Source organism: Streptomyces sp. NPDC051286 (genome assembly GCF_044455345.1).
Lineage (GTDB): Bacteria > Actinomycetota > Actinomycetes > Streptomycetales > Streptomycetaceae > Streptomyces.
Genome location: NZ_JBITER010000005.1, coordinates 1 through 56,196, shown reverse-complemented (window position 1 = coordinate 56,196; position 56,196 = coordinate 1). Strand labels below are relative to the sequence as shown.

The following is a 56,196-nucleotide window of genomic DNA, read 5'->3' as shown; positions in this document are numbered from 1 at the left end:
GTGGTGTCGCCGAGGCACCAGGCGACGCCGGGCTCCCACGGGAGGACGTGGACCGCGTCCAGGTCGGGGCGTACGGCGATGTCCGGCAGCCCGGCATCCAGTCCGCCCGGCACGGCGACGACGTCGCCCTGAGGACTGGTGTGGTACACGGCACGACAGAAGGCGAGTCCGTGTTCGCAGGCCGAGGGCAGGTGGTCCAGGAGGACGTCGCGGGCACGGTCGGTGCCGATGAGGTCGGGGTAGGTCACCCGGACCACATCGATGCCGTCGGCGGCGAGCCGATCCATGTGCCGGCGGACTTCTGGGGTGTCTTGAGCGCTCACCGATGTCTCCTCGGCGGATGTGAACGGGCGTGATGGCCGACGGCCCGATGTCCTGCCGGTCCGGTGACGGCCTGGCGGGGGCGCTGGGCTGGGGACCAGAAACGGGGGCGGCGCCCGAGCTCGTCGTTTGGCATCGAACGGTATGGACCGCTGTCACCTTCCCGCAAGGGCCTGGACCAAAGAATTTATCCATCCGGATAGGTGTTGACCAGGGTCCGACTCCTTCCTATCTTGTTTGAAGCCAAACGAGTAGGGGGTTCTTCGGACCCCTTTGGCCGAGGGCCCGGCCGCGGGCCGGGCCCTCCTCCCCCGCCATCTGCGCCCCGATGCCCCTCACCTCCAGGAGGACCGGCCATGAAGGTCGTCGTCGACATGAACAAATGCCAGGACCACGGCCAGTGCGTCTTCGCGGCCCCCGACGTCTTCCAGCTCGACGACAACGGGCGCCTGGCCTACGTCTCCGACCCGGACGACGCGCTGCGCGACGAGGTCGAGGAAGCCGCGGACGTCTGTCCGCTGCAGGCCATCCGGATCGAGGACTGACATGACCACGGAACGCGTCGTCGTGGTCGGCGCCTCCATGGCCGGCCTGCGCGCGGCCGAGCAGCTGCGCGCAGCCGGCTGGACCGGAGCGATCACGGTCATCGGGGACGAGCCCCACATGCCGTACAACCGGCCCCCGCTCTCCAAGGAGGTACTCGCCGGCAAGGCGCCCTTCGAGTCCCTCGCCTTCACCCCGCGGGCGAGCGCCGCCGACGTGGAGTGGCGGCTCGGCACCTCCGTCACCGCCACCCGGCTCGCCGAGCGCGTCGTCGTCCTGGACGACGGCACGGAACTGGCCTTCGACGGCCTGGTCGTGGCCACCGGCATGCGGCCTCGACGGCTGCGCTGCGACGGCCCCTGCGGACCTGCCAGCGGCCGCCATACGGTACGCACGCTCGCCGACGCCCAGGGGCTGCGGGACGAACTGACCCGGCCCGGCGTACGCGTGGTCGTGGTCGGCGCCGGTTTCATCGGCTGCGAGGTCGCCGCGACCGCCGTCGGCCTCGGCGTCACCGAGGTGACCGTCGTCGACCCCGAACCGCTGCCGATGCTGCGCCCGCTGGGCGAACTGCTGGCACGCGCACTGCACAAGCGGCACGAGGAGCGCGGGGTGCGCTTCGCACTCGGCACCGGCGTCTTGGGCTTCGAGGGCGAGGACCGGGTCACCGGAGTCGTCCTGAGCGACGGGACGGTCCTTGCGGCCGACGTCGTCGTGGAGTCCGTCGGCTCGGTCGCCAACACCGAGTGGCTCGACGGCAACGGCCTGGACCTGAGCGACGGTGTGCTGACGGACGAGCAGCTGCGCGTCGGCGGTCTCCCGTACGTCGTCGCGGTCGGCGATGTCGCCCGCTTCCCCAACGCCCGCTACGACGGCGTCCCCCGCCGCGTCGAGCACTGGTCGATCCCCGGCGACACCGCCAAGCACGCCGCGAAGAGCCTCGTCGCCCATCTCACCGGAGCCGACGCCGAGGCGGGCCCCTTCGCGCCGCTTCCCACCTTCTGGAGCGACCAGCACGAGTTCAGGCTGCAGTCCTTCGGTGCCCCGCTGCTCGGCATCGGCGATGTCCGGGTACTCGACGGCGACCCGGACGGCGATGTCCTGGTCGGCTACCACGCCGACGGCCACCTGGTCGGCGTCGTCGCCCTCGGCGGCCATGCCGCCACCACCGGCGCCGCCCGCTACCGCGCCCAGCTGCTCAAGCAGCCTGCCCTCACCTCGTAAGGAACATCTGTCATGGCCAGTGTCCGTGGTTACTTCCATCCCAAGACGGCGACCGGCGACTCGTCGCTGATCCCCTCGCCGCCCTGGCGCTACTCCGGCGACCTGCTCACCGTCGAGTACCGCACCGATCCCGCCCGCGTGCGCGAACTGCTTCCAGAACCCCTGGAGTTGGCGGAGGAGGACCCGGGTGCCGTCGCGCTGATCTGGGCCGACTGGCAGTCCTGCTCGACCGGCGGGCAGGAGCTGCTCGACCCGGTGCTCTCCCAGTACAAGGAGGCCTTCGCGGTCGTCCGCTGCTCCTACAAGGGACGGACGTACTCCCGCTGCGTGTACATCTGGGTCGACAAGGACTTCGCGATAGCCCGCGGACTGCACCAGGGCTACCCGAAGAAGCTCGGCTCCATCCACCAGACGCGCCCGCACCCGTACGGGCCTGCCCCGCGGATCGAGGCGGGCGCCCGTTTCGGCGCCACGCTCGCCGCGGCCGACCGGCGGCTCGCCCAGGCCGTGGTCACCCTGCGGGAGCCGTCCGGGACCAACGGCTTCGTCAACGGTCATCCGATGGCCCACCACCGCTGGCTGCCCTCCATCGAGAAGGGCAAGGGGCTCGCGCTCGACGAGCTGATCGAGACCGGCGCGGCGTCCTTCGAGGCCGGGCAGCCCTGGACCGGCGACGCCGATCTCGAACTGTTCGAGGCCCCCACCGAGGAACTGGCCCGCCTGGAGATCCGGGAACCGATCGCCGCGTACTACCGCCAGGTCGGTGTCGTCTGGGACGGCGGCACGCTGCTGGAGTCCGGCACCTCGGAAGCCGAGTAACGGCCTCCCCCGCGACAGGGAGCGGGCTCCCGACGCCCTGCGACTCCGCTTGCCGTGTTGTCGTCAGTCACCGACGCTCCGCGTCGACTCCCTCCTCTGCCTTGCCATCGAAGCCGCACGACGCCGCTCGCTGATCCACCCCCTATCGCGGGGGAGGCCGTAACCCCTCTATGCCCCAGACCACTTGGAGACCGGACATGACCGAACACACCCTCACCGTGGCCGGGGTCGCCGTCGACACCCGGCACTGGATCGGCGGCGAGCGCATCGCCTCGTCCGAGACCTTCACCGATGTCTCGCCCATCGACGGCAGCACCCTCGGCGAGATCTCCCGGGGCACCGCGACGGAGGCCGCAGCCGCTGTCGCCGCCGCGAAGGCCGCCTTCCCCGGCTGGGCCGCCACGGCGCGCGCCGAGCGGGCCCGCATCCTGCACGCCATCGCCGACGGTGTCGACAAGCGCATCGAGGACCTGGCGATCGTCGAGACCCACGACAACGCGGCTCTGCTGCGCTCGCACCGCCGCGGTGTCATGCCGCGCGTGGCGCACAACTTCCGCTTCTTCGCCGACTGGCTGCTGAAGCTGGAGCACGAGGAATTCGAGACACGCGGCCACACCAACCACGTCAGCTGGGACCCGGCCGGCCCCTGCGTGCTGATCACCCCGTGGAACGCCCCACTGATGCTGGCCACCTGGAAGATCGCCCCCGCGCTCGCCGCCGGGAACACGGTGATCCTCAAGCCCGCCGAGTGGACCCCGCTCACGGCATCGCTCCTCGCGGACATCGCCGCCGAGGCGGGCCTGCCGGCCGGTGTGCTCAACGTCGTACAGGGCTACGGCGCCGAGGCGGGCAACGCGCTCGTCTCCCATCCCGATGTACGCCGGATCAGCTTCACCGGTTCCGTACCGACCGCCAAGGCCATCGGCGCGGCCTCCGCCGCGAACCTCGTGCCCACCAGCTTCGAACTCGGCGGCAAGTCACCCCTGTTGGTCTTCGCCGACGCCGACCTCGACCTCGCGGTCGACCTCGCCGTGGAGCAGTACGACAACGCCGGACAGGTCTGCCTGGCCGCGACCCGCATCCTCGTCGAGGAGTCGATCGCCGACGAGTTCACCAAGCGGTTCGCGCAGAAGGCCGCCACCCTCAAGCAGGGCGACCCACGCGACGAGTCCACCGACCTCGGCCCCAACATCCACCCCCGCCAGCTGGAGAAGATCGACGGCTTCGTGCAGCGGGCGCTGGCGGCCGGCGCACGCGCGGTCATCGGCGGTGCACCCAACACAGACCTCGGCGGCCTCTACTACCGACCGACCCTGCTCACCGACGTCGCCCAAGACAGCGAGGTCGTCCAGGAGGAGGTCTTCGGCCCGGTCCTGACCCTCCAGACCTTCGTCACCGAGCAGGAGGCGGTCACGCTGGCCAACGACACCCGCTTCGGTCTCGCCGCGACCCTTGCCACCGGCGATCACGAGCGCGCCGAGCGCGTCACTGCGCAGCTCGTCGCGGGCACGGTCTGGGTCAACTGCTTCTTCGTACGAGATCTGCAGGCGCCGTTCGGCGGCTCCCGCCAGTCCGGAGTCGGCCGCGAGGGCGGCACCTGGAGCTTCGACTTCTACTGCGACCTCAAGAACACCGTCACCGCCCCCAAGGGATGGCAGAACCATGGGTGAGATCGTCGGGGCGGGCCTGCTCGCCCATGTCCCCACCATCGTGCTGCCGGAGGCCGACCGGCTCGCCCTCAACGAGGGCAAGGAGATCACCCTCGTCACCGGCCTGCACCAGCTGCGCCGCGAAGTCTTCGAGCGCGACACCTACGACACGGTGGTCGTCCTCGACTCACACTGGGCCACCACGGTCGAGTTCGTCGTCACCGCCCAGCAGCGCCGCGCCGGGCTCTTCACCTCCGAGGAACTGCCGCGCGGCATGTGCCGGATGCCGTACGACTTCCCCGGCGACCCCGAACTCGCCAGGAACATAGGGAAGTTCGCCGACAAGCACGGCACCTGGATCACCGCGATCGACGACGACTACCTGCCGATCTACTACGCCACCATCAACCTCTGGAAGTTCCTCGGCGAGGGCCTGCCCGACAAGAAGTGGGTGACCATCGGGGTCTGCCAGACCGGCGATATGGAAGACCACCTGCGGCTGGGCCGGGCACTGGCCGACGGCATCGCGGCCACGCCCGGCCGCCGGGTCCTCCTCATCGCCTCCGGCGCGCTCTCTCATACCTTCTGGCCGCTGCGCGAACTGCGTGACCACGAGGCGAGCGATCCCGCCCACGTCTTCACTGCCGAGGCCCGCGAGGCCGACCGCGAGCGCATCGCCTGGTTCAAGGAGGGCCGCCACGACAAGGTCCTCGACACCATGGACGAGTTCTGGAAGTACAAGCCCGAGGCGAAGTTCTTCCACTACCTGATGATGGCCGGCGCGCTCGGTGAGGGCGCGTGCACGGCCAAGGGCCGCCAGTACGGCGCGTACGAGAACTCCATCGGCACCGGCCAGGTCCACCTCTGGTTCGATCGCCCCGCCGACGGCTGGACCGGCACCGGCCTGCCCGTATCCCCCTCCCCGCGCACCCCGCACAGCCGCTCCTAGAAAGGCCCGCCATGCCCGAGTACCGCCGTATCCTCCTCGACGGAGCCGCCGTCGAGACCCTCCGTGACGGAGACGAACTCGTCGCCGGCGACGGCCGCCGCGTCAAGATCGACGACGCCCGGCACCTGCCGCCGGTCGTGCCGTCGAAGGTTGTCGCCGTCCACCTCAACCACCGCAGCCGCGTCGACGAGTTCCAGATCGACCTCACCCCGACCCCGACCTACTTCCACAAGCCGACCTCCGCCCTCAACTCCCACAAGGGCGCCGTCGTCCGCCCCGAGAGCTGCAAATGGCTCAACTACGAGGGCGAGGTCGCCATCGTCATCGGCAGGACGGCACGCAACATCTCCCCGGCCCAGGCGGGCGACTACATCGCGGGCTACACCGTCGCCAACGACTACGGCCTGCACGACTTCCGCGACACCGACGCCGGCTCCATGCTCCGCGTCAAGGGCTCCGACACCCTCTGCCCCCTCGGACCGGGTCTCGTCACCGACTGGGACTTCCACGGCAAGTACCTGCGCACCTACGTCAACGGTGAGGTCGTCCAGGACGGCTCGACCGACGAGATGGAGTGGGACATGCACTACCTCGTCGCCGACATCGCCCGCACCATCACCCTCCACCCCGGCGACGTCCTGCTGTCCGGCACCCCGGCCAACTCCCGCCCCGTACAGCCTGGCGACGTCGTCGAGGTCGAAGTCGAGGGCCTCGGCCGGCTCACCAACCACATCGTCACCGGACCCACCGCCATCCGCACCGACGTCGGCGCCCAGCCCACCGAGTCCGAGGAAGTGCTGTCCACCGCGCTCGGCGGCGACTGGGAGTTCCGCGGCGTCCGCCCGCCCAAGCGCTGACAGCGCCGCACGAGTGCGCCGCACCGGGCCTGACGCGAGAGGTCGCGCGGTGCGGCGCGCCCGTACGGACAGCTCTTCACCGCGCGCCCGGGCCCTTGCCCACGCGTGCACCCCCATCCACAACCGGCAGGTAGGGTCCCCGACATGACCGAATCCGCCGAGACCACCGAAGACGAGGGCGAAGGCAAGCGAGCCAAGCCCCGCAAGCGGGTGAACTACGGAGCGGGCCGCGAAGCCCTGCTCGCCGCCGCCGTGCGGGTGGTGGCCCGCGGCGGTCTGCGCAAACTCACCTACCGCGCGGTCGCGGAGGAGGCCGGGGTCACCCACGGCCTGGTCGTCCACCACTTCGGCTCGCGTGACGCCCTCATCGAGGAGGCGCTCACCCACGCCGTGCGCACCAGCCTGAACACCAGCGCGCTGGAGCCCGGCACCGGCAAGGTGGCGGACTTCTCGACCGAGTTGTCGGAGATGGTCACCGCTGATCCGGACATCCAGGTGTTCCAGTACGAGCTGCTCCTCGAATCCCGCCGCCGGCCCGAGCTGCTGCCACCGCTGCGTGCGCTGTACGACGAGTACTTCGCGGCCACCCAGCGCGAGCTCACCCGCATACTGCCGGGCGGTGCGAACCCGGCGCTGATGCGGTTGGTCTTCGCCGCTCTGGACGGCCTCGTCCTGCACCAGCTCGTGTTCGACGAGCCGGCGGTCACCGACGCCGCCCTGGAGGAGCTGAGGGCTCTCCTGCGGCTGCTCGACACCGACGGGAGTGCCGAAGGGGACCTCTGACCACCACCGGCACCTCGCGAGGCCCTGGACGCTCGGCGTCCAGGGCCTCGTTTGATTCCGCACCGGAGCCATCGCCGTACGCGACCAGGCGAGCACCATGCGTGAGGAGCGGTGCGATTCAGGGGCTCTCTCGCCTCGCCTCGCCGATGCCGCTTCGATTTCGGCGCCGTGAGGAGTCGGCAGCGCGGCGGGAATCCTCTTCAACCTCTTGCCAAACGGATAGTTCACGCCCAGGATGAGGCAACTCGTTTGGCCTGAAACAAACTACCCCCTCCTCATTCCCCGGCAGGTGATCCGAGTGGACAGTCAAACGGTCGCAAGGCAACAGACCGTGCAGGACGCGCCCACCTCAGGCAAGCTCAAGCCCAACGCCCTCGGCGTCCTGGGCATCCTCTTCTTCGTCCTCTCCGCGCAGGCCCCGCTGACCGGCATCGCCGGAGCCGCCCCGATCTCCGTCGGCCTCGGCAATGGAGCGGGCGTACCTGCCGCGTACGTCGTCGCCGGTCTGATGATCCTGCTGTTCTCGGTCGGCTTCGTCGCCATGGGCCGCCATGTCGTGGACACGGGCGCCTTCTACACGTACATCGGCAAGGGCCTGGGCCGGACCGCCGGATCCGGCAGCGCGGGCGTGGCCCTGTTCGCCTACTGCACCATCCAGGCCGCCATGTACGGGCTGTACGGGGAGCTGGTGAGCGGCCTGGTCTCGCACTACGCGGGCCTGGACACGCCGTGGTGGGTCTGGGCGTTGGCCACGATGGTGGTCGTCCAGGCGCTCGGCGCCGCCGGCATCGAGATGGGCGCCAAGGTCCTCGCGGTCTTCGTCCTGGCGGAGTTCAGCATCCTGCTCGTCTTCGCGCTGGTCACCTTGTTCAAGGGCGGCGGGCCCGAAGGGCTCGGCTTCACCCAGAGCTTCTCGCCGACAGCTGCCCTGCAGGGGGCTCCCGGAGTGGCAATGATGTTCGCCGTGGCATCGATGTTCGGCTTCGAGGCCACCGCGATCTACGGCGAGGAGGCGCGCGAACCGCGCAAGACCGTCCCCCGGGCCACCTACCTGTCGGTCGCCGTCGTCACCGGCTTCTTCGCCTTCACCTCCTGGATGCTCATCTCCTCGTACGGCGCTTCGCACGCCACCGCAGCCGCCGGAAAGGCACTGGAGAGCGGCGACGCCACGGCGTTCGTCTTCAATCCCGTCGCCGACCAGTTCGGCGGATGGACTTACCACGTACTGCCGGTCCTGCTCGCGACCTCGCTCTTCGCGGGCATCCTCGCCTTCCACAACTCGGCCAACCGCTACCTGTTCTCGCTCAGCCGTGAGGGGCTGCTGCCCCGCAAACTGTGTGCGCTCAACCAGCGCCGTTCCCCCTGGGCGGCCGGCAGCGTACAGACCGCGATCGCGCTGGTGCTGGTCGCCCCGTTCGCGCTGCTGGGCAAGGACCCCGTGCTGACGCTCTTCTCCTGGTTCAGCGGAGTGGCCGTCCTCGGGATGATGCTCCTGTATTTCCTGACCTCGGTCTCGGTGATCGTCTTCTTCCGGCGCGAGCGCCTCGACACCCGCCCCTGGAACACCCTGATCGCCCCGGCCCTCGGCGCGCTCGGCCTCGCGGGCGCCATCTGGCTGATCCTCGCCAACTTCACGACGCTCATCGGCGGTGACCCCGGCACGGCCACCTGGCTCGCGCTCAGCGTCCCGGTGGTCCTGGTCCTGGGCGCCGTGGCGGCACGGGTGGTGCGCGGCAAGGCGGCTGTGACCGCCTGATCGTCCCTCCCCTGCGGCGCGCTCCCGCCGAACGGCCCCGGGCGCGCGCCGCAGGGGTGTCGCCCCTGAACGGCCGACATCCTCACCCACCACACCGGAAGGTGCTGATCGACGAGGTCACCGCGCTGGTGCTGCCCGGTCCCGTACGACGCGCATCGGCACGCCCACATCAGACCGACCGGCAGTAGGGGAGCGGCGTCGCGGTGGCTGGCACGCACATCTGCGGCGTTGTCGTCAATCACCATGGCTCCGCCATGCCTCAATCCTCCGCCTTGCAGCTGTACGTGCCAGCCACCGCTCCTTCCCCCACTCCCCTACTGCCGGTCGGTCTCAGCCGGCGGAGTGGGCCACCCGGTCCAGGAAGCCGTCGACGAGGTGGCGGGCATGGGTGCGGGCGACGGATTCCATGGCGCGGCTGCGTACGAGCAGTTCGTCCGGGTCGACTCCGTGCCGTACGCACTGCTCCGCGCCGCCGAGGTCGACCCACCCCCGGACCATCGCCGTGGTGACCTCAGGGTGGAACTGCACGCCCAGCGCTCGCCCCGCCCGGAAAGCCTGCGTGCACACGGTGTTGCGGGCCAGCGCCACGGCGCCGGGCGGCAGGACGCAGCGGTCGTAGTGCCACTGGAACCACGGCCCCGGCGGCACCAGATCGGGGACCTCGGTCTCGATCTCCGTCCATCCGATCTCGGGCCGCGGGGAGGCTTCCACCGAGCCGCCGAGGGCGGTGGCGAGCGCCTGGGCACCGAAGCAGACGCCGAGGACCGGGATATCGAGGTGGTGGGCCTTGCGCAGCAGCGCGAGCTCGCCGCCGATCCAGCTGCCGATGGCCACGTCGTCGTAGACCGACCAGGGGGCACCGAGGGACACGATCAGGTCCCAGCCATCGGCGTCGGGGAAGTCGAACTCCACATTCGGCGCGTGATGGCGGGACTCGGGCACGACCGTCACCGTGGTGAGTTCGTATCCGCGCTCGACGAGGCGGTCCCCGACTCGCCCGGGCTCCGTCACATGGTCGTGCTTGATGACGAGTGCGCGCACGATGGGCGCTCCCTTCCTCTGTCCATGGACCCGCCGGATCAACCCGACGAGGCCAGTCGTATGGGTCCAAATGATACGCAGAACCCGCCTCCCGGAAACCCTTGCGAGGGGCCGTTCACCGACATATCGTTTGAGCCCAAATGTATTGGATGCGACCTGGAGGCCACCCATGCCGGATGTCACCCATGAGGAGTGGCTGCGCCGAGCCGAGGAGCTGGACCTGTCCGGGGTCCACCACATCGACGGCGCCGACGAACCCGGCGGCGGTGGGAGCTACACCGTCGTATCTCCACGCAACGGCCAGGTGCTGACCCAGGTCGCCGACGGAGGCCACGCGGAGGTGGACGCGGCCGTGGCCGCCGCCCGCCGGGCCTTCGACTCCGGTCCCTGGCCGCGCCTGGCGCCCGCCGACCGCGGCCGGGCGCTGCTGCGGATCGCCGATCTGCTGGAGGAGCAGCGTGACCAGCTCGCGCTCACGATCAGTCTGGAGATGGGCAAGCCCATCACGGACGCGTATGCCATCGAGCTGCGAGCCGCGATCCATACCTTCCGCTGGTACGGACAGTTGGCCGACAAGATGACCGACGAGTCCCCCCGCACCGCCCCGGACGCGCTCGCGCTCGTCACCCGGGAGCCGGCGGGCGTCGTCGGCGCGGTGGTGCCGTGGAACTTCCCCCTGACGCTCGCCTCCTGGAAGGTCGCGCCCGCACTCGCGGCCGGCTGCACCGTCGTACTGAAGCCCTCCGAGAACTCCCCGCTGTCCGCCCTGCTGTTGGGCCGCCTCGCAACCGAGGCCGGGCTGCCGCCGGGCGTCCTGAACGTCGTCACCGGCGACGGCCCCACCGCCGGGCGGGCGATCGGCCTGCACCCCGACGTGGACGTCCTGGCCTTCACGGGGTCGACCGCCGTGGGACGGCACTTCCTGCGCTACGCCGCCGACTCCAATCTCAAGCGTGTCTGGCTGGAGTTGGGCGGCAAGTCGCCCAACATCATCCTCCCGGACGCCCCCGACCTGGAGAAGGCCGCGGCCACCGCCGCCTGGGGCATCTTCTTCAACCAGGGCGAGATGTGCACGGCACCCTCGCGACTGCTCGTCCACTCCTCCGTCGCCGAGCGCGTCACCGAGGCCATCGTGGAGCGCGCACGGAAACTGCGAGTCGGTGACCCCCTCGACCCCGCCACCGAGATGGGCGCGCTGGTCGGCGAGGGACACCTGGAGCGCGTACTGGACCACATCGGGACCGGCCTCCACGAGGGCGCCCGGCTGCGGACCGGCGGTGACCGCACACTGGCCGAGTCCGGGGGCAGCTTCCTGCGGCCCACCGTCTTCGACCGGGTGGACCCCGGCATGCGGTTGGCCCGGGAGGAGATCTTCGGCCCGGTGCTGTCCGTCCTCCCCTTCGAGGACCTCGACGAGGCCGTCGCGCTCGCCAACGCCACCGAGTACGGTCTCGCGGCCGGGCTGTGGACGTCCGACCTGTCCACCGCACACCGGGTCTCCCGCGCCCTGAAGGCCGGGACGGTCTGGGTCAACTGCTACGAGGAGGGCGACCTGACCGTGCCCTTCGGCGGGATGAAGCAGTCCGGCAACGGCCGCGACAAGTCCGCGCACGCCCTGGAGAAGTACACCGACCTCAAGACCACCTGGATCCAGCTGTGAGACCGCTCATCGCCATTCCGGCCCGTTTCTCCGCGTCCACCTCCGCCCTGCGGTACGCCGCCGAGGTCAACGCCCGGGCGCTCGTCGACGCGGTGTGGCGAGCGGGCGGCGAACCTGCGACCATCCACCCGCACGCGCCCGGAGGCACCGCCGACCCCGCCGAAGTGGCCGCCCGGCTCACCCGCTTCGACGGCGTCCTGCTCCCCGGCGGCGGCGACCTCGCCCCGCACCGCTACAGCGATGGCGAGGCCCACGACAGCGTCTACGACGTGGACGACGAACAGGACGGCTTCGACCTGGAAGTCGCCCGCCGAGCCCTGGACGCGGGCCTGCCGACGCTTGCGGTCTGCCGCGGCCTGCAGGTCGTCAACGTCGCCCTGGGCGGCACCCTGGAGCAGGACATGGGCGGCCCGCAGCGCGAGCACCGCCACGTCGTGCACCCGGTGGCGATCCAGCGCGGCTCGCTTCTGGGGCAGGCCACCGGAGCCGAGAAGGTGGAGGCCTCTTGCTACCACCACCAGCGGGTGGACCGTACCGGCGTCGGCCTCACGGTCGCCGCCCGCGCCGTCGACGGGACCGTGGAAGCCCTCGAACTCCCGGGCCTGCACGGCTGGTTCGCCGCCGTGCAGTGGCACCCCGAGGACACCGCCCACGAGGACCCGGCCCAGCAAGGGCTCTTCGACGCCCTCGTCCGCGCCGCCCGCGGCCGCCGCTGACAGCCATGGTTCACGAGCCTTGGTTCACGCCTTGGGGCGGCGTCCGCTGCGGCGCGGCGCGGGTTCGGCGCCGTCCAGCAGGGCGAGGCGACGCTCCTCGCCCTGCTCCTCCACCTGGAGCACGACCCGGCGCAGCCCCTCCGCGACACTGCGGCACTCCTCGTCGCTGAGCCGCCCGGTGACAAACGCCTCCTCCTCGTTGAACTGGGGAAACACCCGTTGCATGAGCTCCTCGCCCTCGTCGGTGAGGCTGAGCAGCACCAGCCTCCCGTCGGTGGGATGACCGGACCTCCGCACCAGCCCCCGCGCCTCCAGAGTGCGCGAAACCCCGGTGAGGGTCCCCTTGGAGATGCCCGCTTCCTCCGCCACGTGCCGTGTCTCGGACTCGCCCCAGATCCACACCACCCACAGCACGACGAACGCCGTCCAGGTCAGCTCGGACCCGCGCAGCACCGAGTTCTCCAGGTGCTGCCGGACCGCGGAGGCCGCGCGGTAGATATTGGCCACCACGGCCATCTGCTCGTGCCGGACCGGAATGCCGCCCAGCTTCGCGCCTGCCAGCTTCTCGGCTTCGGTGATGGATCGTTGGCCGGGCACGGGCACACCCCTTCGACGCCACTGCGGCGCGTTGGATCGACAGCATCGTTCGGGATCAAATTGTACGGAGTTCCGGGCGACAGGGCATGTGCTGATGATGTGCCTCGAAACCATGGGCGGACTCCCCTGCTTCGGCCGCACCACGGGAACGCGCTGCTTCAGCAGTTCGCCCTCCGCCGTGCGGCGGGCGTCGACCCGCTGGATGCCGTGCGCGAGGCCGTTCCACTCCACGAACCGCCGGGCGAGAACTCCGGATCCGCCGCGGTCGGTTCACACGGCTCCAGCACCCAGCGCCGCCGCGTCGCGCGGCTGACAGAGCGCGACATCGTCGAACGGCTACGAGGCACGCCATGCCCCGTACGGCTATCGCATCCGGGACAGTGCGGTGACGGATCCACCGCAAGGGCAGCAGGAGCGCCCGTGAGGCCCTCACCCCTGAACCGTCCCCGTCCTGGCATCCGCCCCCGGTCGGGCAGGTGGCGAGGACCGCCCGGGGCGGCGGGTACCGTGGAACCTGCCGATCTCGTGGACCTCCTTGCGGGCTGCGTGACCCCCCGTAGGAACAGATGAGGAACCGATGACGACGAACCGCGGACGCAAAGACGTCATCCGCGACCGGATGGCCGCCACCGGCGAGTCGTACAACGTCGCCGCCCGCAATCTGAAGGCGATGAAGGACATGGGCGCCACCCGTGACGCCGTCCTCACGCAGCGCTGGCGCCCGGCGGACTCGCTCGACGTTCCGTGCCCCTGCGGCGGGACCTGCGAGCCCGGCGAGACGTGCGACCACTGCCACGCCCGGCACCGGCATGTGGCGCGCTACCCCGGCAGCGTCACTGATGTGGAGACCTGGGCCGACCGGTACGACTGCATGGGGTGCTCGGCCTCGTACACGCTGACCGTCGTCCTGCACGGCCGCCCCTGGGGTGTCGCCGAGACGGTGGTCCAGGGCGGGGCGGCCGAGCCGGTGGTCAGGGCGCGGGTGTTTCCCGGCGTCGCCCACCCGCTGCTGCGCCCCGAGAGCCCCGAGGACGACTGACCGGCTGCGGGAGCGATGAGGCGGTCGCCTCTCGAAGTCCTTCGGGGGTTGGCGTGGAGTCCGATGAAAGTCGCAGTGGCGTCGTGTCGATCCGCGGCCGCGCCGTTCGACCTAGGGGTGAGAGGGTCGAGGGACGACCCTGTACACAGGAGGCCGAAGATGGCGAAGTACATGCTGATCATGCGCGGCACGGACGAGTCCATGGCGAAGATGATGGAGACGCCCTTCGAGGAGATGCTCGAGACGGTGGGCCGCTTCAACGAGGAGCTGATCCGGGCCGGCGTGCTGGTCGCCGCCGAGGGGCTGGATGACCCGTCCCAGGGCGTGGTGGTCGACTTCAGCGGCGAGACGCCGGTGGTCACCGACGGTCCGTACGGCGAGACGAAGGAGCTGTTCGGCGGCTTCTACGTGATCGACGTCGCTTCGAAGGAGGAGGCGGTCGAGTGGGCCAAGCGCCTCCCGGCGATCACCGGCTCGAAGTGCGAGATCCGCCGGGTACCTGGCATCGACGAGTTTCCGCAGGACAACGAGTGGATCGCCAAGGAGTTGGCGTGGCGTGAGCGGACCGGCCAGCTCTGATGGCCGGTCCAGACGCGGAAGGCCCGCCGAGCCGACAGACGGCTCGGCGGGCTGTGGAGGCCGTATGGCGGATCGAGTCCGCCCGGATCGTCGCCGCGCTGACCCGCTACACCGGGGACTTCGAACTCGCCGAGGACGTCGCCCAGGAGGCGCTGGCCGAGGCGCTCGTCAGCTGGTCGCGCGAGGGTGCGCCGACGAACCCGGTTGGCTGGCTGCTCGCCGCCGCGCGGCGGCGGGCGATCGACAACTACCGCCGCCGCGCGGCCCTCAACGAGCGGTACGCCATGCTCTCCGGCCAACTCGCCGAGGGAGAGGCGAGTTCGGGCGCGCAGGCCCCGCCGGAGCCGGCCGACGACCTGTTGTGGGATCCCGACCAGGTGGACGACGACGTCCTTGCACTGATGTTCATCGCATGCCACCCTGTGCTCTCGCCCGAGGCGCGAGTGGCGCTGACGCTGCGCGCGGTCGCCGGACTGGCGAGCGAGGAGATCGCCCGCGCGTTCCTGGTGCCCGTGCCGACCGTTCAGGCGCGAATCACCCGGGCGAAGAAGACGATCGCCGCGGCGGGAGTGCCGTTCGGACTGCCGCCGGCCGAGGAGCGCCGCAGGCGCATCGGCGGGGTGCTGAGCGTGCTGTACGTGATCTTCACCGAGGGCTCGACGGCGACCGCCGGCGACAACCTGCTGCGCCCCGACCTCGCCTACGAGGCGATCCGGCTGACCCGGATGCTGGCCGCCCTGCTGCCCGACGAACCGGAGGTGTCCGGGCTGCTGGCGCTGTGCGAGTTGACGGCCGCGCGCTTTCCCGCCCGCACCAGCCTCGATGGCGAGCCGGTGCTGCTCGAGGATCAGGACCGGCGCCTGTGGGACCGCTCCGCGATCCGCCGCGGCCTGGCCGCGATCGGCCGGGCCGCCGCCGTCGGACGCGGACTGGGGCCCTACGGGCTGCAGGCGGCGATCGCCGCCTGCCACGCGACGGCCCCCTCGGTGGCGGAGACCGACTGGGAGCGCGTCGTGCTGCTCTACGAGGCGCTGGGCCAGGTGGCCCCCTCCACCGTCGTCGAGCTCAACCGGGCGGTCGCCGTCGCGATGGCGACCGGGCCGCAGCAAGCGCTCGCCATCGTCGACGAACTGGTCGCCACCGACCGCCTGTCGGGATCGCACCTGCTCCCGAGCGTGCGCGGCGAACTGCTGCGCCGGCTCGGCCGGACCGGCGAAGCCCGGGCCGAGCTCGAACTCGCCGCTCGCCTGTGCCGCAACACCCGCGAACGGTCGGTGCTGCTGCGCAAGGCAGCCACGCTCTGGTCGGCCCCGGCCTGACGAAGGACGTGGACGTGTCCGGGCTGACGGCCAACGCGCTGTGGGAGGCGGTCACCGGCAACTCCTTTCGCTGCCCGAGATCGGCGGCCCGGTCGGGTACTCGGGGTGGACCGCCGTCGGCATTCGGCTGGCGGTGGTCGAGCCGCGCATCGCGGCCGCCGGCTTCTTCGCCGGGGGGTACGTGCCTCGCGCCCAGCGCGAGGAGGCCCGGCAGGTCACCATTCCGCTGCTGTTCCTGCCGCAGTGGGACGACGAAGGGAACCCCCGGCAGCGGGCCCTGGACCTGTTCGACGCCTTCGGCAGCAAGGAGAAGACGCTGCACGCCAATCTGGGCGGACACATCGGTACCCCGTGGTTCGAGGTGGAGGACGGGGGCCGGTTCTTCGGCCGGCACCTGAAGTGAGGCCGGGCCGTCAGGCCGGCAGCAGACGGTAGGCGGTGTCGGCCTGAATGCCGCTCATCGAGGACAGGTCCCGGCCTTCCTCGATGGCGGTGGCCGGCAGATGCCCAACCGCCCCGATCGCGGCGGTACCGGCCATCGGCGGAGACTTGGCGTGCTCAGGGAGTTCCCGCCGGGCGATGTCCGCGGAGCGAGCCCGGCAGATGGCCGGTACGCCGACGGGGCGGCGTCCTCCGACGTGGTGCCGGTGGACGCCGCCCCGGGTGGGACGAGGTGCGGGAGACGGCCCGCGTGTTCATGCCGATTACTTCGGGTCGCGCTTGAACGAGGCGGTCGACCAGCGGTAACCGAGCGCCGCGAGCACCAGGCACCAGGCGACCGCGAGCCACCCGTTGTGGCCGATCTCGGTGCCGAGCAGCAGGCCGCGCAGGGTCTCGATGGCCGGGGTGAACGGCTGGTACTCGGCGATCGGCTGGAACCAGCCCGGCATTGCGTCGATCGGGGTGAACGCGCTGGAGATGAGCGGCAGGAGGATCAGCGGCAGCGCGCTGTTGCTGGCCGCCTCGGCGTTCGGGCTGGCCATGCCCATCCCGACCGCGATCCAGGTGAGCGCGAGGGCGAAGAGCGCGAGCAGCCCGAACGCCGCCAGCCACTCCAGGGGCGAGGCGTCCGTGGAGCGGAAGCCGATGGCCACGGCGACGATGCCGACGAGGACCACGCTGGCGACAGACTGCAGCACGCTGCCGACAACGTGCCCGATGAGCACGGAGCCGCGGTAGATGGCCATGGTGCGGAAGCGGGCGATGATGCCCTCGGACATGTCGGTGGCGACGGACACCGCGGCCCCGATGACGGTGCTGCCGATGGTCATCAGCAGGATGCCCGGGACGACATAGGCAATGTATTCGGAGCGGTCGGCGCTGCCGCCGCCGATGCCCGCGCTCATCGTGTCGCCGAAGATGTAGACGAAGAGCAGCAGCAGCATGACCGGGGTGAGCAGCAGGTTCAGGGTCAGCGACGGATAGCGCCGCGCGTGCAGCAGGTTGCGGCGCAGCATCGTGGACGAGTCGCGCACCGCGAGGGAGAGGGAGCTCATCGGACATCCTCCTTGGTCGTGCTGGACTGGGCCGGCACGTTGCTGCTGGTCAGAGCGAAGAACACATCGTCGAGGTCGGGGGTGTGCACGGTCAGTTCGTCCGCCTCGATGCCGGCCGAGTCCAGCCAGTCGAGGATGGAGCGCAGCTCGCGCTGGCTGCCGTCGCTGGGGATCTGCAGCGACAGTGCCTCGTCGATGGGGGTCCCCCCGCGCGAGCGAAGCCGAGCGTGGGGGAGGGTGGCCTCGCGCAGGGCGGAGGCGGCCGACTGGTACGCCGCCGGGTCGGAGAACCGGATCCGGACGTGTCCGCCGGGGATCAGCCGCTTCAGCTCGTCGGCGCTCCCCTCGGCGACGATCTTGCCGTCGCTCAGTACCGCGATCCGGTCGGCGAGCTCGTCGGCCTCCTCCAGGTACTGGGTGGTGAGGAAGACGGTGACACCGCCGGAGACCAGGTCGCGGATGATCTGCCACATGTTGTGTCGGGCGCGCGGGTCGAGGCCGGTGGTCGGCTCGTCGAGGAAGATGATCCGCGGGCTGCCGACCAGGGTCATGGCGATGTCCAGGCGGCGCTTCATGCCGCCGGAGTAGGTGGAGGCGGGCCTCGATGCGGCCTCGGTGAGGTCGAACCGCTCCAGCAGCTCGGCGGCGACGCGCCGCCCCTCGTGCTTGGACAGGTGGTGCAGGTCCGCCATGAGGAGCATGTTCTCCTCGCCGGTGATCAGCCCGTCGACGGCGGAGAACTGCCCGGTGACACCGATCGCGGCCCGCACCGCCTGCGGATCGGCGGCCAGGTCGTGGCCGCCGACATGCAGGTCGCCGACGTCGGCGGAGATGAGGGTGGACAGGATCTTGACGGCGGTGGTCTTGCCGGCGCCGTTCGGACCGAGCAGGGAGAAGACCGTGCCGGCCGGCACCGCCAGGTCGATGCCGTCGAGCACGACCTTGTCGCCGTAGGACTTGCGCAGCCCGTTCGCCGCGATGGCCAAGCTGGTCATGAGGGGTGCTCCTTCTAGAGGCTGTGGCTCAAAGGCTGCGGGCGGCGATGTCGCCCTGGGAGGTGGTCGCGTGGATGTCGAGCTCGGCGGTACCGTCGTTCTTGAGGTCGTTGCTGATGCGGCCGTGGGTGGTGCCGGCGTCCAGGGAGGCCGAGACTCCGGCTGCGGCGCCGACCGAAATGTCGCCGGACTGGGTGCGGAGCACGACCTTGCCGCGCACGGCCTCGGCGATCCGGATGTCACCCCTCGCGGTGCTGATCTCCGCGGGGCCATCCAGTCGGCCGACCTCGACGTCGCCGTCGATCGCGGTGAGGCGGACGCTCGCGGCCTCGTCGATCTTGATCTGGTGGTACGCGCCTTCGAAGGCGACGTCGCCGAGGCGGCCGACGGCCCGGAACTCGGCGCTGGCCGTCTTCGCCTCGACGCGGGAACCAGCGGGCAGCTGGACGGTCACCTCGATGGATCCGGAGGGGCCGAGGTACTGGTTCTTCGCCGGGACCTCGATCCGCAGGACTCCGTCGCCATATTCGATCTTGGCCTGCTCCGCTGCCTTCACATCGCGGCTCTTCGAGGCGTTGGCGGGCAGGACCTCGACCGCGGTGTCGGCCCGGTCGGCGGCGATGATCTGGACGCGCCCCGCGGGGATGTCGAGGACGGCGGAGATCGGGGCGGGGGTGTCGAACTTCTGCATCGTGCTCTCCTTGCGACTCGTCGTTTCGAACACAGGAAAGGCTACGTTGCATTCAATGATCTGGCAACGCCTCCGTTGCGTAAAATTGGCATCGCTGCAGGTCAAGTCCATAACTTCGTTGCAGTGATCCTGAATGTAATGCAACAGCAGTCCCCCTTGCATGTTGCAATGGATTGGGCGTGAACGCTATGCTGGAGGCCTCAGGGAACACGAAGGAGGCCGCGATGCCGGGAGGCAGGCTCACTCAGCAGGACCGCCAGCAGATCGCGCTGGGGCTGGCCGACGGCCTCGCCTACGCGGAGATCGCCAGAGGTCTCGGGCGTCCGACCTCGACGATCACGCGTGAGGTGATGCGCAACGGCGGCCCCACCGGATACCGCGCGGACCTGGCCCACCGCGCCACGGAACAGCGCGCCCACCGGCGCAGGCCCGCCTCGTCCCGAGGGTCGGAGCCGATCCCCCAGCCACACGGACGCGACGCCGAGGCCGTCCGTGAGTACGAGGAGCTGTTCACCACCGTCATGATGCAATCGGGCCTGCCCAAGATGATGTCGCGGGTGATGGTCTGCCTCCTCACCACCGATGCCGGCAGCCTGACGGCGTCCGAACTCGCCCAGCGCCTTCAGGTCAGCCCGGCGACCATCTCCAAATCGATCGCCTTCCTGGAGAGCCAGGCCCTCGTCCGCAGGGAACGCGACGAACGCCGCCGCGAGCGCTACGTCATCGACGACGATCTCTGGTACCAGGCGATGGTCGCCAGCGTCCGGTCCCTCTCCCAGCAGGTCGAGGTCGCACGGCAGGGCATCGGCATCCTCGGCCCCGGCACTCCGGCCGCCGTCCGCCTGGAGAACGTCGCCCGCTTCCTCGACTTCGTCGGCGAGAGCCTCGCCCGCGCCGCGGAGCAGTCCCGCGAGGTCCTCCACACGAAAGCCGAAACGACCCCAGGCGGCACGGCCACGCCGAGTCCGGATCGCGGATAGACAGCCTCGGCGGCCACCGCCGGGACGTCGGCCGCCTTCGGGAAACACCCCGACCGCTGGTACGTCTTCCATCACACCAACAGCGCCGGCAGATGCTGGTCATCCTGCGTCTTGCCGCGCGCCCACTCCACCTCAGTCCTCGCCGTCGTCACCCAGGTACGAGCCGCAGCGAGCGCAGCCCAGCAGCCCTGTTCGGCCTGCTCGACGAGTCCCCGAATCGCCGTCACGAATGAAACAGCGGCGTCCAGCGCCTTGGCTGTCGACCTTTTCAGGCCACGATGACGGTGCCGCCGGCTCCGTTGAGGGCGGTGTGCAGTTCGGTCGGGCACGGCTTGTCGGTGATGAGAGTGTCGAAGCCGTTCAGCTCGCATACGCGGTGGGCGGCGGTGCGGCCGAACTTGCTCGAGTCGGCGAGTACGTAACGGTGGGAGGCGTTGGCGAGCATGGCTCGCTTGGTGGCGACTTCGTCGAGGTGGAAGTCGGTGAGCCCGTAGGGGGCGATGCCGCCGGATCCCAGGAAGACGGCGTCCGCGCGCAGGTTGCTGAAGAATTCCACCGCTTGGGCGTTGGAGCAGGCGAGGTCGCCGGCTCGGATCCGGCCGCCGCTGACCAGGACCTCGACTCGGGGGCGTGTGCTGACTTCCGCGGCCACGAGGAGGGAGGGGGTGGCGATGACCCCGGCGTGGTCGGCGGGCAGCGCGCGGGCGACTTCCAACGCGGTGGTGCCGACGTCGATGACAACGGTCTGGTTCGGCTGGATGAGTGCTGCTGCCGCGCGGCCGATGGTTTCCTTCTCCGAGGCGAGGGCGCCGCTGCGTTCGCTGAAGGGTGCTTCTTCTCCGACCGGTGCCTGAGGGCTGGTGGCGCCGCCGTAAACCCGGGAGAGCTGGCCACGCCGCTCGAGCAGGGCGAGGTCCCTGCGGACCGTTTCGTGGGAGACGCCCAGCAGTGCAGTCAGATCGTCGGTGGTGACGAAGGTGAGCCGGGCGATTTCGGCGGCGATTCTGCGGTGGCGCTCGGCGGCGAGCACGACTTACCTCCTTGGGCAAGGGTGACCGTTTTTGTGGATCTGTGACTGCATTCTACGGTCCAGGTAACCTCGATCAGGGCGCCGCACCTCCTCCTGCCGAGCTTCCCCCTCCTCCCTTTCGCTGCCTGCGGGGCCTGGTGAGTACGCCACGCTTGCCCGGCGCGTTACGCGAAGAACAACCCTTGACGTCGAGCGGGCAAAGGTCCACACTTCCAGTAACTCGCGGTCAATAACCCACAAGAACAGTCAATGACTGGGTTGTCGACCGCCCCGGCTACGGCCGCGCGCACCATCGCGGCCCCGCCGCCCCAACAGCAGACAGGCCACCAGCAGACCCGCGCGGGGCGTGCCTGCATGCCGACCCGTTCGGTTCCTCCACGTCCACTGGCTCTCGCATCCACGGCGGGCCACTTCGAAGCAGGAAAAAAGGCATGGCATACGAAGACGCAGGTCCCCAGGGATCCAGAACAGACGGCGCGGGCGCCGGTGAGCCCAAGCAGCACATGGCGCGGGAACTCGGCTGGTATGCCTCGTTCTCCGTGGCATTCGGCTTCGTCTCCATCGCCACCGGCATCTTCACCACCTACGGCTCGGTGCTCGCGACGTCCGGCCCGCGCGGCATCTGGGCCTGGCCGATCTCCGTGATCGGCCAGCTGTCCATCGCCCTCGTCTTCGGCGCTCTCGCGGCGCGAATCCCGATCAGCGGCTACTCGTACCAGTGGGTGTCACGCATCGTGGGCCCGGTATGGGGCTGGATCATGGGATGGATCTCGTTCGCGTTCCTGGGTGTGGTCCTGATCGCCGTGGACTACACGATCGCCTCCACCATTCTTCCGGAGCTGTTCCAGTACGTCGGTACCACGCAGAACGCCTGGCTGATCACGGCCGTTGTCGTGCTGCTGCAATCTGTTCTGGTCGCCGCCTCGACGCGCACCACCCACCGGGTCAACAATGTGGCCGTGACGGTGCAGCTCGTCGGCATGATCGCCCTGACCGTGCTGCTGTTCGCCGTGGGCGCCTTCACGGGCAAGCTGGATTTCTCTCACCTTTTCGCGGCCGGGCCCGTCCCGGAGAGCGGCTACTACGCCCTGGGCGGGGCCACCAAGGCCGGACCGTTCGCTCTGGCGTTCCTGCTGGGCGCGTTCACCATCGTCGGATTCGAGTCGGCGGCCAACCTGGCCGAGGAGACCAAGGACCCAGCCCGTGTCATCCCCAAGGCGATGATTCAGGCGGTGCTCTCCCTGGGCGTGCTGGGCTTCCTGTTCCTGGTCGCGATCACTGCCGCAGCCGGCCGGATCGACGGTGTCCCGGAGTCGGCAACGCCGGTGGCCACTGTGATCACCGCCGTGCTGGGTTCAGTCGTCGGGAAGATCCTGCTCGTGCTGGTCGTCGTTTCGATCTTCTCCTGCGGGCTGGTGATCACCCTGAGCGGCACCCGCCTGGTGTATGCGATGTCGCGGGACGAGCGCTTCCCCGGCTGGCGGCTGCTGAAGCGGATCGACCGGCGCACGGCGACACCGCTGAACGCTTCGGTGTTCATGATGCTGATCGCACAGATCATCCTCGCCGTCTTCTCCCGCTCCACGGACGCGCTGTTCCAGCTGTTCTCCGCCGGCACCCTGCTGCCCGCCCTCATCTACGCCGGAACCGTCGCGATGTACGCCGCCAAGCGCCGCTCCCTGCCCGCGTCCCAGGGGTTCACACTGGGCCGCTGGGAGATCCCGGTCCTCGTCGTCGCCGGCGTCTGGCTGGCGTACGAACTGCTGATCTTCCGGGACGCCTCCTTCCGCGCCCCATGGATCTACGTACTGGTCCTGTTCGCGATCGGTGCCGTCTACTTCACCGGCCTGGTCATCCGACGAGGCCGCCACGGACTGACCATGCCCGACATGGCCGACGTCGACCGGGCGCTGGACGCCGCCGACACCGCGGGCCAGAAGCCTGCCGACGCCACCACGGCCGGGAGCGCACGATGACCGCGATTCTCTCCATCGACCAGGGCACCTCGGGCACGAAGGCCATCGTCGTCGACGCCGAAGAGGGAACCGTCGCCATCGCGGAGGAAACCGTCCGCCCCACCTATCTCGCCGGAGGAGGCGTCGAGCAGAACCCGCACGAGCTGCTCGACTCCGTCCTCAACGCCGGACGCCGCGCCGTGAGCGCGGCCGGCCGGCCGATCGCCGGAGTGGCCCTGGCCAATCAGGGTGAGACGGTCCTGGCCTGGGACCCGGCCACGGGAACACCTCTGACGCAGGCGATCGTGTGGCAGGACAGGCGCGCGGAAAGCGTCTGCAGCGAGCTGACCGAGCACGCCGAGAGCATCGCCCGGCGCACCGGTCTCGTCCTCGACCCGTATTTCTCCGCGCCCAAGATGGCCTGGCTGCGCCGCAACCTCACCCGCGACGGGGTGGTGACGACCACCGACACCTGGCTGGTGCATCACCTGACGGGCGAGTTCGTCACCGACGCCTCCACCGCCAGCCGCTCGCTGATCCTCGACCTGGACACCGCTGCCTGGGACCCTGAGCTCGCCGACCTCTTCGGTCTCGGCGGGGAGCGGCTGCCCCGCATTGCCGCATGCGACGAAATCGTGGGCACCACCCGCGCGTTCGGCCAGGAGGTGCCGGTGGCCGGGCTGATCGTCGACCAGCAGGCGGCCCTGGTCGCGGAGGGCTGTCTGGAGCCGGGCACGGCGAAGTGCACCTACGGCACCGGCGCGTTCCTGCTGGCGAACACCGGTCTGAACCCGGTGCGCTCCAGCGCGGGCCTGACCACATCGGTGGCCTGGCAGGCGGCCGGACAGACCCCGTACTGCGTGGACGGTCAGGTCTACACCGTCGCCTCCGCAGTGCGCTGGCTGCAGGACCTCGGCCTCATCCAGTCCGCGACCGACCTGGACGCAGTGGCGGCAGCCGATAGCGAGGGTGTGCTGTGCGTGCCCGCCTTCGCCGGGCTCGCCGCCCCCTGGTGGGCGTCACAGGCCACCGCGTCCTTCTCCGGCATGACCCTGGCCACCCGCCGCGAGCACCTCATTCTGGCCGTGCTCCAGGGCATCGCCGCACAGGTCGCCGAGCTGGGCGCGCTGGTCGCAAAGGACCTCGGCCGGCCCCTGAGCCGACTGCGCGCGGACGGCGGACTGACCAACTCGGCCGCCCTCATGCAGGCCCAGGCCGACATCGCCCAGATCCCCGTCGACATCTACCCCCACGCCCACGCCACCCCCCTGGGCGCAGCCGCCCTGGCACGCTGCGCCCTCGACCCCGCACTCAGCCTCAAAGAGGCCGTCGGCGACTGGCAGCCGACCACCGTTTACGAACCCCGCTGGTCCGCCGACCGGGCCGAGGAGTTCCGCACCACATGGGCGAAGGCCGCCACGGCCTGCGCCACCGAGGGAGATCACTCATGACCGCCACCCCCCACCGTCCCCACAGCGGCGTCTTCGACGTCGCGGTGATCGGCGGAGGCATCGTCGGCGCGGCGATCGCACGCGAGCTGTCCGGCTGCGAGGTCTCCGTCGCGCTGATCGAGGCCCGCGACGACGTGGGCGACGGCACGAGCAAGGCCAACACCGCGATCCTGCACACCGGCTTCGACGCCAAACCCGGCACGCTCGAATCCCGTCTGGTCGCCCGCGGCTACCACCTGCTGAGCGCCTACGCCAAAGCCACCGGAATCCCCGTCGAACACACCGGCGCCGTGTTGGTGGCCTGGAACGACGAAGAGCTCCAGGCGCTGCCCGGCCTGAAGGAAAAGGCCGAGGCCAACGGCTACGAGCACTGCCGCATCATCGACGCCGACGAGGTCTACCGCGCGATTCCCGACCTCGGAGAAGGCGTGCTCGGCGGCCTGACCGTTCCCGACGAATCCATCATCTGCACCTGGACCACCAACCTCGCCCTGGCCACCGACGCCCAGCAACGCGGCACCACGATCCTGCTCGAGCACGCCGTGACCGGCATCGACCAGGGGGACGAGGCGACCACCCTGCACACGGCGGCCGGTGACGTACGGGCCCGCTGGGTCGTCAACGCCGCCGGCCTCGGGGCCGACCACATCGACCGGCTCTTCGGCCATGACCGCTTCACCGTCACGCCCCGCCGCGGAGAGCTGTTCGTCTTCGACAAGCTCACCCGCCCCATGGTCGACAAAATCGTCCTGCCGGTGCCGTCCTCCCGCGGCAAGGGCGTGCTGATCTCCCCGACCATCTACGGCAACGTCATGCTCGGCCCGACCGCCGAGGACCTCACCGACCGCACCGACACCGCCACCTCCGAAGACGGCTACGACTTCCTCCTCACCAAGGGTGAGCGCCTCATGCCGCGGCTGCTGGCCGAGGAAGTCACCGCCAGCTACGCGGGCCTGCGAGCCGCGATCGACCACCCCGACTACCTCATCGAAGCCACCCCGCACCAGCGCTACCTGCTCGTCGGCGGCATCCGCTCCACCGGCCTGACCGCCGGCATCGCCATCGCCGAACACGCCCGCACGCTCCTTGAGGAAGCCGGCCTGGCCCTGCGCACGCGCAGCGACCTGCCCGAGCCCCCGCAGATGCCCAACATCGGTGAAGCCTCCCTGCGCCCGTACCAGGACGCCGACCTCATCGCCCGCGACCCCGCCTACGGCACCATCGTCTGCTTCTGCGAACGGGTCAGCGAAGGTGAGATCCGCGATGCCTGCCACGCCCCCGTACCCGCCCACGGCCTGGAAGGACTGCGTCGGCGCACCCGCGCCATGAACGGCCGCTGCCAGGGCTTCTTCTGCGGCGCAGCCGTCGCGGCCCTGCGCGAACAGCACCACACCCACGACGGCTGCAGCCGCCAGCACAAGGACGCCCGATGACCCACCAGCCGCCCCTGATCACGCCCGACGTCCTCATCATCGGCGGCGGACCCGCAGGTCTGACCGCCGCCGCCGAGCTGGCCGGCCGACGGGCCGGCCACGTTCTCGTCGTCGACCGGGAGCAGGCCGCCGGCGGAATTCCCCGGCACAGCGACCACACCGGCTACGGTCTGCGCGACCTGCGCCGCGTGATGTCCGGCCCCGCCTACGCCCGCCACCTCGTCCAGCAGGCCACCCAGGCCGGCGCGGAGATCCGCACCCGGACCATGGTCACCGGCTGGGCCGACGACGACACCGTCGACGTCACCAGCCCCGACGGCCGCTACCAGATCCGCGCGCGGTCCATCGTGCTGGCCACCGGCGCCCGCGAACGGCCGCGCACCGCACGCCGCATCCCCGGTGACCGCCCGCACGGCGTCTACACCACCGGCCAGCTGCAGAACCTCGTCCACCTCCACCACCAGCCTGTCGGCAAGCGGGCCGTCATCGTCGGCGGAGAACTTGTCAGCTGGTCCGCGGCCGTCACCCTGCGCGAAGCGGGATGCACTCCCGCCCTCATGGTCAGCCAGTACCCGAAGGCGGAGTCCTACGCCGCCTTCAACGCGGCCGGACGCACTGTCCTGCGCGTCCCCGTCGCCACCCGCAGCCGCGTCACCCGCGTCATCGGCAAGGGCCGCTGCCAGGCCGTCGAAATCGAACACCTCGACACCGGCCGGCGCCGCACCATCGAATGCGACACCGTCGTCTTCACCGGCGACTGGATCCCCGACCACGAACTCGCCCGCGCCGCAGGCATCACCCTCGACGAGGGCACCCTCGGTCCCCTCACGGACACCGCCCTGCGCACCAGCCGCCCCGGCGTCTTCGCCGCCGGAAACGTGCTGCACCCCGTCGACACCGCCGACGTCGCCGCCCTCGACGGCAAGCACGTCGCCCAACAGATCATCAACCATCTGAACAGCGAACGACAGCCGGCCGAGGGCGTCCGTCTGATCGCCGACGCTCCCTTCCGCTGGGTCGCCCCCCAGATCCTGCGACCCGGCGACCCTGCGCCCGCACGAGGCCGCCTGCTGCTGTGGACCGACGAGTTCGTCCGCTTCCCCAGGGTGACCGTCCGGCAGAACGGACGGACCGTCACCCGGCGCACCCTCGCCTGGCCCGCCGCACCCGGCCGCGTCTTCCGCATCCCCTCCAGCATGCTCGACGGTGTGTCACCCACCGGCGGCCCGGTCCACATCAGCCTGCAGTAGCCAACACCGCAGCCGCCCCTCGAGACGGGCTGCCGCGCTCATGCTTGTCCCACCCTGACGGACGGAACCGCACGAGCGCGGCAGCCCTTTCGTCACTGCGAGACCGGACGGCAGGGTGGTCCGGCACACCCGCCGGTTAACCGGTGGAGGTCCCAGGCGGGTGATGGCAGGGTGTGCCGCATGCCGTCGCACCATGCCGAGCAATTGCTGCGTGAATTGCATGCCTCCCTCGGCCTCCGCAAGCGTCCCGAGGACATAGCCCAGCTGATCCAGGACCTGTTCGCCGGCCTCCAGGTCGGGCTCGATCCCGCTACCGCAGCAGCGCTGGAGAAGGCCTCTGCGCATTCGCTGCGCACGCTGTGGCACGGGTACACCTCCATGCTCGAGGACTTCGCCCGGCCCGTCGGCGCTCAGCGTCAACTCGCCCGCGCTGCAACGCTGTTCACGTCCCTACCCGAGTTCTCCGAGGGCGCAGGGGAGGATCCCGCGGAGATCGAATCGGCGATCCGCCGGGCCGGCGAGGAGATCTGCCGGCAGTACGGGGAGAACGACTTCGGCCTGGACCGGCTGAACCGGGCCGAGCGCGCCGAAGCCGGGATCGGCGAGATCTCCAAGCGCCAGTACAACAAGCGCTTCCGGCTGCTGCGGCGGATGGAGGCCAAACTGGCCCGGCTGCTCCACGAGCAGCGCCGCCGCGAGGTCACCATGACCGGCAAGGGCGCGCTCGCGCATGCCCTGCCGTACGAGTTGTTCGCCGCCGATCCGGACACCGCGGCCTTCGTCGCGTACCTCACCGCCCGCGCGAACATGCGCAGCATCTTCACCAACGGCATGCAGCGCCGCCAGTACGACGAGGTCGCCGACGCTCTCTTTCAGCGGCTGCGCGCGGCACCCGAGCAGGCGAACTGGTACGCGGTGGCGCACGTGCACCCCACCGCCGAGGTGCTGGGACACCTGTCCGACCAGGAGTTGGTCCGGCTGCTGGTCCGCTGGAACCGCTTCCTGCGCGAGGTGGCCGAGCTTTTGGAGGACGCCTGGAACCGCTCCGGCTTCGAACCCGCGAGCATGATCGTGCGGCGCGGCGACGACTCCTCCACCTGGAACCAGGCGGCACAGGCCTGGGGAACCGCCCGGGCTCACTGGTTCGCCCTGATGACCGAACTGGGCCAGGAGGAGGTCCTGGACCGCGTGTGCCCGGGCAAGGTGCCCAGGCTGATGGCGGCGGACGTGGCCTACTGGCACCGCCGGAGCGGCGGCGGGCTGCACCCCGACACGTACGTGTGGGCGGAACTGCCGCGGCCGTGGGAGGTCCTGCGAGGCGAGAAGGAATGCACCCGCTCGCTCGTCGAGGCGGCCTGCGCCCGGCACGGTGTGGACCCGGTGGCCGGCGGCTGGACCGCACCCCGCCCGGCCGCGGAGCCCGTCCGCTTCCACCGCACGCCCGAGCTGGTGCACGGCGTGGCCGTCACCGACCCGCTGATGGCGAGCGCCCTTCGGTCCGCCGGAGTGTTCTCGGGCCAGGGCAAGCGCGCCGCCACCGAGGAATGGCTGTGACGCCCCTGCCTCCCCGAGCCGAAAATCAGTTGCCCGGGATGGCCATGCATGAGGAGAATCGGGGCGGCGGCGAGGAAGCTCTGCGGAGGAGCGCCCGGCTCGCTCTCCGGGTGGACGTAGGTTCGAATCCTGCCCTTGCCGCCGCCTCATCACTCCGTCGGCACGGCGGCATGCGCCGGAGAAACCGAACACGGACGTCATATGAGCTCGCCCCGCCGGTCCCTGAGGGCGGGGTCTGACGTGGCCTTCCCGCGACCGATGCCGTCGGAGTGTACGGATCCGTGACACGAGATGAACTGATGAGCGCGCTGCGCCCAGGCGCACAAGTCGCTTACGGGGTGGGGAAAATTATCCGTCCAACCGCAGCACCAGCTCGTCGATCTCCGCTCCCCGCGCGTTCGCGAAGCCCCGGTCCTCGCCGACGACCTTGAAGCCGCACTTATCCAGGACCCGCACCGATCCGGTGTTGTCCGCCGCCGCCCGGGCGAGCAGCGGGCGTTCGGGGACCTCGGCGAGCAGCCCCCGCAGCGCCGCGGTCGCGATGCCCCGCCCCCAGTAGGAGCGATCGATGAAATACGTGACCTCCCGCTCGCCCGGCTCGCCGTACACGGCCGCGTGCCCGACCACATCGCCGTCCGCGAGCACGGTGCGGGTGACGACGTCGGGCGAGGCGAGGATGCGCTTCCAATGCGCGTCGAAGTGGGCCCGGTCCGTCGGGTCCTCGGCGGTGAAGGCGGCCATCCGATTCGACTCGGGGTCGCTCATGTGCCGGAAGAACACAGGCAGATCGCTGGGGTGCACGGGACGCAGGGAGACATCAATGGAAGCCATGGGCCCGACCCTAACGACCCTGGGGGAAGGACGGGAGTGAGTCGGCCGTGACACGGGAAGGGCTTTACGGGTTGGGCGGGTTGTGAAGCTGACCTGGGCCCGTACGGCCTGTCGTCATCCGCGTCGTCGAAGTCGAAGTCGAAGGCCAGCTGGCCCGACAGAGCGTCGTCCGGCGCGGCCGCAGCCTGGGGCTCCGTCGGGTTCGCGGGGATGAGCGTGTCACCGAGCGTGTGCTGAGGCACCAGCCGCATACCGGTCTGGCGCAGGCCGTCCGGCCAGGCCGCGGCTGCACGCAGCCCTGCATCAGAGTCCAGCAATGCCTCGTCAACGAGTGGACATCGGTCGAGGTACCAGGCGAGGGTGTCGCTGTGGAACAACTCCTTGCTGCCTCTGGACATCGCGAACACCACATCGCCGGTCAGCGACTCCCCAACGTCGCGAGCCGGGCAAACGAGTCGTCCAACACATGGCCTCCTCAGTACCCCGCGAACTCATCATTCGATACTTGATGGATTGATCAGTATCGAATCTCGACAAGGCGCCCTTCTGCATCCGGCTCTGGTACCTCAGGAACCCGGTTCGCTGTCCCGAGCGCGATCCGGTGCGCCGACCAGGCCGCGACAGCGGCGTCGAGCACGTCGTCCACGGGAATGCGGTCCGCCTCACCAAGCTCGTCCGGGAGCACGAGGCCGGCCTCGAACAGCAGGGAGCGGCGCAGGTTCTGGCCGCGCCAGGTCTTCTTGGCGTAAGCCAGCGGCACTCCGTCGGCCAAGGCGAAGAAGGACACCTCTGGGTGCACCTCGTGGATCCGCTCATCGGCGAGCCAACACGCCCGGGCCTCAAGCAGCTTCGGTCTCAGCGCCCACGCCTGCTGGCTCAGCCGATTACCGGTGAGCTCCTGGCATCGGCCGGCGGCCGCCCTGTAGTCCTGCTCCTGCCACGCCATCCTTGGCGCTATGGGGAAAACGCTGCTGCGCCGCACCCCGAGCAGCGCCCTGGCCGCGAGATCTGCGGCACGCCAGCCCTTCTCGACCAGGCCCAACGGCATGTCCACCGCGACCGCATCCACCTCGGGGGCGCGCTCGATCAGCCTCTCGAGCCGAAGATCCACCAGGCTGCCCGCGTACGCGCCGTCCGTGAGTCTGATCCCGACCCACCCTTGCTTACCACAGGCGTCGACCCCAAGGACGTCCATCCCACCCCACCCCTCGCGCGCAAGCCCGAGCCGCAACGTAGCAGCACCCACGGTCCCAGAAACCACCGCCCGCCGCCGTCCCCATCTGTCTGTGCCCTGCGGGAGACGCTCACCTGCGACCTCTGCCAACGCTCTATCGGTTCCGCCGAACGACAGTCTGGATCACCAGCAGCCCGCCCCCGATCGGCGATTCTCCCTGTTCCCACGTCCCGAGTCCCCCGCCGAGAACTCCTACCTACTCGCCCGCCGACACACTCAATCGCACCTCGCCCCAGTGCACAATCCCCGAGAACTCGCAGGAAACCCCAGGTAGAAGCGGGCACTCCCCCACACGCAAGAGAGCCCCGACCAGGCCGTTTCCCCTGGTCAGGGCCCCAATGACAGACGAGTCGGACTGTACGCCGGGTACAGCGCGAGCAGCCTTCGCCCGTGGCTCCCGCCGAAGGCTCGGATCCAGGCCAAGCCTCAACGTCACCCGAACAGAGCAACTGACTGCCGTGTCACTCCTTGTCGGGCGTCAGGCGCAGCGAGATCGAGTTGATGCAGTACCGCTGGTCGGTCGGCGTCGGGTAGCCCTCGCCCTCGAAGACATGGCCCAGATGCGAGCCGCAGCGGGCGCAGCGCACCTCGGTGCGGACCATGCCGTGGCTGCGGTCCTGGATCAGTTCGACCGCGTCGGTGTCCTTCGGGTCGTAGAAGGACGGCCAGCCGCAGTGCGACTCGAACTTCGTGTCCGAGCGGAACAGCTCGGCGCCGCAGGCCCGGCAGGAGTAGACGCCGGCCGTCTTGGTGTCGGTGTACTCACCGACGAACGCCGGTTCGGTGCCGGCCTGGCGCAGGACCGCGTACTCGGCGGGCGTCAGCTCTGCGCGCCATTCCTCGTCCGGCTTCTCGATGTCGTACGACACGGTCGCTCCCTCAGCTCGGCAGGTGGTCCAGGATCTGCGGGCCGAGGTCTGTGACGTCGCCCGCCCCCATGGTCAGAACGAGGTCGCCGGGCTTCGCCATTCCCGCGATGACCTCGGGGACCGCCGCCTTGTCGTGGACGGCGGTGACGTCGGCGCCGGCCGCCTTCGCCGCGTCGATGATCAGGGCACTCGTGATGCCCGGGATCGGGTCCTCGCGGGCCGGGTAGATGTCCAGGACCACGGAGGCGTCGGCGAGGGCGAGGGCCTGGCCCATCTCCGTACCGAGCTCCTGGGTGCGGGAGAAGAGGTGGGGCTGGAAGACGACCAGGAGGCGCGAGTCGGCGGCGGCGCCGCGCATCGCTTCGAGGTCGGCGGTCATCTCGGTCGGGTGGTGTGCGTACGAGTCGATGACCTGGACACCCGCCGCCTCGCCCTTGAGCTGGAGGCGGCGCTTGACGCCGGTGTACGTGCCGAGGGCGGAGGCAAGGTTGTGGGCCGGGATGCCGAGCGCCACACCGGCGACGAGAGCGGCGACCGCGTTGAGGGCGTAGTGGCGGCCGGGGACGGAGACCGTGAAGGTGAGGTATTTGCCGTTCAGGACGACGGTGACTTCGCTGGTCAGACCGCGCGGGGTGATCTTGTGGACCCGTACGTCGGCCGTCTCGGACTCGCCGTACGTGACGATGTTGAGCGACGCCAGGTCGCGTACCCGCCGCGTCAGCTCGACCGCGCCGGACTGGTCGGCGGAGACGACCAGGGTGCCGCCGGGGACGATCTTCCCGACGAACGTCTCGAAGGAGTCGTAGATCTCTTCCATCGAGGCGTAATTCGCGTGGTGGTCCAGCTCGGCGTTGAGGACGATCGCGACCTCGGGGTCGTACTTCTGGAAGCTGCGGTCGCTCTCGTCGGCCTCGGCGACGAAGATGTCGCCCTCGCCGTGCCTGGCGTTCGTGCCGGGGCCCGCGAGGTCGCCCCCGATGGCGTACGACGGGTCGAGGCCCAGCCCGGACAGCGCGACGGCCAGCATCGACGTGGTGGTCGTCTTGCCGTGGGTGCCCGCGACGGCGATCGCACGCAGGCCCTGCATCAGCGAGGCGAGCGCGTCGGATCGGTGCACGACGGGGATCGACAGCTCGGCGGCGCGCAGCAGCTCCGGGTTGTCGGAGCGGATGGCGCTGGAGACGACCACGCAGGACGCGTCGTCCGCCAGATGGGCGGCGGCGTGCCCGATGTGGACGGTCGCCCCCAGCACCCGCAGTGCCTCGGCCGTGCCCGACTCCTTGGCGTCGCTGCCCGTGACCTTCGCGCCGCGCCGGGCGAGGATCTGCGCGAGGCCCGACATTCCGGCGCCGCCGATGCCGATGAAGTGCGGCCGTTCCATGGCGGCAGGAATACCGGGTGCCATGCGTGTGTCTCCCCAGAAGTCGTTGTGAGTCGCCCCCAGCCTATTCGCTGTGCGCGAAGAGCTTGAGCACCGGTACGCCGACCTTGTGCCGGGCCCGGGAGGCCCAGTCGCGGTGGAAGAACTCCTCCACGTAGTGCGGGGCGGTCAGCACGATGACCTCGTCCGCTTCCGCCTCGTCGACGACGGACTTCAGCTTGTCCAGGGGGTGCTCCTCGACCACCTGTCCGACAGCCGCCGAGCCTGCCTGGCGCAGGGCGGCGAGCGATACCTCGAGCGCCAGTTCGGCGGGTTGCCTGGCGTCCTTGCCCTCCGGCTCCTCGAGCTCGCGGGCGGCTTCCTTCAGCTCGCCGATCGCCACGTCGTCGATGGCGCGCAGCAGTACGTCGGCCTGGTCTCCGCGCGGCTGTATCAGTACGACGAACGAGGTCTCTTCCTCCCCGTGCAAGGTGGTGACGAACTCGACGTCCTCGGAAGTGAGGGGCTTCTCGATCATCAAAACGCTGGTGAACACCTCGGGCGCCCTTCTGCTCCATCGGGCCTCGACGGCCTCTGCTGAAACCATCCTTCCCCATGGTCGCACGGGGTCTGCGTGAGTCATTGTGCCCATCGGAAGCTAACCGGAACGGGAAATTCCGCCGCTTGTCAGATCCGACGGTACCGAGTGAAGAGAAATCCGGCTTCTTCCAGCATCGAAGCGAGGGTGAATCGCTCCGGCACCGCCACCGAGGGGCCGCCCGTGATCCGCTGGGCGTCGCCTGCGGTCAGCATGGGCGAGAGGGTGAGACAGAGCTCGTCCAGCACCCCCGCGGCCACGAACTGACCGAGCAGCCGGGGCCCGCCCTCCGCCAGTTGCCGCCTCAGCCCGCGGTCCGCGAGCTCCCGCACGACCCTGGTGGGGTCCACCCGGGAGCCCTCTCCCGCGATCACCACCTCGGCGCCCGCGCTGCGGGCCGCCTCGACCCGGTCCGGCGGCGCACCGGCCCCGGTGACCACCAGGGTCGGTACGAGCGGCGAGACGAAGAGCGGGAGCGAGAAATCCAGGTCCAGGCTCCCGCTGACGACGGCGATCGCCGGCGCGGGTCCCTGACCGGCCGCCGCCCGCCGCGCGGCGAAGGCGTCCCGGGCCCTGGCAGGCCGGTACCCCTCCATCCGTACGGTCTCCGCACCCACCACGACCACATCGGCCAGAGCGCGCAGCGTGCCGAAGATCCGCATGTCCGTGTCGCACGAGATCGGCTGCGAGCGTCCGTCGTGCTGCGCGGCGCCGTCGAGTGTGGAGACCATGTTGGCGCGCAGCCAGGGGGCGTCGCCCGCCGGGTACGCATAGGCGTCGGCGAGCTCGTCAAGACTCCACTCCCCTCCTTCGGCAGCCGGTGTCGGGTCGGTCACAGGGAAGAGGCGTCGCATCCGTGCAGTCTCGCACGGCGCTTAAGCTTGAGAGCTGTGTCGTCATCCACCGCCGTGCCGGGGCAGAGCCCCATAGCCGAAACGGCCCCGCTGTCCCTGTGCGCCCTTGAGCCGCACGTCCCCGCCGACCGTCTGGTCGCCGAGATGGTGCCGCCGCCGCGCTTCGACTCGGTGCGCTTCGACACGTACGTCCCCGATCCCGACCAGCCCAGCCAGACCGACGCGGTGAAGGTTCTCGACGAGTTCGCGCACGGGCTCGGCGGGGCGCACGCGACGGGTGCGGGCAGGAAGGGGAGCGCGCGAAGCGGATCCTCGGAGGGATGGTGGCGGTTCGGCAGGAAGGCGGCACCGGTCGCCGGGCCGCGCGGTGTCTATCTCGACGGCGGCTACGGCGTCGGCAAGACGCATCTCCTCGCCTCGCTCTGGCATGCCACGCCCGCCGCTCCCTCACTGAAGGCGTTCGGCACCTTCGTCGAGCTGACCAACCTGGTGGGCGCGCTGGGCTTCCAGCAGACCGTGCAGACGCTCAGCGGGCACCGGCTCCTGTGCATCGACGAGTTCGAGCTCGACGACCCGGGTGACACCGTTCTCGTGTCGTCACTGCTCAGCAGGCTGGTCGAGGCGGGTGTCGCGCTCGCTGCCACCTCCAACACCCTGCCGGGCAAACTCGGCGAGGGACGCTTCGCCGCCGCCGACTTCCTGCGGGAGATCCAGGGGCTGTCCTCGCACTTCCGGCCGCTGCGGATCGACGGCGAGGACTACCGGCACCGCGGGCTGCCCGAGGCACCGGCGCCGTACTCCGACGAGCAGGTCGCGAAGGCCGCGTACGCCACCGAGGGCGCCAGCCTGGACGACTTCCCGTCGCTGCTCGACCATCTGGCCCGCGTCCATCCGAGCCGGTACGGCGCACTGACGGACGGCATCCGCGCCGTGTGCCTCACCGACGTGCAGGCGGTGCCGGACCAGTCGACGGCGCTGCGGCTCGTCGTGCTCGCCGACCGGCTGTACGACCGGGAGGTCCCGGTGCTCGCGTCGGGGCTCCCGTTCGACCGGCTGTTCAGCGACGAGATGCTGAACGGGGGGTACCGGAAGAAGTACTTCCGGGCGATCTCCCGCCTGACGGCGCTGGCGCGCGACGCAAAGAGACTGGTGGCGCAGTAGGTTCGGGTGCGGTAACTCCACCCATCCGAAGGGATCCAGCATGGCAACCACGCGTCAGGCGCACACGGTCTGGGAAGGCAACCTGATCGAGGGCGAGGGCGTTGTCACCTTCGACTCCTCCGGCATCGGGGAGTACGCGGTCTCGTGGCCGTCCCGCGCGGAGAAGGCGAACGGCAAGACCAGCCCGGAGGAGCTCATCGCGGCGGCGCACTCCAGCTGCTTCTCGATGGCCCTGTCCCACGGTCTGACCACGGCCGGCAACGCGCCGACCCGGCTGAACACCCAGGCCGAGGTCACCTTCCAGCCCGGCACCGGCATCACCGGCATCCACCTCACCGTGCAGGGCGAGGTGCCCGGTCTCGATGAGGCGGACTTCATCAAGGCCGCCGAGGACGCCAAGGCGAACTGCCCGGTCAGCCAGGCCCTCACGGGCACGACGATCACGCTGACCGCGTCGCTCGTCTGACCGCACGGGCGGCCCCGCGGGTGATCCCACGGGTCCCTGCGGACCCAGGACACGCACGAGGCTTACGGCCTCCCCCGCGATAGGGAGTGGCTCAGCGAGCGGCGTCGTGCGGCTTCGATGGCAAGGCGGAGGAGGGAGTCGACGCGGAGGGGGCACCTCCCACGCCCTTAAGGCTGTGGGGGAGTCGGTGACTGACGACAACGCGGCAAGCGGAGTCGCAGGGCGTCGGGAGCCCACTCCCTATCGTGGGGGAGGCCGTTAGTGACCCGCGTGGTACCCGCGCGACGATACGCGTGGTACACACATGCGGGTCACTTCTCCTGTCCGCCAGCAGGGAGTTGCCTCATGTCATCAACTGCACCTCGACGACTCGCAACACGACGCCAGGTCCTGGCCGGCAGCGGTGCGACCGCTGTCTCGATCGCCTTCGCCGGGGCCTTCTCCGAACTCTTCGCGGGCACCGCGGCTGCCCGTGGCCACAGCGGCTACGGTCCGCTGGTCCCCGACCCCGACGGACTGCTCGATCTGCCCCAGGGGTTCCGCTACCGGGTCCTGTCCCGGGAGGGCGACCGACTCCGCTCCGGCGAGGGCCGGGTCCCCAGCAACCACGACGGCATGGCCGCATTCACCGGCCACCGCGGCCGCGTCCATCTCGTCCGCAACCACGAGAACCGGGTCACCGCGAAGATCCCCGTACCGACCGTCGACGGCCTCACCTACGACCCGATGGGCAAGGGCGGCTGCACGGCCCTGGAGCTCGACAGCCGGGGCACGGTCCTCGGTGAACGGGTGGCCATCGCCGGCACGGCGGTGAACTGCGCGGGCGGCCGGACCCCGTGGAACACCTGGCTGACCTGCGAGGAGACCGAGGACCGGGCCGGCACCAACGGCTACACCAAGGACCACGGCTTCATCTTCGAAGTGGACGGCGCCGATCCGAGCCGCACCGGAGCTGTGCCGCTCGCCGCGATGGGCCGCTTCCAGCACGAGGCGGTCGCGATCGATCCGGACAGCGGGATCGTGTACGAGACGGAGGACGCGTTCGACAGGCCGTTCGGGCTCTTCTACCGCTTCCTTCCGGAGAAACCGCTCGGTGGCACCGGCTCGCTGCGGGCCGGCGGCGAACTGCAGGCCATGCGGGTGCCCGGTGTCCCCGACCTCTCCGTCGTCCAGGAGACCGGTGCGAGCCTCGACCGGATCGAGTGGGTCCCCGTACCGGATCCGCAGGCGGCCGGAACACCGATCCGGTTCCAGGACTTCGGCCCGAAGGGCATCACGCACGCCCAGAAGCTGGAGGGCTGCTACTGGGGCGGCTCGTCGGTCTACTTCGTCTCCAGCTTCGCGCGGAGCGCGGCGGGCTCGGCGGCCGACCACTTCGGACAGGTGTGGCGGTACGAGCCGAAGCGACGCCGCCTCACGCTGGTGGTCGTCTTCGGTCCGGGTACGGACGTGCAGTTGCCCGGCGAGTCCCCCGACAACATCTGTCTGACGTCCGACGGCGGGCTGATGGTGTGCGAGGACGGTAACGGCGCGCAGCATGTGTTCGGCGTGACGCGGCACGGCGAGGTGTACGCGATGGCGCGCGGCCGGCAGAACATCGGGACGGCGGAGAGTCCGGAGTGGGGCGAGTTCGCCGGGGTCACGTTCGCTCCGGACGGCGGGACGATGTTCGTGAACTGCTACACGCCGGGGACGACGTTCGCGGTGACGGGCCCTTGGCATTGAGGTGTTGAGCGGTACGGGGGCGGCGCGGTCCGCCGCCCCCGTACCGGACGGGGCATCGGCCGCTACGAGGTGCTGAGGGCCCCGTCCGCGGCGTGCCGGTGCGGCCGCCGGGCCGGGCGGCTCCGGGGACGGATTCGATCGGACTTCCGGTCCTGGACAAGGCCGACATGCGCGCCGACGTGGAGCGGGCCTTCACGGCGATCCGGAAGACGGGCGCGCTCCATGTGGTGCCGTACTTCCGCTTCCCGGGCGGCTGCTACAACGATGCGGCGCTGCGCACACTGGCGTCCGAGAACGTGACGGCGGTGCAGTGGGACGTGGTCAGCGGCGACGCGTTCGCGACGGACGCGGACGCGGTGGCCAAGCAGGTGCTGGCCGGGGTGAAGCCGGGGTCCCTGGTCGTCATGCACTGCACGCGCAGCGCCGCTCCCGTCACGGCCAAGGCCGTCAGCCAGGTGGTACCGGAACTGCGCAGGCACGGGTACCGCTTCGTGAAGGTCTCCGAGCTGATGGGGCATTGACCGGACGCCGCACACTCTCCGGCGACAGGACCTGGCTAGTGAATGATCGACACCGAGATGCACGCCACCGCGGGCGACCCCGACCGCGCGGCCGCGGCCGCGGCCAGCATTCCGCTCGGTCGGCCGGGGATTGCCCCGGAGATCGCGTCCACGATTGCGCGGCTACTGTCGGGCGAGGCGTCGTACGTGACCGGGGGCGGCAGGTCGCGGGCGGGCGGTAGCGAGGCGCGGCGGGTCAGGGTCTATCACCTGGCCCTCGCCAACCCGCGCCCGCACGCTCCCACCACCACGATCCCGCGCGCCGGCGCTGCGCAATTCATTGATTCTTCGCTCGGCTGTCGCTCTTACGGGCCGGTTCCTCCCCCACTCCGCGGCTAGCTTGCAGACGATCACCCCGACGTTCATTCTCCGCGGAGACATCCATGTGCAGCCCCCTCCATCAGCCCGACGGACCGCTTCTGCCCGGCGCGAGCCGTCGTACGTTCCTGCGGGCGACCGCGCTCACTGGTGCTGCCGCCGCAGCCACGGGGCTCTCGTCCGGCACGCCCGCCGCAGCTCTTCCCCAGCAGAACACCGGCGCCGTCACTGCCGGTTGGCGGCCCGACCCCGAGAGCCCCAGGTTCACGCTCGTCGTCATGCCGGACACCCAGTACCTCTTCGACGGGGCGAGCATCGACAAGGCGCCGGTCGAGGCGTCGTTGCGTTACGTACTCGATCACGGGCGCGACGAGAACATCGTCTTCCTGTCCCATCTGGGCGACCTCACCGAGAGCGGCCAGTCAGGCGAATTCGAGGCGATCGGCGAAGCATTCGAGCTGCTCGACCGGCGGCGGGTCGGCTACAGCGTCGTCGCGGGCAACCACGACATCAAGTCCTCCACCGACGATCAGCGCGGCCGCACCCCGTACCTGGACACCTTCGGCCCGCAGCGCATGCGCCGCCTGCCGACGTTCGGCGGGGCGACCCCGGACGGCTACAACACGTACCACCTGTTCCGCGCCGCCGGGCGCGAGTGGCTGGTGCTGGCGCTCGACTGGCGGCCGTCGGCGGCCGGGCTCGCCTGGGCGAAGGACGTCATCGCCCAGCACCCGGAGACACCCGTCATCCTCACCACCCACGAGCTGGTGTACGCGGACACGGACGGCGACGAGGCCGAACTCTCCGGCCACGGAAAGCATCTGTGGGACGAGCTGATAGCCGGGCACGACCAGATCTTCCTCACCCTCAACGGCCACTACTGGCCCGCCGGACGCACCACTCGTAAGAACACCGCGGGCAACGACGTCCATCTGCACATCACCAACTACCAGAACCGCTACTACGGCGGCAGCGCCATGATCCGCCTCTACCGCTTCGACCTGGCCCGGAACACCATTGACGTGGAGACGATCTCCCCGTGGATCCTTGGCCGCGCGGGCGAGAGGCTCAACGACCTGGAGCGCGGCGAGATCGAACTGACGGGTCCACAGGACTGTTTCGCCGTCCCCATCGACTTCAAGAAGCGCTTCGCGGGCTTCGCGCCCGTACCCGTGCGCGGCCCCCGCCCTGCGGAGCAGATGCTGATACCAGGCACTGTCGCCTACTGGCGCTTCGACTCCCCTTCGCACCAGGACGGTTCCGCCGCCGACGCCGGCCTGCGTGTCCCGGACATGTCCGGGCACCGCAACGACCTGGTGCGCGAAGCCGTCCCCGGCAGTGCGCCCGACGCGCTGCGCTGGTCCACCGCCCACCATCCCGACCAGCCAGGCCACGGCAGCCTCTACTTCGACGGTTCGAAGCCGCCGTTGCGGGGCGCGTATCTACGCACGGAGAACAACGCACCGCTCAACACCAAGACGTTCAGGTCCGGTTACACCATCGAGGCCTACCTCCGCCTCCCCGCCGACTGGAACGCCGGACGCAACGCCTGGGGCGCAGTACTCAGCCGCCGCGGCACGCTCGGGGCGGCCGGCAAGACCTCCGGCGACCCGGAGGAGCCCGTCGCCACCCTCTCCGTATCGGACGGCCCCGGGCTCCAGTGGGCGGCGGCGCCGCTGAACCAACCGGGGGCCGTCACCAACTGGAGCCATGAGCTGCTGCGTGAGCGGTGGTGGCATGTGGCTGTCGTCAACGACGGGAAGCACACGACGATGTACGTCGACGGCTGCATAGTCGCCCGCAACCCCGCCACCCACACCACCGGCCTCGCCACCCTGGGCCTGCCCTGGCTGCTCGGCGGCTACGAGTACGGAGGCAGACTCGACCAATTGATGCACGGCTGGCTCGGCGACATCAGGATCGTCGAACGCGCCCTGCCCGTACGGGACTTCATGATCGCCTGAGGGGCACTGCCCCGGGGTCACCCCGCCCGTTCGGTACGGCGCTGCTTGGCGGCGGCGCGCCTCCGGCGTGGGCAGGTCCGAGCGACGCAACTGCCCGGACGGGCCGGCCGCGCCGGCCCCGGGACGACGCGCCACCGCTCCTGGCCCGCTCGGTCAGCGGTGCGGTGATGCTGACGGGCACACCCGAGGGCGTCTGCGCTCCGGTGATCCGGTTCAGTTCGGCCTCGCCGGAGCGCACCGGGGCGATCTTCGGGACGATGCCGGCGTCGGCCATCGGACGGGTCATCTCGCGGCGCTGGTCAGCGACCATCAGGGCCGGACCCTGTTCTCCGGCGTCGTCCGCCCGGGCCGCATGCACGACCAGACCGCTGTGGGTACCGAGGGCATCGCTGAACAGTTCCGCCTCCACCGACCCGACGTCGCACGAGCACCGAGCTCGTGCCCGTCCGCACCACGGCCTGCTGATCACCCACCAGCCAAACCGCCAGGCCAACACGCCCCGCCCTCAACCCCCCAAGGTCGTTCCTCACCCGCGCAGCGAAGTCAGCCTGCAGACGACCGCCGCCACCGCGCAGGCCGCCGCGCAGGCGCAGATCAGGGGCAGGACGGGGATATGTACCGCTCCGGTCAACGAACCGGTGACCAGTCCCGTGACCGCGTACTTCGCAGGCGATCCGGTGGTCACCAGGGACAGCAGGGCGGCGAGCGCGGTGGTCGCGACCGACCAGCCGCGACGGTGCACCACCGGGCGGGTACACAGGGCGCCGACCGCCGCTCCCAGCAGCACGCAGCAGGCGGCGGCGAGCAGCCCGGCGAGCGCGGCGGGCAGCAGCGGCACGCGGACGGTGTGGTCGGCGTTGGCCGGATCACTGATCAGCAGCACGATCGCGGTGGCCGCCGTGCCCAGCAGTCCGGCACAGCCCGCGGCGGTGAGCAGCGATGCCAGATGGACCCGCGGCTGCCCGGCCGCCGCGGCGGCGACGGTCCGGGCGGCGGGTGGTTCCTGGGTGGCGCAGAGCTGGACGAGCCAGGCGGTGACGGGCAGGAGCGCGGCGGCGGCGTAACCGAGCGAGTCGAGCACGGGCTGCCCCGACTGGACTCCGACGACGAGGAAGACGGCGTACAGGAGCACGGGGGCGAGCCAGCGCTGGGAACGGAGCAGCAGGGCGGTCTGATAGCGGATCAGGGCGTTCATCGTGCCTGTCGAGTCTCTGACGGTTCGGTCCGGGGCGTCGGTTCGGGTGCCGCTGCCGCCGACAGGTGTGTGATGTGCCAGGGCGGGCGGGCTGTGAGCAGTGCGCGCAGGAGTGCGTCGGAGTGCACGGCCGCGACCGTGAGCCGGATGGTTCCGTCGGTCCGGGGCTCCTGCACCGGTGCGCCGGGCAGCCCTGGGGGAAGGACGGCCCCGGACGCGCCCGTGACCTCGATGCGTACCCACGGCCCGGCCGTCCCGTCCCCGGTCCCCGCCGCCGTTACGGGGACGAGCCGGTGCCCCTCGACCCGGTGGGTGACGTCGACCGCCTCGGCCAGTCGGCGCGGATCGTGGTCGACGAAGACGGTGGTGGCCCCGGCCGTGACCCGTTCCGCGACCGCGCGGTCCAGTTCGCCGCGGGCCGCCGTGTCCAGGCCGGTCCACGCCTCGTCCAGGACCAGGAGCTCCGGTTCGGCGAGCAGCGCCTGGGCGACGGCAACCTTCTGACTGGTGCCCTTGGAGAGTTCGGACAGAGGGGTACGGGCGTGGCCGGCGGCCCCGAAGCGCGCGAGCCACTCCTGCGCCCGCCCGGTCGCCTCCGGGGTCCGCAGACCGTGGATCCGCCCGAGGTGGACGAGGTACCCGGCGGCGGTGAAGGGCAGCGCCGCCGGGAAGCGCTCGGGGACGTACGCCGTGTGCGGCCGTCGACCGGTGATACGGCCCTCGGTCGGGACGTCGATCCCGGCGATCAGCCTCAACAGCGTCGACTTTCCGGTGCCGTTGGCCCCCTCGATCCGGACCAGGGTGTGCGCGGGCAGGTCGAGGTCGACCCCGCGCAGCACCCATGGTCCGCCGAGGCCGTACCGTCGGCCCACTCCTGTCAGGTTCAGTTGGCCGATGCCTTCTCGGGCTTGAGCTCGCTGGGCCGGACGATCACGAATCCCTCTCCCTGCAGCATCAGTTGGACCGCCTCTCCGGAGCCGCCGCGGATCATCGAGCCGATGCTCTGCGAGCGGTGCAGCGAGGTGCTGAGCTGGGCGCTCCAGCCGACGACCGCGTCCGTATCGACGTACACCGGCTGCTGGGACGTGACGGGTATGACGATCGGGTGGCCCTCGCAGATCAGGCCGAGCTTGCCGTAACCGCTGAAAACGCTGTTGAAGAGCCCGCCACCGGCTATCCCGGCGCCCTTCACGGTCTTGATCTCGTACGCAAGGGTGGGGTCGAAGCAGAGGACGTTGCGGCCGTTGACAGTGAGGACGTCGCCCTGCTCCATGTCCACGATGAAGCAGTTGGCGGCCTCGTGCGCGAACCACGCCTCGCCCTGCCCGCGGACCGCCATCAGCGGCAGCCCCTCGCCGGTGACGGCGCGCTTCAGCATGCCGCCGAGGCCCTGGCCCTTGCGCTCGAACTGGAGATTGCCGCGGAAGGCGATCATCGATCCCTGGCGGGCGTGCATCTCGCCGTTGACGGCGTATTTGATGGATTTGGCGTTCTGCAGGGTCATTCCAGGGGCGGTTGCCGGCTGGACCATGTTCTCGCTGGAAAAGAGATCGCTCTTCATGCGATGCATCCTCACCCGGACCGCTTCATTCCGCCAAGGAGCCGGGCCGGGCGGCTGGCAGACTGGGACGAGTGAGCAGCAACGACATTTCCGCACCCCAGTCCCCGTCCGGCGCCGTGGCCCCCTCGGACTCCCCGTTCCACTCCGAGCCGACCAGCCGCGACGAGGCCCCGCAGTACGTGCTTCCGCTGGTCGTGCACATCGAGAAGACCGACCCCCCGGCCCGCACCGACGCGCTGCGCACCGCCGCCCGCGCCGTCCTCGTGATGCTCTCGGACGAGCGGTCGGCCGGCGAGGGCGAGTGGGCGCAGGTGATGCGCGACTGGCAGGACGCCCGGATCCGCAAGGTGGTGCGGCGGGCGCGCGGCGCTGAGTGGCGCAGGGCGTCCGCACTGCCCGGCATCACGGTCACCGGCGAGAGCGCCGAGGTGCGGGTGTTCCCACCGGTTCCGCTGGACGGCTGGCCGAAGGAGCTGGCGAAGCTCCAGGTGTCGGGGACGGACCTGGACGACCCCGAGCCGCCCGCCGCACCCGACCCGTCCGGCCCGGTGCTCTGGCTGAACCCGGAGCTCGACATGTCCGCGGGCAAGGAGATGGCACAGGCCGGGCACGGCGCACAGCTCGCCTGGTGGGAGCTGTCGGACACGGAGCGCAAGGCGTGGCGGGAGGCGGGCTTCCCGCTCTCCGTCGCCACCCCGGACGCCACCCGCTGGGCAGAACTCACCAGGAGCGGACTGCCCGTGGTGCGGGACGCCGGGTTCACGGAGATCGCCCCGGGATCCTGCACGGTGGTCGCCGACCATCCGGCACTGCGCCGCTGAACACTGCGGTGCGCCGATACGTATCTCCCGATACTGCCGTCACCGGCACTACTGCCCAGTATCTTGAACGACCAGTCAGCCGCCGGTCGTTGGAGCCGGGCGGTTGATTCGACGCCGTCACGCCTCGGCCCGGGAGATACCTTGTTGCGACGCATCAACGGAACGGCCCTCATCATCGCGGCACTTGTCGCCACGCTCGGCGCGCTCGCCTACCCCGTCTGGTCCTACGCCGACCGTTCCGGCACCGGACAGGCCAATCTCAACGCGTCGTCCGTCGCGACCCAGTGGGGGCCGCTCTCCGCGACCGACCGGGACTTCCTCGTGAAGGTGCGCCTGGCCGGTCTGTGGGAACTGCCCGCCGGGCAGCAGGCCATCCAGCGCGCGCCCAGCGAGGCGGTCAGGGCCGCCGGGGACCATCTGGTGGTCGGGCACACGGATCTGGACCGCCGGGCCCGGGACGTGGCCGCCAAACTCGGGATGGAACTGCCGAACCAGCCGAACGAGCAGCAGCAGGGATGGCTGCGCGAGCTCACGGCGGCAAGCGGCGAGGACTACGAGCGGAAGTTCGCCCAACTGCTGCGGGCCGCGCACGGCAGGGTCTTCGCGCTGATCGCCCAGGTCCGGAACACCACCCGCAATTCGCTGATCCGTCAGCTGGCGACCGACGCCAACCAGACCGTGCTCGACCACATCACCATGCTGGAGGGCACCGGCTTCGTCGACTTCGACGCGATCGCCCGCGAAGCGGCGGGCACGGCGACGGCCAGCCCGACCGGGCCGCCCCCGCCGTCGGGGGGCGGGGTGCCGCCGCTGCCGGCGCCCGCGGAGCCGACCGGGGACCAGTCCTTCACCTCGCGTCCGTCCACGATGCCGATGCCCTGAGCGGGACCGACCCGGTCCACGCGCCGGCCCCTCTGTGGCCGGAACCTCAAATCATGCTCTGAACGTCCCCCTCTTCGGATTGGCCGCTGCCCGTCGGGGCCATTACCCCTGCACGCAGGGGAGGAGGGGGACACCATGGAGCTGGGAATCGGCATCGGCTGGCGACCGGAGATCGCGGATGCGGTGGAGGCACTGCCGGGGATCGACTGGGTGGAAGCGGTCGCGGAGAACCTCTGCACCGACCACCTGCCCGACTCCCTGGTACGGCTCCGCGCCCGCGGCGTGACCGTCGTCCCGCACGGCGTCTCGCTGGGCCTCGGCGGGGCCGACCGTCCCGACCCCGGCCGGCTCGCGGGCCTTGCCGCACGGGCCACGCTGCTGGGCACACCGCTGGTCACGGAGCACATCGCCTTCGTGCGGGCCGGGGGGACACGGACCGCGTCGCCGGGGCTCGAAGCGGGCCACCTGCTGCCTGTTCCGCGGACCTGGGACGCACTGGACGTCCTGTGCGAGAACGTCCGGATCGCGCAGGACTCGCTGCCGGTGCCGCTGGCGCTGGAGAACATCGCGGCACTGATCGCCTGGCCGGGCGAGGAGCTGACGGAGGGCCAGTTCCTGGCCGAGCTGGTGGCACGCACCGGGGTCCGGCTGCTGATCGACGTGGCCAATCTGCACACCAACCATGTCAACCGGGGCGAGGATCCCACGAGGGCGCTCGGCGAGCTGCCGGTGGAGGCGATCGCGTACGTGCACGTGGCGGGCGGCATCGAGAAGGACGGCGTCTGGCACGACACGCACGCCCACCCGGTGACCCGGCCCGTCCTCGATGTGCTCGCCGAGCTCCGCTCGCGGGTCGACCCGCCGGGCGTACTCCTGGAGCGTGACGACGACTTCCCGCCCGCGCAGGAGCTGGCGGGCGAACTGACGTCGATCCGCGCCACGCTGGACGGGGCAGCGAAGAAGGGGCCCGGACGGGGACGGGGCGCCGGGACGTCCGGGGACGGGGTCGCCCGCATCGAACCCGCCGGGCGCCCCGCCGCCCCTCCCGCCGCACACTCCACCGCTGCTTCCCCCGGCCCCACGACCGACGCCGCCCGCGACCGCGCCGCCGTCGCCCAGACCGCGCTGCTCTCCGCACTCGTCGCCGGCACCCCCGCCCCCGAGGGCTTCGACCACCACCGCCTCGGTGTCCAGAGCCGCGCACTGGCCGCCAAGCGCGCCGATGTCGTCGCCAAGGTGGCACCCGAGCTGCCCGAAATCCTCGGGGACGGCTACCGGCACGCCTTTCTCGCGTACGCCAGGAACCGCCCCATGGCCGCCGGATACCGGCGCGACGCAATGGACTTCGCCGAGCAGCTGCTGATCGCCGGGCGCCCCACCGACGACGACGCCCGGCGCCGGCTGACCATCTGGTGGCAGGACCGCGCGGCCGCCAGGCCGCCCCGCCGCACGACCCGGCTGCTACGGGCCGCCCGCGCCGCGCTCGTCAGGAGGTGACCGGAATGAGCATCGTCGCTCTGCTGGTCACGCCGGCCGTCGCGGTCTCCTCGATCCTCCTGATCGTGGGGCTCTCGCGTGCCCGGCGCGGCCCCGGTGGCCCTGCCCACGACCTCTACGAAGTGGCCTTTCTCAACGGCGGGCCCGGCAGGGTCGTGGACACCGCACTCGCCGCCATGCAGACGGACGGACGCCTGGCGGTCGGCGGCCCCGGCATCGTCTCCGTCCAGCGGCCGGTCGCCCACGACCCGGTGGAGCGAGCCGTTCTCCAGGAGCACGCCGCCGCCCCCAGCGGTGCACTGCACACCCTGCAGGATGCGGTGATGCGGCACCCGGCGGTTCAGGAGATCGGTGACGGGCTCGCGGCCCGCGGACTGCTGGCCGCACCGGAGGCCACCGTGAAGTGGCGCCGCTGGGGCCTGTTCCAGGGGGTGGGCTGCCTGCTGGCCATCCCGGTCTCCTTCGTGGTGACGGTGTCACAGTTCATGGCGGAGACCGACGAGCTCGACTTCTCCTTCCCCTTCATCGTCAAGGTTCTCCCCGCCCTGTTCGTCGGCGCTCCGACCGGGCTGATCTGCGCGGGCGTCGCCCGCGCCCGGATCACGAAGGCAGGGCGGCACGCCGCCGAGCAGTACCGCGCCGCCCATGCCTGCACCGCCGAACCCGCCCACCTCGTGGCGAATCTGGGGCTGCGCGCGCTGCCCGATCCCGTGCTGCGGGCACAGTTGGCGGCGGCCGCACGGATGCGGACGGCCGGCGGGATACGCCCGATGTCCCCCTCGCACTCCTCGTCCGGCAGCAACGACCATGTCGTCGCGACGGTGTGGTGCGCCGGTTCGGGCGGCTCCGGCTCCGGCTGCGGGAACTCCAGCGGCCCGGGCGGGGGCAGCAGCTGCGGAGGAGGCAGCGGGTGCGGTGGCAGTTCCGGATCCAGTTGCGGCGGGTCGGGCGGCTCCGGCTGTTCCAGCAGCAGCGGATCCAGCTGCGGGGGGTCGAGCTGCGGCAGCAGCACCTGACACCAGCACCTCGCGGTACGGGGCGAAGCCGTTCCTGGCTGGTGGTGAGCGCCCGGGCGGCGGGGCGCGACGGACCGTCGTGCCCCCGCGCGGGAACATGCGACCGGCCCACGCGGAGGTGGGCCGGGGACCTGCGGGGAAGGGCGGTGCGCTTCCCCGCAGGTCTCGGGATTGCCGCAGGTCGGAGCCCTCGGCGAACCCGAAGCCGAACCCGGTGTCGCTGGAGCGGCGGGCAGCGCACAGCCGTGCGCCGGCGCCCGCCGTCTGATCTTCCGGGTTGGGGTGGTCGGAGCCCGCTCGCTACGCGAGCCCGGCCACCAGGTCTGCGACGGACTTCCTGCGGCCCGTGTAGAAGGGGACCTCCTCGCGGACGTGCATCCGCGCCTCGGAGGCCCGCAGATGACGCATGAGGTCGACGATGCGGTACAGCTCGTCGGCCTCGAAGGCGAGCATCCACTCGTAGTCGCCGAGCGAGAACGAGGCCACGGTGTTGGCGCGGACGTCGGGGTAGCCGCGGGCCATCTTGCCGTGGTCCGCGAGCATGCGGCGGCGGTCCTCGTCGGGCAGCAGGTACCAGTCGTAGCTGCGCACGAAGGGGTACACGCTGATGTAGTTGCGCGGCGTCTCGTCGGCGAGGAACGCCGGGATGTGCGACTTGTTGAACTCGGCGGGGCGGTGCAGCGCCATGTTCGACCAGACGGGTTCCAGCGCCAGGCCCAGCTTGGTGCGCCGGAAGAGGTTGTACGCCTCCTGCAGCTCGTCCGCCGTCTCCGCGTGCCACCAGATCATGACATCGGCGTCGGCACGCAGGCCGGACACGTCGTAGGTGCCGCGGACGGTGATGTCCTTGGCCGCGAGCTGGTCGAACAGCTCCTGGACCTCGTCGGCGTAACCGGCACGGTCGGCGGGCAGCACATCGCGCAGCTTGAAGACGGACCACAGCGTGTAGCGGATGACCTCGTTGAGGTCCTTGGCCTTCTTACCGGCGTTCGGAATCTTCTCAGGCGCACTCATACGGCTATTGTCCCGCCTCGCTCCGTGTGCCCTGAACCGGGGTCGGAGTGGCAATGATCTCTCCCGCGGTCCCGCCCGCGATGTCCGCGGCGATCTCGTCCGCGGCCCGGTGGGCGCCGGCGATGCAGGCGGGGATGCCGACCCCGTCGTACACCGCTCCGCAGACCCGCAGCGCCGGCAGCTTGGCGACCTCGTCGCGGATCCGGGCCACCCGGGTCAGATGACCGACGGGGTACTGGGGCAGGCCGCCGAGCCACCGGGTGACCTCGGTGTCCACCGGCTTCGCGGCGAGCCCGGTGGCGTCGGCGAGGTCACGCAGCGAGACGTCGACGAGTTCCGTGTCCTCACGGTGGAGATGGTCCTCCTCGCCGTACCGGCCGACCGAGGTACGCAGGATGAACAGGTCGGGGGCGGCGTCGGCGACCCACTGCCACTTGTGGGTGGAGAAGGTGGAGGCCTTGATCGTACGGCCGTCGACCGGCGGCACGAGGAAGCCGGAGCGTCCGTCGAGGGCGTCCATGGCCGCCACGTCGGAGCGCCGGAATGCCAGGGTGACCAGCGCCATCGACGCGTACTCGACACCCGCGAGCTCGGCGGAGGCGGCCGGGGACTCGGCGGCCAGCAGCGTCGACGCGGACCAGGCGGGGGCGGCGAGGACGATGCCGTCGGCGGCGATCACCCGGGTGTCGGTGCGGACGTCCCAGCCGTCGGCGGTACGGGTCAGGCCCAGGACGGGCGTGCCGGTGATGATCTCGCCGCCTCCGGCGCGCACGGCCTCGGCGACCGCGTCCGGCAGGGTGCCGATGCCGCCGTCGATGCCCTGGAAGACCGGGCCTGTCTGCTGCCGGGCTGCGGCCTGCCGCTGGATGCGCTGCACGCCGTCGAGCAGCGAGCCGCCCTCCTGGACCACCTCGAAGAGCTGCGGCACGGCTGCGCGCATTGAGATCCGGTAGGCGTCGCCCGCGTAGACGCCGCCGAGCAGGGGCTCCACGAGTCGGTCGACGACCTCGCGGCCCAGCCGGTCGGCGACATACGCGCCGACCGCGACATCGTCGCCGACCGTGGTCGGCGTGAGGTCCCGTTCCTGCGCGATGCGGGCGAGACCTTCCGGAGAGATCACCCCGCTGAGCGCGTCGGGGTCGCCCGGGACGCCCATCACATGGCCCTTGGGCATCGGCCGCAGTTCGCCCCGGGTCCAGACCGACGCGATGGCGGTGGCGGGTGGCTGAAGCCGGTCGCCGAGTCCGACGGCGCGCGCCAGGTCGACCGCCTCGGGTCGTCTGGCCAGCATCGACTCCGCACCCAGATCGACCCGGGTGCCGGCGATCTCGCCGGTCATGAGCTTGCCGCCCAGCCGGTCGGTCGCCTCCAGGAGCGTGACCTTCAGTCCTGCGCCGATGAGCCGGTGGGCGGCCGCGAGTCCGGCGATGCCGCCGCCGATGACGACGACATGACCCGTACCTGTGTCCACGCGGTGTGTTGAACGCTGCATGCCTCCACTCTCTCAGACCTCTTCCGAGTCCTGACCGTGACCGCTTCGAAACCGGTACAGGGCAACCCGCATCCCCGTCTCGCACGTCGAACCGACACCATCAACCACCCGCCCCGGGGGAGCAGTTATGCAGACAGCACATCATTCGAGCCGTTCGTCCACCCCTCGTTCGCGCACGGTGCTCGCCGCCGGGATGCTTGCCGCGCTGCTCGCGCTGAGCGGCTGCGGCGGCGCCGACGACAGCTCGGACAGCAGCACGAGGTCGGCGGCCGCGGACAACAAGGCGGCACCTCCCGCGGGGCCCGCCGACTCCCCAGGCGGGGAGTCGGACCGGGCGGCCACCGACGGCAGCCCGGATCGGTCGACCGGGTCCCCCGCGCCGACCACCACCCATGTCATCCGTAAGGCCTCGCTGTCCGTGGAGGTGAAGAATGTACCGAAGGCGGCCGCGGCGGCCCGTTCGGTCACGGAGGATGCGGGCGGGCTGGTGGCGAACGAGTCCACCGACCGGATCGACGACCTGCGCGAGACGTCGCACCTGGTGCTGCGGGTGCCGCAGGCCGAGTACGACGCCGTGCTGCGGAAGCTGGCGGGCGGCGGGAAGCTGCTGTCCCGTACATCGGAGGCCAAGGACGTCACCGATCAGGTCGTCGACGTGGAGAGTCGGATCGCCACCCAGCGGGCGAGTGTCGCCCGGGTCCGGAAACTGATGGACCGGGCCGAGAAGATTGCCGATGTGGTCGCGCTGGAAGGGGAACTGAACAATCGCCAGGCAGAGCTGGAGTCGCTGCTCGCCCGGCAGGAGTCGCTCAAGGACCGCACCACCCTGGCCACGATCACCCTCGACCTCGTCGAGCCGGAGCCCTCGGCGCAGGGCACGGACGACGACGATCCGGGGTTCGTGGACGCGCTCGGCGGCGGTTGGCACGCGTTCGTGACAACGGTGAAGTGGATCGCGATGGCGGTGGGTGCGGCGGCACCGTTCCTGGCGGCCGCGGCCGCCCTGCTGCTGCTCTGGCGGCTGGTGCGCACCCGGCGCCGCACGCCCCGGGCGGCCGAGCACGCCTCCGTGCCGCCGGAGACTCCGTCCGCTCCCTGAGGGTCGTAGCGTGGGCCCTTCGTACTCGACGCTCGAAGGGACCCGGCATGGCAGCGGAGCGACTGGTGGTCATCGGCGGGGACGCGGCGGGCATGTCCGCCGCGTCCCAGGCCCGCAGGCTCAAGGGGCCCGACGAGATGGGCATCGTCGCCTTCGAACGCGGCCACTTCACCTCGTACTCCGCCTGCGGGATCCCCTACTGGGTCGGCGGAGACGTCGAGCAGCGGGACGACCTCATCGCCCGTACGCCCGAGGAGCACCGGGCCCGCGCCATCGATCTGCGGATGCGCACCGAGGTGACGGAGATCGATGTCGCCGGGCAGCGGGTGCGCGCGCTGGACCGGGAGACCGGCGAGACGTACTGGGCCGGGTTCGACAAGCTGGTGATCGCGACCGGTGCCCGGCCGGTGCGCCCCGCGCTGCCCGGCATGGACGCGGCCGGGGTGCACGGGGTGCAGACCCTGGACGACGGTCAGGCGCTGCTGGGCTCCCTGGACCGGGCGCCCGGCCGGCGCGCGGTCGTTGTCGGCGCCGGTTATATCGGTGTCGAGATGGCGGAGGCGCTGCTGAAGCACGGCTTCGAGGTGACGGTCCTCAACCGCGGGGAGCAGCCGATGGCGACGCTCGACCCCGACATGGGGCGCCTGGTCCACGAAGCGATGGACGGTCTGGGCATCACGACGGTGAACCGGGCCCGGGTCAGCAAGATCATCACCGGTGCCGACGGCCGGGTCGGCGCGGTCGCCACGGAGGAGGGGACCTACCCCGCGGACGTGGTGGTGCTGGGCATCGGCGTCGAACCGGAGACGACACTGGCCCGCGCGGCCGGCCTCCCGGTCGGTCCGCACGGCGGTCTGCTCACCGATCTGTCGATGCGGGTCGTCGGGCACGACAACATCTGGGCGGGCGGCGACTGCGTCGAGGTTCTCGACCTGGTGGCGGGCCGCACCCGGCATATCGCACTGGGCACCCACGCCAACAAGCACGGACAGATCATCGGGTCCAATGTGGGCGGCGGGTACGGGACATTCCCGGGCGTGGTCGGTACGGCGGTCAGCAAGGTCTGTGACCTGGAGATCGCCCGGACGGGGCTGCGGGAGAAGGACGCCCGCGCGGTGGGTCTGCGGTTCGTCACGGCGACGATCGAGTCGACCGGGCGGGCGGGCTACTACCCGGACACTCAGCCGATGACGGTGAAGATGCTCGCGGAGTACCGCACGGGCCGGCTGCTCGGCGTACAGATCGTGGGCCGGGACGGAGCGGCGAAGCGCGTCGACATCGCGGCGGTCGCACTCACCGCGGGGATGACGGTGGAGCAGATGACAGCGCTCGACCTGGGATACGCCCCGCCGTTCTCGCCCGTGTGGGACCCGGTCCTGGTGGCGGCACGCAAGACGGTCCAGGCCGTCCGCGCGGCGGGTGTATAGGGGAGCTCTCCGTCGTCATGCGGACGAACGGCCCCGCAGGACAGGTGGCTCCGCCACATGACCTGCGACACCGCACGCCGATCGCACGCACCGACCACCGCTGCGCCCGCGCTTCGCGCGAACGACGGGGAACCCGGAACAGGCCCTAATGCACCGCTCGCCGCGGAACCCGAGGGTTTCACGGCGAGCAGGATGCGGTTCGGCGACCGGTTCAGCGGGCCGTCTGCGTGTGGACGTACTCGACGAGCCGGGTCAGTGCGTCCGGGTCGGTCGCCGGCATCACGCCGTGCCCCAGGTTGAAGATGTGACCTTCCAGACCCGCGGCCGCGTCCAGCACCTCACGCGTCTTCGCCTCCACCGTCGCCGTCGGCGCGAACAGCACCGCCGGATCGAGGTTGCCCTGGAGCGCCTTGCCGGGTCCGACCCGGCGCGCACCCTCGTCCATCGGGACCCGCCAGTCGACGCCGACGACATCCGCGCCCGCCTCGCCCATCAGCCCGAGCAGTTCACCGGTGCCGACACCGAAGTGGATGCGCGGGACACCGTACGAGGCAACCGCGTCGAAGACCTTCGCGGAGGCCGGCATCACGGAGCGGCGGTAGTCGGCGGGGGCGAGCGCGCCGACCCAGGAGTCGAAGAGCTGCACGGCCGAGGCGCCCGCCTCGATCTGCACCTTCAGGAACGCACCGGTGATCTCCGCCAGCCGGTCGAGCAGCTCGGCCCAGAGTTCCGGCTCGCCGTACATCATCGCCTTGGTGCGCTCGTGGCTGCGGGACGGGCCGCCCTCCACGAGGTAGCTCGCCAGAGTGAACGGCGCACCGGCGAACCCGATCAGCGGCGTCGACCCGAGTTCCGCGGTGAGCATGCCGATGGCCTCGGTGACGTAGTGGACGTCCTCCGGTGTGAGATCACGCAGCCGGGCCAGGTCGGCCCGGGTACGGATCGGGTCCGCGACGACCGGACCGACGCCGGGCTTGATGTCGAGGTCGATCCCGATGGCCTTGAGGGGCACGACGATGTCGCTGAAGTAGATCGCCGCGTCGACCTTGTGGCGGCGTACGGGCTGCAGCGTGATCTCCGTGACCAGCTCCGGCATCATGCAGGAGTCGAGCATCGCGATGCCCTCGCGCACCTTCAGGTACTCGGGCAGCGAGCGCCCCGCCTGACGCATGAACCAGACCGGCGTGTGCGGCACGGGTTCGCGGCGGCACGCCTTCAGGAATGCCGACTCATGGGTGGCGGAGGTCGTCGTCTGCTGGCCCGAGGGGCTGTCGTTGGCGCTCACGCACAGAATCTTCGCATGAAGCGGCAAGGAGCCGAGTCCAGCAGGGTGTCCCTCCCTGCACGAGGCTCTGGTTCCGCCTACTCTTCCCCGCATGGCTCCGGCTCAGGGACAATTTTCCGAACATTCCGACAGCGCTGACGGCAAGGACAGTGCGGAGGGCAGTTCCGTCCCGCCCGCGTTCCGGTCGGCGGTGGAAGCATTGCGCTCCGCGCGGCTCCGCCCCGAGCTCGAAGTGGAGCCGACTCGGCCGCCCCAGCGCCTGGCTCCGCACGCGTACGCCGTGGAGGCGGCGGTCGTCGACGGCGAGGACGATCTCGCCGACGGCCGCCTCGTCCTGCTGCACGATCCGGCCGGGCATGACACCTGGCAGGGCACATTCCGGCTGGTCACGCTGGTACGCGCCGAGCTGGAGCCGGAGATGGCGTCCGACCCGCTGCTGCCGGAGGTGTGCTGGTCCTGGCTGACCGGCGCGCTGGAGGCTCGGGGCCTGTCGTACGGGGAGGCGGGCGGCACGGTCACCCGCGCCGGTTCCCACTACTTCGGGACGCTGGCCGAGCGGCGCCCGGCGACCCAGATCGAGATCCGTGCGTCCTGGACGCCGCGCGAGGGGCGTGGCGGGGTGCCGGACACGGCGGCACATCTGGCGGCGTGGGGAGATCTGCTGTGCCAGATCGCCGGTCTGCCGCCGTCGGGACCCGCCGACGCGGCGGTGGTGACACTGCCCCAGCGGCGCGGCCCGCAGGCACCGTAGCGGGGGCTACGCGGACGAACACCCAGGGCCGGGTGCGCAGGCCGGATCCGCCATGTGGGTGCGTAGGCCGGATCCGCCATGTGGGTGCGTAGGCCGGACGCGGAGGCGGATCCTGCCTACGCCGGTTCCGCATCCCACCGATTCCGTTGTGCCCATTCCTTGCAGCCGGTCCGAAACCGGATCCGGGACCCAGGTTCCGCGCGGCGGCTCCGCAGAGGGCCCGGTATGCCGGTTCCGTACCCCCGGGTCCTCACGCCCGCGCGGCCTGTCACTCCGGCAGCCGGATCCCGTACACCCCGCCGCACCGCCGTATCCACACCCCCGGTCCCGCACGCCCGGTCGCGCCGCCGTACCCCCGGACACCCGCTCCCGCCTGCAGCATCCCGCGACCGGCGCCGTACGCCGGATCCCGCACGTTCCTCGCGGCCGCCGGTGTGCGCGGCACCGGACCGTGCCGCGCGTCCCGGCGGCCGGGTCCTGTCCGCGACGTGCGTCACAGGCTTCGCACAGCTACCGGCATTCTTGTCGTACAATCGATCGCCCGTCCGATTTGTCCGAATTGTTACGCATGAAATCGTGATCTTCCTCTAAAGGAGGACGGGTCTGCTGCCGAAGAGGTCAATGACCCTTCAAGCACGGTTCGCCCCGGCTTCATCCCCGAGCCGGCCCGTCCCGCCACTCCCCAGGAGGCCTGGTGTCCGTTCTCCTAGAGCAGCCCGCAAGCCTGGTCGCCTACCGCCCGAACAAGCCGACGGCCATGGTCGTCGTGGCCGACCCCCGCGTCCGTTCCACCGTCACCCGCCACCTGTGGGCCCTCGGAGTACGTGACGTCATCGAGGCGTCGTCCATCGCGGAGGCCCGTCCCCGCGTCGGCAACCCGCGCGACATCTGTGTTGCCGACGTCCATCTGCCCGACGGTTCCGGGCTGACCCTGTTGTCCGAAACCCGAGCCGCCGGCTGGCCGAACGGCCTCGCCCTCTCCGCCGCCGATGACATCGGCGCCGTACGCAACGCCCTTGCGGGCGGCGTGAAGGGCTATGTCGTCACCGGCACGCGCACCAATATCGGCCACCCCACCCGACCCGGCGTCGCCCCCATCGGCGCCAATGCCGCCCGTATGCACCGCCGGCCCCCCGGCACCCCGAGCCACCCGGGCGGCTACCGCGAACTGTCCGGCCGCGAGGTGGAGGTACTCCGGCTGGTCGCCGAAGGCCAGTCCAACAAGGCCATCGGCGTCTCCATGGGGCTCTCCGCCCTGACGGTCAAGAGCCACCTCGCCCGCATCGCCCGCAAGCTCGGCACCGGTGACCGCGCCGGAATGGTCGCCGTGGCCCTGCGCACGGGCATCATCCACTGACCCCAGCACACCGGCCGGCGTGTACCGAGATACGGACCCGGCTGGTTTACATTCATCGGCGCGGGGGGGGGGGGGGGGGGGCGGCCCCGGGGGCCGCCCCCCCCCCCCCCCCACACCAGCGATACCGGCCCCCCTCTCCACCGACCACACACCCCCGAGGACACCCACCCGG

At 70.7% G+C, this 56,196-nt stretch carries 54 protein-coding genes, 1 tRNA gene and 2 pseudogenes (1 of these 57 only partly in view); 35 read left to right on the top strand and 22 right to left on the bottom strand.

Features of this window, described 5'->3' with window-relative positions; translation table 11 throughout:
* Positions 1-323 carry the beginning of a glutamine synthetase family protein gene (locus tag ACIBB8_RS07450; RefSeq protein ID WP_398949473.1) on the bottom strand. 1,036 nt of this gene lie to the left of the window's left edge, so 323 of the gene's 1,359 nt are visible here — the first part of the coding sequence; it begins with the start codon at positions 321-323; its stop codon lies beyond the left edge, outside the window.
* 354 nt (positions 324-677) lie between these two features.
* Between ACIBB8_RS07450 and ACIBB8_RS07445 the strand changes: the two genes are divergently transcribed.
* The 8 genes from ACIBB8_RS07445 (at position 678) to ACIBB8_RS07410 (ending at position 8,901) form a co-directional block, all read left to right on the top strand.
* Positions 678-866 (top strand): ferredoxin, encoded by a 189-nt coding sequence (locus tag ACIBB8_RS07445; RefSeq protein WP_277329056.1) that lies wholly within the window; start codon positions 678-680, stop codon positions 864-866.
* A gap of 1 nt (position 867) precedes the next feature.
* Positions 868-2,088: an NAD(P)/FAD-dependent oxidoreductase gene (locus ACIBB8_RS07440; RefSeq protein WP_398949472.1), complete on the top strand. Its 1,221-nt coding sequence runs from the start codon at positions 868-870 to the stop codon at positions 2,086-2,088.
* Positions 2,089-2,100: 12 nt separating this feature from the next.
* Complete coding sequence (locus ACIBB8_RS07435; protein ID WP_398949471.1) at positions 2,101-2,907, top strand: acetoacetate decarboxylase family protein; 807 nt, start codon at positions 2,101-2,103, stop codon at positions 2,905-2,907.
* Positions 2,908-3,104: 197 nt separating this feature from the next.
* Complete coding sequence (locus tag ACIBB8_RS07430) at positions 3,105-4,577, top strand: aldehyde dehydrogenase (RefSeq protein WP_398949470.1); 1,473 nt, start codon at positions 3,105-3,107, stop codon at positions 4,575-4,577.
* A complete protein-coding gene (locus ACIBB8_RS07425) occupies positions 4,570-5,505 on the top strand; it encodes a 3,4-dihydroxyphenylacetate 2,3-dioxygenase (RefSeq protein ID WP_398949469.1) in 936 nt (311 codons plus the stop codon). The genes ACIBB8_RS07430 and ACIBB8_RS07425 overlap by 8 nt, the downstream gene beginning before the upstream one ends.
* A gap of 11 nt (positions 5,506-5,516) precedes the next feature.
* Entirely contained in the window at positions 5,517-6,362 is an 846-nt protein-coding gene (locus ACIBB8_RS07420) for a fumarylacetoacetate hydrolase family protein (RefSeq protein WP_398949468.1), read from the top strand.
* A 144-nt stretch (positions 6,363-6,506) separates the two neighbouring features.
* Positions 6,507-7,145, top strand: coding sequence for a TetR/AcrR family transcriptional regulator (locus ACIBB8_RS07415; RefSeq protein WP_398949467.1), 639 nt, complete (start codon positions 6,507-6,509; stop codon positions 7,143-7,145).
* A 298-nt stretch (positions 7,146-7,443) separates the two neighbouring features.
* Entirely contained in the window at positions 7,444-8,901 is a 1,458-nt protein-coding gene (locus tag ACIBB8_RS07410) for an APC family permease (RefSeq protein WP_398949466.1), read from the top strand.
* Between the two features lie 330 nt (positions 8,902-9,231).
* Here ACIBB8_RS07410 and ACIBB8_RS07405 read toward each other — a convergent pair whose 3' ends face one another.
* Positions 9,232-9,942, bottom strand: a complete 711-nt coding sequence (locus ACIBB8_RS07405) for a type 1 glutamine amidotransferase (protein WP_398949464.1) — start codon at positions 9,940-9,942, stop codon at positions 9,232-9,234.
* Between the two features lie 169 nt (positions 9,943-10,111).
* On the opposite strand from ACIBB8_RS07405, the gene ACIBB8_RS07400 reads away from it, so the two are divergent.
* Together ACIBB8_RS07400 and ACIBB8_RS07395 are read left to right on the top strand one after the other, a co-directional pair.
* Positions 10,112-11,602: an aldehyde dehydrogenase gene (locus tag ACIBB8_RS07400; protein WP_398949463.1), complete on the top strand. Its 1,491-nt coding sequence runs from the start codon at positions 10,112-10,114 to the stop codon at positions 11,600-11,602.
* Positions 11,587-12,318, top strand: a complete 732-nt coding sequence (locus tag ACIBB8_RS07395) for a gamma-glutamyl-gamma-aminobutyrate hydrolase family protein (protein WP_398949698.1) — start codon at positions 11,587-11,589, stop codon at positions 12,316-12,318. Before ACIBB8_RS07400 ends, ACIBB8_RS07395 begins: the two co-directional genes overlap by 16 nt.
* A gap of 24 nt (positions 12,319-12,342) precedes the next feature.
* Here the strand turns inward: ACIBB8_RS07395 and ACIBB8_RS07390 are convergent, their stop codons facing one another.
* Positions 12,343-12,915, bottom strand: coding sequence for a MarR family winged helix-turn-helix transcriptional regulator (locus tag ACIBB8_RS07390; protein WP_376662989.1), 573 nt, complete (start codon positions 12,913-12,915; stop codon positions 12,343-12,345).
* Positions 12,916-13,492: 577 nt separating this feature from the next.
* On the opposite strand from ACIBB8_RS07390, the gene ACIBB8_RS07385 reads away from it, so the two are divergent.
* The 4 genes and pseudogenes from ACIBB8_RS07385 to ACIBB8_RS07370 all read left to right on the top strand — a co-directional run.
* Complete coding sequence (locus ACIBB8_RS07385) at positions 13,493-13,954, top strand: hypothetical protein (RefSeq protein ID WP_398949462.1); 462 nt, start codon at positions 13,493-13,495, stop codon at positions 13,952-13,954.
* A gap of 159 nt (positions 13,955-14,113) precedes the next feature.
* Complete coding sequence (locus ACIBB8_RS07380) at positions 14,114-14,533, top strand: YciI family protein (RefSeq protein ID WP_398949461.1); 420 nt, start codon at positions 14,114-14,116, stop codon at positions 14,531-14,533.
* Positions 14,533-15,852 (top strand): RNA polymerase sigma factor, encoded by a 1,320-nt coding sequence (locus tag ACIBB8_RS07375; protein WP_398949460.1) that lies wholly within the window; start codon positions 14,533-14,535, stop codon positions 15,850-15,852. The genes ACIBB8_RS07380 and ACIBB8_RS07375 overlap by 1 nt, the downstream gene beginning before the upstream one ends.
* Before the next feature lie 61 nt (positions 15,853-15,913).
* A pseudogene (locus ACIBB8_RS07370) lies at positions 15,914-16,255 on the top strand (alpha/beta hydrolase); the annotation flags it as partial.
* A 10-nt stretch (positions 16,256-16,265) separates the two neighbouring features.
* Here ACIBB8_RS07370 and ACIBB8_RS07365 read toward each other — a convergent pair.
* From ACIBB8_RS07365 to ACIBB8_RS07350, 4 genes are all read right to left on the bottom strand, one after another.
* On the bottom strand, positions 16,266-16,391 hold the full coding sequence (locus ACIBB8_RS07365) for a hypothetical protein (RefSeq protein ID WP_398949459.1): 126 nt from the start codon (positions 16,389-16,391) through the stop codon (positions 16,266-16,268).
* A gap of 165 nt (positions 16,392-16,556) precedes the next feature.
* The gene (locus ACIBB8_RS07360) at positions 16,557-17,348 is read right to left on the bottom strand and encodes an ABC transporter permease (RefSeq protein WP_398949458.1); all 792 of its coding nucleotides are present in this window, start codon (positions 17,346-17,348) and stop codon (positions 16,557-16,559) included.
* The gene (locus ACIBB8_RS07355; RefSeq protein WP_398949457.1) at positions 17,345-18,343 is read right to left on the bottom strand and encodes an ATP-binding cassette domain-containing protein; all 999 of its coding nucleotides are present in this window, start codon (positions 18,341-18,343) and stop codon (positions 17,345-17,347) included. The genes ACIBB8_RS07360 and ACIBB8_RS07355 overlap by 4 nt, the downstream gene beginning before the upstream one ends.
* Positions 18,344-18,371: 28 nt before the next feature.
* Complete coding sequence (locus tag ACIBB8_RS07350) at positions 18,372-19,034, bottom strand: DUF4097 family beta strand repeat-containing protein (protein WP_398949456.1); 663 nt, start codon at positions 19,032-19,034, stop codon at positions 18,372-18,374.
* 224 nt (positions 19,035-19,258) lie between these two features.
* Here ACIBB8_RS07350 and ACIBB8_RS07345 point away from each other — a divergent pair, with 224 nt between their 5' ends.
* Positions 19,259-20,014: a helix-turn-helix domain-containing protein gene (locus tag ACIBB8_RS07345; protein WP_398949455.1), complete on the top strand. Its 756-nt coding sequence runs from the start codon at positions 19,259-19,261 to the stop codon at positions 20,012-20,014.
* A gap of 71 nt (positions 20,015-20,085) precedes the next feature.
* On the opposite strand, the gene ACIBB8_RS07340 is transcribed toward ACIBB8_RS07345, so the two are convergent.
* Positions 20,086-20,241, bottom strand: coding sequence for a hypothetical protein (locus ACIBB8_RS07340; RefSeq protein ID WP_398949454.1), 156 nt, complete (start codon positions 20,239-20,241; stop codon positions 20,086-20,088).
* Between the two features lie 41 nt (positions 20,242-20,282).
* Positions 20,283-21,044 (bottom strand): DeoR/GlpR family DNA-binding transcription regulator, encoded by a 762-nt coding sequence (locus tag ACIBB8_RS07335; RefSeq protein ID WP_398949453.1) that lies wholly within the window; start codon positions 21,042-21,044, stop codon positions 20,283-20,285.
* A 431-nt stretch (positions 21,045-21,475) separates the two neighbouring features.
* On the opposite strand from ACIBB8_RS07335, the gene ACIBB8_RS07330 reads away from it, so the two are divergent.
* The 6 genes from ACIBB8_RS07330 (at position 21,476) to ACIBB8_RS07305 (ending at position 28,828) form a co-directional block, all read left to right on the top strand.
* Positions 21,476-23,020, top strand: coding sequence for an APC family permease (locus ACIBB8_RS07330; RefSeq protein ID WP_398949452.1), 1,545 nt, complete (start codon positions 21,476-21,478; stop codon positions 23,018-23,020).
* Positions 23,017-24,450, top strand: a complete 1,434-nt coding sequence (locus tag ACIBB8_RS07325; protein WP_398949451.1) for an FGGY family carbohydrate kinase — start codon at positions 23,017-23,019, stop codon at positions 24,448-24,450. Before ACIBB8_RS07330 ends, ACIBB8_RS07325 begins: the two co-directional genes overlap by 4 nt.
* Positions 24,447-25,883, top strand: a complete 1,437-nt coding sequence (locus ACIBB8_RS07320) for an NAD(P)/FAD-dependent oxidoreductase (protein ID WP_398949450.1) — start codon at positions 24,447-24,449, stop codon at positions 25,881-25,883. The genes ACIBB8_RS07325 and ACIBB8_RS07320 overlap by 4 nt, the downstream gene beginning before the upstream one ends.
* Entirely contained in the window at positions 25,880-27,133 is a 1,254-nt protein-coding gene (locus ACIBB8_RS07315) for an NAD(P)/FAD-dependent oxidoreductase (protein WP_398949449.1), read from the top strand. Before ACIBB8_RS07320 ends, ACIBB8_RS07315 begins: the two co-directional genes overlap by 4 nt.
* A 180-nt stretch (positions 27,134-27,313) precedes the next feature.
* Positions 27,314-28,687 carry a hypothetical protein gene (locus ACIBB8_RS07310; RefSeq protein ID WP_398949448.1) on the top strand — a complete coding sequence of 458 codons (1,374 nt, stop codon included), beginning with the start codon at positions 27,314-27,316 and terminating at the stop codon, positions 28,685-28,687.
* Positions 28,688-28,755: 68 nt separating this feature from the next.
* Positions 28,756-28,828, top strand: a tRNA-OTHER gene (locus ACIBB8_RS07305).
* A 207-nt stretch (positions 28,829-29,035) separates the two neighbouring features.
* Here ACIBB8_RS07305 and ACIBB8_RS07300 read toward each other — a convergent pair.
* The 6 genes from ACIBB8_RS07300 to ACIBB8_RS07275 form a co-directional block, all read right to left on the bottom strand.
* On the bottom strand, positions 29,036-29,509 hold the full coding sequence (locus ACIBB8_RS07300) for a GNAT family N-acetyltransferase (protein ID WP_398949696.1): 474 nt from the start codon (positions 29,507-29,509) through the stop codon (positions 29,036-29,038).
* 526 nt (positions 29,510-30,035) lie between these two features.
* Entirely contained in the window at positions 30,036-30,713 is a 678-nt protein-coding gene (locus tag ACIBB8_RS07295) for a DUF429 domain-containing protein (RefSeq protein WP_398949447.1), read from the bottom strand.
* Positions 30,714-31,213: 500 nt separating this feature from the next.
* Complete coding sequence (gene msrB, locus ACIBB8_RS07290; RefSeq protein ID WP_398949445.1) at positions 31,214-31,621, bottom strand: peptide-methionine (R)-S-oxide reductase MsrB; 408 nt, start codon at positions 31,619-31,621, stop codon at positions 31,214-31,216.
* 10 nt (positions 31,622-31,631) lie between these two features.
* Positions 31,632-33,026: a UDP-N-acetylmuramate--L-alanine ligase gene (murC, locus tag ACIBB8_RS07285; RefSeq protein ID WP_398949444.1), complete on the bottom strand. Its 1,395-nt coding sequence runs from the start codon at positions 33,024-33,026 to the stop codon at positions 31,632-31,634.
* Positions 33,027-33,066: 40 nt separating this feature from the next.
* The gene (locus ACIBB8_RS07280; protein ID WP_398949694.1) at positions 33,067-33,519 is read right to left on the bottom strand and encodes an indole-3-glycerol phosphate synthase; all 453 of its coding nucleotides are present in this window, start codon (positions 33,517-33,519) and stop codon (positions 33,067-33,069) included.
* A 149-nt stretch (positions 33,520-33,668) separates the two neighbouring features.
* Positions 33,669-34,433 carry a pyrimidine reductase family protein gene (locus tag ACIBB8_RS07275; protein WP_398949443.1) on the bottom strand — a complete coding sequence of 255 codons (765 nt, stop codon included), beginning with the start codon at positions 34,431-34,433 and terminating at the stop codon, positions 33,669-33,671.
* Positions 34,434-34,469: 36 nt separating this feature from the next.
* Between ACIBB8_RS07275 and zapE the strand changes: the two genes are divergently transcribed.
* From zapE to ACIBB8_RS07245, 6 genes and pseudogenes are all read left to right on the top strand, one after another.
* Positions 34,470-35,594, top strand: coding sequence for a cell division protein ZapE (gene zapE, locus ACIBB8_RS07270; protein WP_398949442.1), 1,125 nt, complete (start codon positions 34,470-34,472; stop codon positions 35,592-35,594).
* Positions 35,595-35,634: 40 nt separating this feature from the next.
* On the top strand, positions 35,635-36,060 hold the full coding sequence (locus ACIBB8_RS07265; protein WP_393309100.1) for an OsmC family protein: 426 nt from the start codon (positions 35,635-35,637) through the stop codon (positions 36,058-36,060).
* Between the two features lie 345 nt (positions 36,061-36,405).
* Positions 36,406-37,785 (top strand): alkaline phosphatase PhoX, encoded by a 1,380-nt coding sequence (locus ACIBB8_RS07260; RefSeq protein WP_398949441.1) that lies wholly within the window; start codon positions 36,406-36,408, stop codon positions 37,783-37,785.
* Between the two features lie 131 nt (positions 37,786-37,916).
* Positions 37,917-38,306, top strand: a pseudogene (locus ACIBB8_RS07255) (polysaccharide deacetylase); the annotation flags it as partial.
* A 42-nt stretch (positions 38,307-38,348) separates the two neighbouring features.
* Entirely contained in the window at positions 38,349-38,684 is a 336-nt protein-coding gene (locus ACIBB8_RS07250) for a hypothetical protein (protein ID WP_398949440.1), read from the top strand.
* Positions 38,685-38,728: 44 nt separating this feature from the next.
* Entirely contained in the window at positions 38,729-40,627 is a 1,899-nt protein-coding gene (locus tag ACIBB8_RS07245; RefSeq protein WP_398949439.1) for a LamG-like jellyroll fold domain-containing protein, read from the top strand.
* Here the strand turns inward: ACIBB8_RS07245 and ACIBB8_RS07240 are convergent.
* The 4 genes from ACIBB8_RS07240 to ACIBB8_RS07225 all read right to left on the bottom strand — a co-directional run bounded on the left by ACIBB8_RS07240 (position 40,614) and on the right by ACIBB8_RS07225 (position 43,383).
* On the bottom strand, positions 40,614-41,036 hold the full coding sequence (locus tag ACIBB8_RS07240) for a hypothetical protein (RefSeq protein ID WP_398949438.1): 423 nt from the start codon (positions 41,034-41,036) through the stop codon (positions 40,614-40,616). The two genes, ACIBB8_RS07245 and ACIBB8_RS07240, sit on opposite strands and share 14 nt — an antisense overlap.
* 117 nt (positions 41,037-41,153) lie before the next feature.
* Positions 41,154-41,822 (bottom strand): ABC transporter, encoded by a 669-nt coding sequence (locus ACIBB8_RS07235; RefSeq protein ID WP_398949437.1) that lies wholly within the window; start codon positions 41,820-41,822, stop codon positions 41,154-41,156.
* Positions 41,819-42,661: an ATP-binding cassette domain-containing protein gene (locus ACIBB8_RS07230; protein WP_398949692.1), complete on the bottom strand. Its 843-nt coding sequence runs from the start codon at positions 42,659-42,661 to the stop codon at positions 41,819-41,821. The genes ACIBB8_RS07235 and ACIBB8_RS07230 overlap by 4 nt, the downstream gene beginning before the upstream one ends.
* A gap of 44 nt (positions 42,662-42,705) precedes the next feature.
* On the bottom strand, positions 42,706-43,383 hold the full coding sequence (locus ACIBB8_RS07225; protein ID WP_398949436.1) for an AIM24 family protein: 678 nt from the start codon (positions 43,381-43,383) through the stop codon (positions 42,706-42,708).
* Between the two features lie 71 nt (positions 43,384-43,454).
* On the opposite strand from ACIBB8_RS07225, the gene ACIBB8_RS07220 reads away from it, so the two are divergent.
* The 4 genes from ACIBB8_RS07220 to ACIBB8_RS07205 all read left to right on the top strand — a co-directional run bounded on the left by ACIBB8_RS07220 (position 43,455) and on the right by ACIBB8_RS07205 (position 47,599).
* On the top strand, positions 43,455-44,204 hold the full coding sequence (locus ACIBB8_RS07220; RefSeq protein ID WP_398949435.1) for a peptidyl-tRNA hydrolase: 750 nt from the start codon (positions 43,455-43,457) through the stop codon (positions 44,202-44,204).
* Between the two features lie 144 nt (positions 44,205-44,348).
* Complete coding sequence (locus ACIBB8_RS07215; protein WP_398949690.1) at positions 44,349-45,086, top strand: DUF4142 domain-containing protein; 738 nt, start codon at positions 44,349-44,351, stop codon at positions 45,084-45,086.
* A 135-nt stretch (positions 45,087-45,221) separates the two neighbouring features.
* The gene (locus tag ACIBB8_RS07210; protein ID WP_398949434.1) at positions 45,222-46,583 is read left to right on the top strand and encodes a DUF692 domain-containing protein; all 1,362 of its coding nucleotides are present in this window, start codon (positions 45,222-45,224) and stop codon (positions 46,581-46,583) included.
* A 5-nt stretch (positions 46,584-46,588) separates the two neighbouring features.
* Positions 46,589-47,599: a TIGR04222 domain-containing membrane protein gene (locus ACIBB8_RS07205; RefSeq protein WP_398949433.1), complete on the top strand. Its 1,011-nt coding sequence runs from the start codon at positions 46,589-46,591 to the stop codon at positions 47,597-47,599.
* Positions 47,600-47,899: 300 nt separating this feature from the next.
* Here the strand turns inward: ACIBB8_RS07205 and hemQ are convergent, their stop codons facing one another.
* Together hemQ and hemG are read right to left on the bottom strand one after the other, a co-directional pair.
* The gene (gene hemQ, locus ACIBB8_RS07200; protein WP_398949432.1) at positions 47,900-48,613 is read right to left on the bottom strand and encodes a hydrogen peroxide-dependent heme synthase; all 714 of its coding nucleotides are present in this window, start codon (positions 48,611-48,613) and stop codon (positions 47,900-47,902) included.
* A 4-nt stretch (positions 48,614-48,617) separates the two neighbouring features.
* The gene (gene hemG / locus ACIBB8_RS07195; protein WP_398949431.1) at positions 48,618-50,105 is read right to left on the bottom strand and encodes a protoporphyrinogen oxidase; all 1,488 of its coding nucleotides are present in this window, start codon (positions 50,103-50,105) and stop codon (positions 48,618-48,620) included.
* Between the two features lie 127 nt (positions 50,106-50,232).
* Between hemG and ACIBB8_RS07190 the strand changes: the two genes are divergently transcribed.
* Entirely contained in the window at positions 50,233-51,204 is a 972-nt protein-coding gene (locus ACIBB8_RS07190) for a DUF4349 domain-containing protein (RefSeq protein WP_398949430.1), read from the top strand.
* Between the two features lie 47 nt (positions 51,205-51,251).
* Complete coding sequence (locus tag ACIBB8_RS07185) at positions 51,252-52,631, top strand: FAD-dependent oxidoreductase (protein WP_398949429.1); 1,380 nt, start codon at positions 51,252-51,254, stop codon at positions 52,629-52,631.
* 211 nt (positions 52,632-52,842) lie between these two features.
* Here the strand turns inward: ACIBB8_RS07185 and hemE are convergent, their stop codons facing one another.
* Positions 52,843-53,916: a uroporphyrinogen decarboxylase gene (gene hemE, locus ACIBB8_RS07180; protein ID WP_398949428.1), complete on the bottom strand. Its 1,074-nt coding sequence runs from the start codon at positions 53,914-53,916 to the stop codon at positions 52,843-52,845.
* Between the two features lie 91 nt (positions 53,917-54,007).
* On the opposite strand from hemE, the gene ACIBB8_RS07175 reads away from it, so the two are divergent.
* Positions 54,008-54,667, top strand: coding sequence for a DUF3000 domain-containing protein (locus tag ACIBB8_RS07175; RefSeq protein WP_398949426.1), 660 nt, complete (start codon positions 54,008-54,010; stop codon positions 54,665-54,667).
* Positions 54,668-55,361: 694 nt separating this feature from the next.
* Complete coding sequence (locus ACIBB8_RS07170; protein ID WP_024488613.1) at positions 55,362-56,024, top strand: response regulator transcription factor; 663 nt, start codon at positions 55,362-55,364, stop codon at positions 56,022-56,024.
* Positions 56,025-56,196 lie beyond the last annotated feature (172 nt).

Bases quoted from the DNA above. Each gene is read 5' to 3' on its own strand.
- ACIBB8_RS07265 (WP_393309100.1), top strand. From the start codon at position 35,635: ATGGCAACCACGCGTCAGGCGCACACGGTCTGGGAAGGCAACCTGATC.
- ACIBB8_RS07350 (WP_398949456.1), bottom strand. From the start codon at position 19,034: ATGCAGAAGTTCGACACCCCCGCCCCGATCTCCGCCGTCCTCGACATC.
- ACIBB8_RS07310 (WP_398949448.1), top strand. From the start codon at position 27,314: ATGCCGTCGCACCATGCCGAGCAATTGCTGCGTGAATTGCATGCCTCC.
- ACIBB8_RS07420 (WP_398949468.1), top strand. From the start codon at position 5,517: ATGCCCGAGTACCGCCGTATCCTCCTCGACGGAGCCGCCGTCGAGACC.
- ACIBB8_RS07235 (WP_398949437.1), bottom strand. From the start codon at position 41,822: ATGAACGCCCTGATCCGCTATCAGACCGCCCTGCTGCTCCGTTCCCAG.
- ACIBB8_RS07250 (WP_398949440.1), top strand. From the start codon at position 38,349: ATGATCGACACCGAGATGCACGCCACCGCGGGCGACCCCGACCGCGCG.
- ACIBB8_RS07245 (WP_398949439.1), top strand. From the start codon at position 38,729: ATGTGCAGCCCCCTCCATCAGCCCGACGGACCGCTTCTGCCCGGCGCG.
- ACIBB8_RS07415 (WP_398949467.1), top strand. From the start codon at position 6,507: ATGACCGAATCCGCCGAGACCACCGAAGACGAGGGCGAAGGCAAGCGA.
- ACIBB8_RS07175 (WP_398949426.1), top strand. From the start codon at position 54,008: ATGGCTCCGGCTCAGGGACAATTTTCCGAACATTCCGACAGCGCTGAC.
- ACIBB8_RS07400 (WP_398949463.1), top strand. From the start codon at position 10,112: ATGCCGGATGTCACCCATGAGGAGTGGCTGCGCCGAGCCGAGGAGCTG.
- ACIBB8_RS07425 (WP_398949469.1), top strand. From the start codon at position 4,570: ATGGGTGAGATCGTCGGGGCGGGCCTGCTCGCCCATGTCCCCACCATC.
- ACIBB8_RS07435 (WP_398949471.1), top strand. From the start codon at position 2,101: ATGGCCAGTGTCCGTGGTTACTTCCATCCCAAGACGGCGACCGGCGAC.
- ACIBB8_RS07375 (WP_398949460.1), top strand. From the start codon at position 14,533: ATGGCCGGTCCAGACGCGGAAGGCCCGCCGAGCCGACAGACGGCTCGG.
- ACIBB8_RS07185 (WP_398949429.1), top strand. From the start codon at position 51,252: ATGGCAGCGGAGCGACTGGTGGTCATCGGCGGGGACGCGGCGGGCATG.
- ACIBB8_RS07190 (WP_398949430.1), top strand. From the start codon at position 50,233: ATGCAGACAGCACATCATTCGAGCCGTTCGTCCACCCCTCGTTCGCGC.
- ACIBB8_RS07330 (WP_398949452.1), top strand. From the start codon at position 21,476: ATGGCATACGAAGACGCAGGTCCCCAGGGATCCAGAACAGACGGCGCG.
- ACIBB8_RS07385 (WP_398949462.1), top strand. From the start codon at position 13,493: ATGACGACGAACCGCGGACGCAAAGACGTCATCCGCGACCGGATGGCC.
- ACIBB8_RS07440 (WP_398949472.1), top strand. From the start codon at position 868: ATGACCACGGAACGCGTCGTCGTGGTCGGCGCCTCCATGGCCGGCCTG.
- ACIBB8_RS07205 (WP_398949433.1), top strand. From the start codon at position 46,589: ATGAGCATCGTCGCTCTGCTGGTCACGCCGGCCGTCGCGGTCTCCTCG.
- ACIBB8_RS07325 (WP_398949451.1), top strand. From the start codon at position 23,017: ATGACCGCGATTCTCTCCATCGACCAGGGCACCTCGGGCACGAAGGCC.
- ACIBB8_RS07445 (WP_277329056.1), top strand. From the start codon at position 678: ATGAAGGTCGTCGTCGACATGAACAAATGCCAGGACCACGGCCAGTGC.
- ACIBB8_RS07430 (WP_398949470.1), top strand. From the start codon at position 3,105: ATGACCGAACACACCCTCACCGTGGCCGGGGTCGCCGTCGACACCCGG.
- hemQ (WP_398949432.1), bottom strand. From the start codon at position 48,613: ATGAGTGCGCCTGAGAAGATTCCGAACGCCGGTAAGAAGGCCAAGGAC.
- ACIBB8_RS07280 (WP_398949694.1), bottom strand. From the start codon at position 33,519: ATGATCGAGAAGCCCCTCACTTCCGAGGACGTCGAGTTCGTCACCACC.
- hemG (WP_398949431.1), bottom strand. From the start codon at position 50,105: ATGCAGCGTTCAACACACCGCGTGGACACAGGTACGGGTCATGTCGTC.
- ACIBB8_RS07295 (WP_398949447.1), bottom strand. From the start codon at position 30,713: ATGGACGTCCTTGGGGTCGACGCCTGTGGTAAGCAAGGGTGGGTCGGG.
- ACIBB8_RS07225 (WP_398949436.1), bottom strand. From the start codon at position 43,383: ATGAAGAGCGATCTCTTTTCCAGCGAGAACATGGTCCAGCCGGCAACC.
- ACIBB8_RS07365 (WP_398949459.1), bottom strand. From the start codon at position 16,391: ATGGCCGGTACCGCCGCGATCGGGGCGGTTGGGCATCTGCCGGCCACC.
- ACIBB8_RS07345 (WP_398949455.1), top strand. From the start codon at position 19,259: ATGCCGGGAGGCAGGCTCACTCAGCAGGACCGCCAGCAGATCGCGCTG.
- ACIBB8_RS07380 (WP_398949461.1), top strand. From the start codon at position 14,114: ATGGCGAAGTACATGCTGATCATGCGCGGCACGGACGAGTCCATGGCG.
- murC (WP_398949444.1), bottom strand. From the start codon at position 33,026: ATGGCACCCGGTATTCCTGCCGCCATGGAACGGCCGCACTTCATCGGC.
- ACIBB8_RS07315 (WP_398949449.1), top strand. From the start codon at position 25,880: ATGACCCACCAGCCGCCCCTGATCACGCCCGACGTCCTCATCATCGGC.
- ACIBB8_RS07360 (WP_398949458.1), bottom strand. From the start codon at position 17,348: ATGAGCTCCCTCTCCCTCGCGGTGCGCGACTCGTCCACGATGCTGCGC.
- ACIBB8_RS07355 (WP_398949457.1), bottom strand. From the start codon at position 18,343: ATGACCAGCTTGGCCATCGCGGCGAACGGGCTGCGCAAGTCCTACGGC.
- ACIBB8_RS07320 (WP_398949450.1), top strand. From the start codon at position 24,447: ATGACCGCCACCCCCCACCGTCCCCACAGCGGCGTCTTCGACGTCGCG.
- ACIBB8_RS07260 (WP_398949441.1), top strand. From the start codon at position 36,406: ATGTCATCAACTGCACCTCGACGACTCGCAACACGACGCCAGGTCCTG.
- ACIBB8_RS07275 (WP_398949443.1), bottom strand. From the start codon at position 34,433: ATGCGACGCCTCTTCCCTGTGACCGACCCGACACCGGCTGCCGAAGGA.
- ACIBB8_RS07210 (WP_398949434.1), top strand. From the start codon at position 45,222: ATGGAGCTGGGAATCGGCATCGGCTGGCGACCGGAGATCGCGGATGCG.